The sequence below is a fragment of the Amnibacterium sp. genome, from assembly GCF_051956055.1.
Taxonomy (GTDB): Bacteria; Actinomycetota; Actinomycetes; order Actinomycetales; family Microbacteriaceae; genus Amnibacterium.
On record NZ_JBQCGC010000084.1, the window covers coordinates 1 to 50,625 of the forward strand.

Genomic DNA, 50,625 nt, shown 5'->3' on the forward strand with positions numbered 1-50,625 from the left:
GCCGGGGGGCGGGGCGCCCCCACCCCCCCGGGGGCGGCCGGGGCATCGGCGCGCGCCCCCCCCCCCCGGCTTTCCCCCCCCGCCGTGCCGCGCCCCGGCGGCGGCCGCAACGCGAACCCGTTCCTGCTGCGGCTCGGCGCGGCGCACACCGTCGGCACCGGGACCCCCGACGCGCAACCGCTCGAGCGGACGCTGCACTACGACTTCTTCCAGCACGAGGTGCTCCGCTGGCTCGAGGTCGCGGGGCTCGCCGGCGCGGCGCCGGTCGACCTCGAGCCGGCGCTGCCGGTGCTCGCCGCGGAGCGCTCGAGCGGGCGCGCGCTCCTCGGTGACGGCCCGGTCGTGGTCGTGCACCCCGGCGCGACCGACCCGCGCCGGCACTGGCCGGCCGAGCGGTTCGGCGAGGTCGCGGCGACCGTGGCCGGCGACGGCGCCCGCGTCGTGGTGGTCGGCGACCCCTCCGAGGTCCCGCTCGCCGCCCGGGTCGTCGCAGCGGCGCACGCGCGCCTTCCGGACCAGGAGCGGCACCGGGTGCGCTCGCTCGCGGGGGAGCTCGACCTGCCGGGGCTCGTCGGCGTGCTCGCGGCGGCGTCGGTCGTGCTCGCGAACGACAGCGGTCCCCGGCATCTCGCGCAGGCGGTGGGCGCGCGCACGGTCGGGATCTTCGTGTTCGGCAACACCATCAACGCGATGCCGTTCGGTCGCGGGCGACACCGGATCCGGCTCGGCCGCATCACCCGCTGCCCGGTCTGCGGGCGCGACGCGACCCAGGTGGGGTGGACCGCGCCCCGCTGCGAGCACGACCCCTCCTACGTCGCCGACGTGCCGGTCGAGGACGTGCTGGCGGACGTGCGGGCGCTGCTCGCCGGCTGACCCCTCCTCGTCAGCCGCCCGCGCCGAGCGCCCTGGCCGCCGCGACGAGGGCCGCGTTACCGGAGGCGGGGGAGCCGTCGGGGAGCACGAGCACGTCCTCGAGGCCGATCCGGGTGTCGAGCCCGCGCCGCACCGCGTCCTCGAGCGCGATCCAGGTGTTCGCGTCCTCGCCGTGCTGCAGCCGCGGGGCGCGCACATCGGCGTGGTCGAGGATCCCGTGGATCTCGGTCGTCACCGCGTCGACGTCAGAGGGTGGGACGTCGACCAGTTCGACCAGCACCCGTTCGATCCGGTCCGTCAGGCCGCTGCGGGCGAGCAGCTCGGCGTCCTCCGCGGTCCAGACGCCGGCCTCCACCCGGATCCCCGCACCCATGAGCGCGCGCATCGTGTCGAGCGCGTCCTCCTCCGAGAGGTTCACGCTCGCCGAGTCCGGGCCCGTCCACCTCGTCAGCAGCGCCACCCGACGGCGCTGCTCGCCCTCGATCCACGCGCCGGTGGTGACGCTGACCGGCCACCGGCTCACGTCGTGCACCGCGTTCGCCGCGAGGTCGACCCACTCCGGATCGAGCCGTTCGGTGCCGGTCGTGTCACGCGGATGGACGTGGAAGGCGTGCGCGCCCGCGTCCTCGCACGCGATCGCGTCGGCCTGCAGCTCCGCGGGCGAGATCGGCACCGCGCCGTGCTCCACCCGGGTCCGACGTCCGTTCAACGCTGCTTGGAGGAGCATTTCCGCAGGCTAGGCAGGGTGCCTTGGAGTGGACGGAGGCTCCCCGGCGGGTCGCCTGGGGGCGCCGGCACGGCCCGGGAATTCCCCGGCAGCCCCGTACGCTCCTCCAGCGTGAACATCGTGCAGTGGCTCTTCGATGCGCAGATCCACATCGGCTCGCAGACGCTGCTCTGGCGTGAGGTGCTCGGGAACCTCTTCGGCCTGCTGTCCGCCCTCGGCGGCATGCGGCGGAAGGTGTGGGCGTGGCCCGTCGGCATCGTCGGCAACGCGATGCTGTTCACCGTCTTCCTCGGCGCCGTGTTCGGGACCCCGAACCCGGTGAACCTGCTCGGGCAGGCGGGTCGGCAGGTGATGTTCATCGTGGTGAGCATCTACGGCTGGTACCGCTGGACCCGTCGCCGGGGCGAGACCGCGACGACGATCGAGCCGCACTGGGCGTCGTGGCGCACCCGCGCCCTGCTCGTCGTCGGCATGGTCGGCGGCACCGCCGTGCTCACCCCGCTGTTCACCGCGCTCGGGTCGTACCAGCCGGTGTGGAGCGACGCGTGGATCTTCGTCGGCTCCCTGCTCGCGACCTACGGGATGGCGAAGGGCTGGGTCGAGTTCTGGCTCATCTGGGTCGCCGTCGACGTGGTCGGGGTGCCCTTGCTGTTCTCCGCCGGCTACTACGCCTCCGGGCTCATGTACGTCGTCTACGGCGGGTTCACGCTCGCCGGGTTCTTCGTCTGGCGAGCGCAGCGGGTGCGCCCCTCCGCGGCGGTCGTCGTCGAGGGCTGACGCCCGTCCTCCGCGCTCGCGTCCGAGCACCTGAGCAGGCTCCATTCACTTCGGCAGGCCGAGGAGGGGCTCCTCGGCCTGCCGAAGCGCGGTCAGCCTGCTGACGTGCTCCAGGAGGGGGAGCACCCGGGGGCGCTCAGGGCCAGCTGGGCTCCTCCTCGTGCATGACCGAGATCTCGCGGATCTCGGAGCCGCGCGGGCTCTGCAGCGCGAACACCACCGCGGCCGCGACGTTCGCCGGGTCGTTGAGGTTCGCGTCCTCGCCGGGCGCGTACTGCGCGGTCCTGCCGTCGAAGAAGCGGGTCTTCATGCCGGCGGGGATGAGCGTCGTGACGCCGATCTGCCCGCGCGTCTCCGCCGCGAGGGACCGGCTGAAGCCGATCACCCCGAACTTCGAGGCGGAGTACGCCGTCGCGTCGGACACCGCGTGCACGCCGAGGGAGGAGGAGACCGTCACGACGCGCCCGTGCGTCGCGTAGAGCGCGGGGAGCGCCGCCCGCACGACGGCCGCGGTGCCGAGCAGGTTCACGGCGACGACGCGCTCCCACACGTCGCCCGGGATCTCGTCGAGCCGGCCGGGCTTGTCGATGCCGGCCGCGGTGACGACGGCGTCGAGGCCGCCGTGCTCCTCGGCGATGCGCGCGACGAGCGCCTCGATCGCGCGGGTGTCGGTGACGTCGCCCTGGTACGCGGGGTAGGGGCAGCCCTCGACCGCGAGGTCGACGACGATCGGGGTGCCGCCCGCCGCGGCGACCGCGTCGGCGACCGCGAGCCCGAGGCCGGAGGCGCCCCCGGAGATGAGCGTGCGGCCGACGGGGGTGGGGGTCGTGGATGCGATGGGCATGGGGATCCTTCCGGTGGTCGTGATCAGGGGGGAAGCGCGGTCAGGACACGCGCTGGATCGCGGCGGCGAGGCGGGTCGTCGAGCGTCCGGGCACGAACGGCACGGTGACCGCCCGACCACCCCATTCCGCGATGACCGCCGCTTCGGGCAGGTCCGCGGCCGAGTAGTCGCCGCCCTTGACCCAGATGTCGGGTCGCACGCGCCGGATCGCCTCGACGGGGGTGTCCTCGGTGAACACCACGACCCCGTCGACGACCTCGAGCGCGCCGAGCAGGTCGGCGCGGTCGCCCTCCGTCATGAGCGGGCGCTCGGGCCCCTTCAGCCGCCGCACGGAGTCGTCGGAGTTGAGCAGCACGATCAGGCAGTCGCCGAGCGCGCGGGCGGCGGAGAGGGTCTTCGCATGCCCGGCGTGGATCAGGTCGAAGCAGCCGCCGGTCGCGACGACCGTGCCGCCCGCGGCCCGCACGCGCTCGACGACGGCCAGCGCGTCGAGGTCGGGGGTCCTCAAGGGCACCGCCGGCGGGGCGTCGAGCCGGGCGACCCCGCCCTCGGCGAGGAACGCGGCGGTCGCGCGCACCGCGTGCTGCACCGCGTCGCTCGGCGTCGCGCCCGAGCCGAGCGCGACCGCGAGCGCGGAGGCGAAGCGGTCGCCCGCCCCGTTCACGTCGGCCTCGCGCACCTCTGGCGCCGCGGCGACGAGCGGCAGGCCCGTCGCGGAGGTGCGGAGCAGCGCGCCCCGCGACCCCATGGTGACGACGACGCCCGCGCAGCCCCAGTCCGTGAGCAGCCGCACGGCGGCCTCGTCGGCGAACGGGACGCCGTGGCCCTCGACGCCGGAGAACCCGCGCGCCTCGCCCAGGTTCGGCGTGACGACGACGCCGGGCACCGGCTGCGCGCCCTTCGGGTGCGGGTCCCAGACGACCGGGACTCGGGCCGCGGCCGCCCGGATCGCGTCGCGCAGCGCCGGCTGCTCGAGCAGCCGGCGGCCGTAGTCGGCGACGACGACGAGCTCCGCGCCGGCGACCGCGTCGAGCATCGCGGCGGTCACCTCCGGCGCCTCCGCACCGCCCGAGCCCTCGTCGATGCGGACGATCGGCTGCTCACGGCTCCGGATCCGCGTCTTGACGACCGTGGGGGAGGGGGAGCGGCCGGCGACGAGGCCGATGCCGTCGAGCAGCGGGGGCAGGTCGAGGGCCCGCGCGTCGTCCGCGAGCGCGGTCACGAGCGTCACGTCGTGGCCGTCGCGGCGCAGCAGCGTCGCGACCAGCCCGGCGCCGCCGGCGCGCCTCGTCTCGGACACGACGTCGAGCACCGGCACCGGCGCGTACGGCGTGAGCCGTTCGACCTCGCCCTCGACGTCGACGTCGAGCAGCAGGTCGCCGACCACGACGGCCCTCATCGGGTTTCGCCGATCCGCTCGCGCACGATCGCGTCGAACACGCGGCAGAGCGCGTGGACGGCGACGAGCTGCGCCTCCTGCACGTTCGCGCCGACCCCTGGCAGGGTGAGCGCGTCGTCGACCGCGGCCGCAAGCGGGTTCGGGCCCGGTCCGGTCATCGCCCAGACGGTCGCGCCGGCATCGAGGCCGGCCTCCGCCGCGCGCACGAGGTTCGCGCTCGTGCCGCTCGTCGACAGCAGCACGAGCACGTCACCCGGCCGGGCGTGCGCGGTGACCTGCCGCGCGAACGACTCCGCGTAGCCGTAGTCGTTCGCGATCGCGGTGATCGCCGACGCGTCCCCGTGCAGCGCGATCGCGCTGAACGCGCGCCGGTCGCCGTCGAACCGGCCGACGAACTCCGCGGTGAGGTGCTGGGCCTCCGCCGCCGAGCCGCCGTTGCCGGCCGCGAGCAGCCGGCCGCCGTCGAGCAGCCGGTCGGCGAGCAGCGCGCCCCAGCGGGCGAGCCGGTCGGACTCGTCCGCGAGCGCGTCGAGCGTGGGGCGCAGCGCCGCCACGTGCCGCTGCGCGACGGCCACCGCGTCGGTGGTCGTTCCGGTGCTGGTCATGCGCCTGAGGTCCTCCGTTCGGCGACACCGGCCCGCGCGGTCAGCCGCTCGTAGGTGCGGGCGGTGTCGGAGCCGATCCTCCTCCACGTGTACCGGGTCGCTGCGCGGCGCCGGCCGTTCTCGCCGTAGCGGCGGCGGCGCTCGGGGTCCCCGAGGAGCCCCTCGAGGGCGTCCGCGAGCGCCTCCGGGTCGCGCGGCGGCACGTGCAGCCCGGTGCTGTCCTCGACGACCGTGTCGATGAGCCCGCCGACGCGCGTCGCGACGACCGGCCGCCCGCAGGCCATGGCCTCGAGCGGCACGATCCCGAACGGCTCGTACCAGGGCGCGCACACCACGACATCGGCGCTGCGGTACCAGGCGGGCAGGTCGTCGTGCTCGATGCTGCCCGCGAGCACCACGCGGTCCTGCAGGCCCTGCTCGGCGACGATCCGCTGCAGCCGCTCGATCTCCGGCTCGTCCTCGAGGTGGTCCGCATCGCCCGCGCCGCCCACGATCACGAGCTCCGCGTCGACGCCGCGGCGCACGAGGTGGCCGAGGGCCTCGATCGCGTTGCCGACGCCCTTGCGCGGCACCAGGCGGCTCACGGTCAGGAGCCGGAGGCGCTCGGTGCGCGGCGCGACGTCCCCCTCCGGCGAGAAGTGCAGCGCGTCCACCCCGCACGGCACCACGGCCATGCGGGCGGGCGGCACCCCGAACCCCTTGAGCTCGAACGCCTCGTCCGAGCAGGTGGCGATCACGACGTCGGCACGGCGGGCGACGGAGGGCTCGAGGAACGCCCTCGCGGCGGGGGAGGTGTCGCGCGCGCCCTGCTGCCGCCGCTTCACGACGCCGAGGGCGTGGAACGTCTGCGCGACCGGCAGGTGGTCGCCGAGCTCCAGATCCACCCGGCCGGCCGCGTCGAGTGCGGCGAGGCCCGACATCCAGAAGTGGCCGTGCACCACGTCCGGGCGGTCGGCGAGCCACGCCTCCGTCAGCCGGTCCGCGAACTCGCCCATGAGCGGCAGCAGGTCGTCCTTCGGCACGACCGCCGCGGGCCCCGCCGTGACCGGCACGACCGTGACGTTCGGCGCGAACGGGATGCGGTCCTGCAGGTGCGGGTCGTCGCGGCGCGTGTACACGTCGACGACGTGCCCCTCGGCGCCGAGGGCGGTCGCGAGCGCGGCGACGTGGACGTTCTGACCGCCCGCGTCGACCCCGCCGAGGACCGCCAACGGGCTGGCGTGCTCGGATACGAGTGCGATTCTCATCGTGGCTCTTCTCCCAGGTGCTCGCTGAAAGGCACAATCCCCTGTCGCGATCGGCCCGTCTGTGCTACCCGCTCCTCGAGGACCTCGTCCCAGTCGGCGAGGAACCGGCCGAGTCCGTAGCGCTCGAGCGCCGCTTCCCGGGCGATCGCGCCGCGCCTGGCGGCCTCCTCCGGGTCGGCGAGCAGGCGCCTCGCCGCACGGACCAGCTGGTCGACGTCGGCCGAGATCGCGCCCGCCTCGGGCGGCACGGCCCGGGGCGCCTCGGTGGCGGCGAGGGCGATCACCGGCATCCCGAGCTGCATCGCCTCGATCAGCGAGAGCCCGAGCGACGTCCACCGGTGCGGGTGGAGGTAGGCCCGCCGTTCGGCGAGCGCGGCGTGCATCGGCGCGGGCCGCACGTCGCCGAGCCCGTGCACCGCGGGGGTGCCGTCGAAGGCGCCGGCCAGCAGCTCCGTCCCCATGCCGAACACATCGACGGGCGCCGCCTCGGCGAAGCGCGGCAGCAGGTCGGTGCCGGTCACCCGCCAGCGGCGCACCGGTTCGTTGATCACGGCGGCCAGGCGCTCCCGCTCGCCGGTGTACCGGAGGCCGGGGTCGCGCACGCCGTGCTCGATCACCCGGGTGCGCGTCCGGCCGGTGTCCCAGAGCAGCGCGTTCGTGTGCGTGACGTGCACGAGCAGCAGGTCGCCGCGGTCCGCCATCGGATGGACCGAGAACGGCACGTCGCCCTTCGGGGTGTTGTGCTCCAGGTAGATCGCGGGCAGGTCCACCCCGATGCGCCTGCCCGTCAGCCGCTCCGCCTCGGCGAGCTCCTCGGGGCGCTGCAGCACGACGACGTCGACGTCCTCGTCCCGGATCGCCTCCGGGGCGACCTCGCGGGCCGGCCAGTCACGGCCGCCGAGGCCGAGCCCCCACCCGTCCCGCGCGGGCGTGGTCGGCAGCAGGTAGTCGTGGGCGCCGTGCACGAACGCGTCGGTCCAGCCGCCGTGCACGTGCCAGAGCAGGATCCTCATGCGGCCCCCTCGAGCAGTCGCTCCGCGGCCTCGACGACCGCGGCGGGGGAGACGGAGGCGAGGCAGGGGTGCCCGGGGATCGGGCACACGCGGGCGCGAGAACCGCGGCACGCCGCCTCCTGGTCGCCGAGCAGCGCCACCGGCACGCCCCACGGGGCCCACCGCACGGCGGGCACGACGGGGGCGAACAGGCTCACCACCGGGGTGCCCGCGGCCGCGGCGAGGTGTGCGGGGCCGGTGTTGCCGGCCACGACCACGCCGGCGTCGCGGAGCACCGCGCCGAGCTCCCCGAGCCCGAGCGCGCCGCCGAGATCGACGCCGGTGTCGCCCGCGACCCGCGCGGTGAGGTCCCGCTCGTCCGGGCCGCCGGTGACGAGCACGCGGTGGCCGCGGGCGCTGAGCAGGGACACGACCTCGGCGCACCGCTCGGCCGGGTAGGCCCGCGCAGGCACCGCGGCGCCCGGGTGCACCACCAGGTAGGGCGGGGCGCCGGCCGACCCGGGGCGGTCCGGGAGGAGGACCGCGAGCCGGTCGTCGCCGTCCGGGAGCGCGTATCCGGCCGCCGCCGCGATGCGCAGCGCGCGGATCGGCTCGGGGAGCTCCTCCGGGAGCGTCTCGCCCGGGATCAGCCGCACGTCGAGCAGGCCCCCCGCCGCATCGACGGACGCGCCGGTGATCCGCCGCACGCCGGCGAGGCGCAGCAGCAGCGCGAGCGGCAGCGGCGACTGGTGGAACGAGGTGAGCACGACGGCCTCCTCGACCCCGGTCTCCCGGACGATGCGGGCGACCTCCGCCGCGAGGCCCGCGTCGACCGGGCGGTCCGTCGGCGTGATCCAGGGGGCGGCGAGCACCCGCACCTCGGCCACGCCAGGCAGCAGGCGCGCGGCCGGGGCGCCCTGCGGTCCCGCGAGCAGCACGACCTCGGCGGCGCCGGCGACGGCCCGGATCGCGGGGCCGCTCACGAGCACGTCGCCCATGCTGTCCAGCCGGGCGACGAGCACCCGTCTCACGCGGCCTCCCCGGCGAGGGCCATCCGCACGGCGGCCTGCAGATCCGGCGCGACCGCCTGGGCGGCCCACACCTCCTCCTGCCGGGTCACCGGCGTCGGCACCAGCACCGCGGTGGCACCCGCGGCGTGCGCGGCACCGACGTCCGCCCCGATGTCGCCGATGACGACCACCGCCTCCGGTGCCACCCCGAGCGCCTCCGCCGCCCACCGCACCATGCCGGGGGCGGGTTTGCGGCACGCGCAGCCGTCCGCGGGCCCGTGCGGGCAGATCTGCCAGGTGGCGAACCCGCCGAACAGCGCGTCGACGCGGGCGTTGACGGCGTCGACCTGCGCCCGGGTGACGATGCCGCGGGCGATCCCCGACTGGTTCGAGACCACGCCGACCGGCACGCCGGCGGCCCGCACGGCCGCGACGGCCTCGACGGCGCCGGGCATCGGGCGGACCCGGTCGGGGTCGCCGTTGTACGGCACGTCGACGACGAGGGTGCCGTCGCGATCGAAGAGCACGGCCGCGGGCAGTGGAGAGGGCATCCCTCCTATCTGTACCGGGCACCCCCGCGCGCTCCCTGAGCACCCACTCGGCGGACGCCGAGCCGCACCTGGATGAATGGCAACGTGGCGGGAGCACGGAGGGCGGCTGGTGCGCCGCTCGCGGTGGCGTTCCGGGCGCTGCAGCTCGGCGATCTGCTGGTCGCGGTGCCCGCGCTCCGGGCGGTCCGGCGCGCGCTCCCCGACCATCGGCTGGTGCTCGCGACCTCCGGCTGGCTCGCGCCGGTCGTGGAGCTCATCGACGCCGTGGACGCGCTCGTCCCGGCGGAGGGGCTCGCGGCGCCGCTGCCGTTCGATCCCGGCGCCGTGGACGTGGCCGTGAACCTGCACGGCGGCGGACCCGAGTCGGCGGCGATCGTCGACGCGCTCGGTGCGCGGCTGACGGTCCGGCACGCCCTGCGTCCCGGCGAAGCCGGTCCGCGGTGGACGGAGGCGCTGCACGAGCGGGTGCGCTGGACCCGGCTCACCGGCGCCTTCGGGATGCCCGGCGACCCGGCAGCGGTGCGGATCGCGCGCCCGGCTGAGGCGTCCCCCGCGCCCGGGGCGGCCGTCCTGCATGTCGGTGCCGCGTTCCGCTCCCGCGCGTGGCCCGTCGATCGTTTCGCCGCGGTCGCCCGCGCCCTCGCCGCGCGCGGCGCGGAGGTCGTGTTCTCCGGCAGCGAGGGGGAGCGCGACCGGGCGCTCGAGGTCGCCGCGCTCGCGGGCATCCCAGCCTCGCGGGTGCTCGCGGGCCGCACGTCGCTCCCCGGCTTCGTCGCGCTGCTCGCGGACGCGGGGCTCGTCGTCACCGCCGACACGGGTGCTGGGCACGTCGCCTCCGCCTACCGCACCCCCTCCGTGGTGCTCTTCGGCCCGGTCGGTCCCGAGCGCTGGGGGCCGCCGCCGGGCCCGCACATCGCGCTCACGCACGCGACGGCCCGGCGCGGCGACGCCTTCGCGGACGAACCCGACCCCGCGATCGCGGCGGTCGCCGTCCAGGAGGTGCTGGCCGCGGTCGAGCGCCTCCCGCCGCGCTGACGGGCCGCGTCAGCCGCGGAGGGCGCCGGCGAGCGCGGGCGCGAGATCCCCTGCGCCCGCGACCTCGATCGACTCGAGCCCCTGCCAGCGCGCGGCGTCCCGCAGCACGGGCACGAGCCGCTCCGCGACGCCCGCTGGGGCGTCCGCCTCCGACCAGGCGGCCTGGACGAGCAGCCGCCCTGCCCGCCGGTCCGCCTTCAGGTCCACCCGGCCGACGAGCCGGTCGTCGACGAGCACCGGGAGCACGTAGTAGCCGTGCACCCGCTGCGCCGCGGGCGTGTAGATCGAGATCCGGTAGTGGAAGCCGAAGAGCCGCAGCGCGCGGTCCCGCTGCCACACGACGGGGTCGAACGGCGACAGCACCGCCGTCGCCCGCAGCCGTGACGGCGGTCGCGCGTCAATGTGCCGCCACGCCTTGAGCGGCCTCCCGTCGGCCCGCTGCCACCCGGCCACCGACACCGGCACGAGCTCGCCCGCGTCCTCGAGCTCCTGCACCGCCGCGGCGGTGTCGTCCGACCGGAGCCGGTAGTAGTCGGCGAGGTCCGGCAGCGCCGCGACGCCGTGCGCGAGGGCCGCCCGCCGCACGAGCTCGCGGACCGCGGCGCCCTTCGGCACCGGCGCGATCGGCGCGGCGAGCACCTGCTCGGGCAGGGCGTACCGTCGCTCGAAGCCCTTCCGGCCGCCGCTCACGAGGTCGCCGGCGCGGAAGAGCAGCTCGAGCGTCCGCTTCGTGTCCGACCAGCCCCACCACGGGCCCTGCCGGACGCTCGGCCGCTGCTCGATCTCGCTCGCGGCGAGCGGGCCGCGGTCCGCGATCTCGGCGAGCAGCGCGCGACCGAGCGCGGCGTGCTGCTCGAGCGCGTCCGCGTACTTGACCCGGAACGCGGCCATCCGGAAGGCGAACAGCCCGAGATCGGTCTTCGGGATGAACGCCGCCTCGTGCGCCCAGTACTCCGCGCGCTCCCCAGCGGGGTCGAGGAGCAGACGGTCGAGCAGCGTCCGGTCGTACGGCCCGATCCTCGCGAGGACGGGGAGGTAGTGGCTGCGCTCGAAGACGTTCACCGAGTCGATCTGCAGCAGGTGCAGCCGCCGCAGCACCGCCTCGATGCGGCTCCGGCCGGCCGTCGGCGGGTGCGCGCGCCCGAAGCCCTGCGCGGCGAGCGCGATGCGGCGGGCCTCCCGCGGGCTCAGCACCTCCATCCCGCGACCGTACCGACGTCCTCCGACGCCTCGCGCATCCCGAGTCGGGCCACCGATCCAGGAGGCGTGCAGCGGCTCCCTAGAATCGCCGGATGGGCAAGCGCGTCGACGACTCGGAGGTCGCGGAGGACCGCGTCGCCCGCGCGGTGCCCGTCGCCGTGCGCATCGCGGGCGCCTGGTCGTGGCCGCTCGTCGGCGTGCTGGTGCTCGCGGGCGTCGCGATCTACCTCGTCATCCTGCTGCACATCGTGGTCATCCCCGTGCTCGTGGCGGTGCTCGTGACCGGGCTGATCAACCCGATGAAGAACTGGCTGATCCGGCACCGCTGGCCCAAGGGCCTCGCCGTCGTCGTCACGTTCCTGACCCTGCTCGTGGTCGTCGCCGGGCTGATCACCCTCGTGACGCTGACCGTCCGCTCCGGCCTGGGCGACATCCAGGCGCGCACGATGAGCGCCTACCGGTCGCTGCTGTCCTTCCTCAGCAGCTCGCCGCTCGGCATCTCCGAGGCCAACGTCGACGACGCGATCACGTCGGCGACGAAGTGGGTGCAGTCGAACGCGAGCACGATCCTCTCCGGTGCGCTCACGGGCGCGTCCACGGTCGGGGACATCGCCGTCGGCCTCCTGCTCTCCCTCTTCCTCACGCTGTTCTTCCTCATCGACGGCGCCGGGGTGTGGCGCTGGCTCACCCGGCTCGCGCCGAAGCGCGCCCGGGCGGCGGTGGACGGCGGCGGCAAGGCCGCGTGGCGGTCGGTCGGCCAGTACGTGCGGGTGCAGATCGTGGTCGCGCTCATCGACGCGGTCGGGATCGGGCTCGTCGCGCTGCTGCTCGGGCTGCCGTTCGTCGTGCCCATCGCGGTCCTCGTGTTCCTCGCCGCCTTCATCCCCTTCGTCGGCGCGATCGTCACGGGCGGCCTCGCGGTGCTCGTGGCGCTCGTGTACGCGGGCCCGGTCCCCGCGGTGGTGATGCTCGCGGGCGTGATCGGGGTGAACCAGCTGGAGTCCCACGTGCTCCAGCCGCTGCTCATGGGCACGGCCGTGCGCCTCCACCCCGTCGCGGTCGTGCTCGTCGTGAGCTCCGGGTCGATCATCGGCGGCATCGGCGGCGCGGTGTTCGCCGTGCCGATCGCTGCGGCCGCGAACTCCGCCGTGAAGTACATCGCCGCAGGAGCATGGAAGGGCGCGCAGGCGCCGCCCACCGAACCCCTGCCGCGCGAACCGGAGCAGGGCGGCCGCGGTGCGCGGCGCCGTCGCCGGCGCGCGGCCGAGCCCGAGGACGTGACCACCGTTGTCTGACACCGAGAGCACGATCGCGACCACGCCGGAGGCCGCCGCGGCGGTGTCCGACGCGGTGCACCCCGCCGCGGTGCCGTCGATCGACCGGATCCGGGACGCGGCGCGCGTGCTGGCGCCGCTCGCCGCGAGGACCCCGATGGAGCACTCCCGCTTCCTCGCCTCCGTGACCGGAGCGCCGGTGCACCTGAAGTGCGAGAACCTGCAGCGCACCGGGTCGTACAAGATCCGCGGGGCCTCGTACCGGCTGTCGCGGCTCACCCCGGAGGAGCGCGCGCGCGGCGTCGTCGCGGCGTCCGCGGGCAACCACGCCCAGGGCGTCGCGTTCGCGGCGCGGCAGCTCGGGATCCCGGCGACGATCTTCATGCCGAACGGCGTCGCCCTCCCGAAGCTCGAGGCGACCCGCGACTACGGCGCGGACGTCGAGCTCGTGGGCGACGTGGTCGACCAGTCCCTCGCGGCCGCGAAGCGGTACGCGGAGGAGCACGGCGCGGTGTTCATCCCGCCGTTCGACCACCCGGACGTGATCGCCGGTCAGGGCACGGTCGGGCTTGAGATCCTCGAGGACGTGCCCGACGTCGAGACGGTCGTCGTGCCGATCGGCGGGGGCGGCCTGATCTCCGGCGTCGCCGCCGCGCTCAAGCAGCTCGCCCCCGGCGTGCGGATCGTGGGCGTGCAGGCGGAGAACGCGGCCGCGTTCCCGCCGTCCCTGGCGGCCGGGGAGGTGCGCACGGTGCGCACCAGCCCGACCATCGCGGACGGCATCGCGGTCGGCACCCCCGGGCGCCTCACGTTCGAGATCGTGCGGGACCTGGTCGACGAGGTCGTCACCGTCTCCGACGACGAGACGGCGAGCGCGCTCCTCGTGCTCCTCGAGCGGGCGAAGCTCGTGGTGGAGCCCGCCGGTGCGGTCGGCGTGGCCGCGCTGCTGTCCGGGCGGATCCGCGAACCGGGGCGCACCGTCGTCGTGCTCTCGGGCGGCAACATCGACCCGCTCATGATGGAGCGGGTGATCAGCCGCGGGCTCATCGCCTCCGACCGCTACATGACCCTCCGGATCGGCCTGCCGGACCGGCCCGGTCAGCTCGCGGTGATCTCCGCGCTGATCGCGGAGGCGAACGCGAACGTGGTCGAGGTGCTGCACACCCGCCACGGCACCGGCACGCAGATCAGCGAGGTCCAGATCGACATCAGCGTGGAGACGCGGGGCCGGGCCCACCAGGCGGCGCTGCTCGGCCGCCTGGAGCAGGCCGGGTACCAGCCGCGGGTCATCGCGAGCTGACGCGCGTCAGCCGGTGTAGGCCTCGACCTGCTCGATCCGCACCTCGATGGCGCGGCCGTTCGGGGCCGTGTAGGTCACGGTGTCGCCGACCTTCGCGCCGAGGATCGCGGTCCCGAGCGGGCTGCTCTCGCTGTACACGTCGAGCCCCGAGTCGCCCGCGATCTCGCGGCTGCCGAGCAGGAAGCGCATCTCGTTGCCGCCGACGGAGGCGGTGACCACGTTCCCGGCGGCGACCTCGTCGGAGGCGCCGGCGGCCTGGCCGACCTCGGCGTTGCGCAGCAGCACCGTCAGCTGCCGGATCCGCGCCTCGATCTTGCCCTGCTCCTCCTTGGCGGCGTGGTAGCCGCCGTTCTCCTTGAGGTCGCCCTCCTCGCGCGCCTGCTCGATGCGCTTCGCGATCTCGGTGCGACCCGGGCCGGACAGCTCCTCGAGCTCGGCGGTCAGGCGGTCGTACGCCTCCTGCGTGAGCCAGGTGACGGCGGTGGGGTTGGACATGACGGTTCCTCGTCTCGCTTCGCGTGATCCGCGCGGCCGGGCGGCATCGGGGGCCGCCGACGCTGCATCCGCGGGCCGCGCGCACGACGTCGGGCCCCGCGGCGAACGCGGATGGGGGAGTTTAGGCGTCCCTGCAGGACTCGATCAAGCCGTTCGACGCCCGCCGGACGGTCCGGACCGTGGTGGCGCCGCTGCGGTTCACCTGCCCGGTGGCCGGCACGACGACCTCCACGAGACCGACGACGGAGCCGCCGGAGTCGGTCGCCTCGATCGCGCAGACGAGCCGCTGCCCCGACCGGCCGGTGACGAGCCACTGCACGTCCGTGGCCTCGTCGGAGACGATGTTCACGCCCGTCGTCGTCACGTCGAGCGCGTTCGTGGCACCGCCGACACCCGTCCACACCGCCCACACGGCGACCGCGACGAGCACGGCGGCGCCGGCGACGACCGCGCCGATCCTGCCGCGCCTGCGCCTCGACGGGGTGCGGCCGTAGCGCTCGTCGAGCGTCGTGGTGCGCGTGCTCACGCGTCCTCCCACCGGCTCGTGAAGTACATTCGTGCGGTCCCACACGCTACTCGAGGAGGGGACGTGCACCTGCTGCTGATGGCCTCGACGCCGTCGCCCGCCCCCGTCACCGTCAACGAGAACGCGGTGACGCCCGGCGTCGTCGGGTTCCTCGCGATCCTCCTGGTGACCCTGGCGACGGTCGCGCTCATCGTCGACATGACGCGCAGGATCCGCCGGGTCCGCTACCGCGGCGAGCTCGCCGAGCGCCGCGAGCAGGAGCGCACACCCGACGCCTGATCGTCGGCCGAGCCGGAGCCCTCAGCCGAGTCGGAGCCCTCAGCCGAGGGGATGCAGCGCGATGAGCAGCGTCGCCGTCCAGTGGCAGAGGAACGCGAGCACCGTGCAGGTGTGGAACAGCTCGTGGAAGCCGAACCGGCCGGGGAACGGGTTCGGGCGCTTCAGGCCGTACACCACCGCGCCGGCCGAGTAGAGCAGGCCGCCGACCGCCACGAGCACCATCATCGCGGCGTTCGCCTGGTACAGCGGGACGAAGTAGATCACCGCCGCCCAGCCGAGCGCGAGGTAGATCGGCACGTACAGCCAGCGCGGCGCACCGACCCAGAACACGCGGAACAGGATCCCGATCAGGGCGCCGGCCCACACGACGGACAGCAGCACGACGCCCTGCGCGGGCGGCAGCGCCAGGAGCGACAGCGGCGTGTAGGTGCCGGCGATGAGCAGGAAGATGTTCGCGTGGTCCACGCGCTTCAGCGCGAGCTTGACCTTCGGCGACCAGTCGATGCGGTGGTACAGCGCGGAGTTGCCGAACAGCAGGATCGACGTCAGCGCGAACACGACGCACGCCCACCGCGCCTCCTGCCCGTTCGCGAGGGCGACGAGGACGAGCCCGGCGACCGCGGCGATCGGGGCGGTGATCGCGTGGATCCAGCCGCGCCAGGTCGGCTTCCGCTCGAGGTGCGCGACGTCGCCCGACTCCTCGAGCAGCGGCAGGTGCGGCGGCTCGGCGGCGCCGTCCCGCCCCGCTGCTGCAGAGGAGGAGGCGCGCTGCTGGTCGGTGGCGTCCCGCATGGAGGCAGGGTAGTGCGCGGGTCCAGGCGTACGGTTGCCGGGTGCGGGGAAGAGGCGTGGGCGTGCGCCGGGCGATCGCCGTGCTGCGTCGCCCGTTCTACGCCGTGTACCAGCGGCGCCTGCGGCACGGTCTCGCATCCGCGCCGCTGCCGAAGCACGTGGCGATGATCCTCGACGGCAACCGGCGGTGGGCGAAGCTGGCGGGGCTCGAGTCCGCCGAGCACGGGCACCGGGCCGGCGCCGACAAGCTCATCGAGTTCGCCGGCTGGGTCGAGTCGTTGGGCATCCCGCACGTGACCTTCTACCTGCTGTCGAGCGACAACCTCGTCGGCCGCACCGGCGACGAGCTGAGCGCCCTGTTCGACATCATCGGCACGCTCGCGCTCGACCTGTCGACCCGCTGGCGCGTGCAGCACGTGGGCACCACCGAGGGGCTGCCGGAGTCGCTGCTGCAGGCCCTCCGGACCGCTCAGGCGCAGGGCGCCGGCCGGACCGGTCTGCACATCAACCTCGCGGTCGGGTACGGCGGCCGCTCCGAGATCGCGCACGCGATGCGCAGCATCGTCGCCGAGCACGCCGCGGCGGGCGGCAGCCTCGGCGACCTCTCCGAGCGGCTCGATCCGGAGCGCATCGCCGCGCATCTCTGGACCGGCGGCCAGCCGGACCCGGATCTCGTGATCCGCACCTCGGGGGAGCAGCGGCTCTCCGACTTCATGCTGTGGCAGAGCGCGCACAGCGAGTTCTACTTCGTGGAGGCGCTCGGCCCCGACCTGCGGGAGGTCGACTTCCTCCGCGCCCTGCGCTCGTACGCGCAGCGGCAGCGCCGCTACGGGGCCTGACCGCGCACGCGGAGCGCGTGCGCGCCGCTACGCTCGGTGTTCGCCATGGACGACCTCTCCGACTACCTCTCCGGCTTCGGCGAGGACCCTGGCTACCTCGATTTCGCCGCCTTCGGCCCCCTGTCCGCCGCGGTGGTGGCCGAGTCCGCCGCGCAGGAGGACCTGGTCCGCCGAGCCCGGTGGGGCGCCCTCGAGCGGCTCGACCGCAACGTCGAGCGGATGCGCGACGCCGCGGCGCTCGTCACCGGGTTCCGGGCCGACCAGATCGCGTTTCAGCCGAGCACCGGCCACGGCGTGATGCAGGCCGTGTACGGCCTCGCGGGCGGCCTCCTGGTGTCGCCGGCCGAGTACCCGGCGCTGCCGATCGCGGCGGTCCGCGCCGAGGAGGCGATGCAGGCCGTCACGCCGCTCTGGCTCGAGGCCGACGGCGGCCGCGTGACACCCGGCGGCATCCGGGACGCGCTGACCAGCACGACGATGGCGGTGCTCGTGAGCGCGGTGGACGCGCGCACCGGGGCCGTGGCGGACCTGGACGGCATCCGGCAGGTGATCGGCGACCGCCTCCTGATCGTGGACGCCGTGCAGGCGCTCGGCGCGGTGGACCTGCCCTGGACCGCCGCCGACGTCGTCGCGTGCGGCGGCCAGAAGTGGCTCCGTGCCGGCTGGGGGTCGGCGTTCCTCGCCGTCTCGGACCGGGCCGCGAACCGGCTCACGCCCGTGCTCTCCGGCGAGGGCGGCACCGGAGCGGACCTCGCGTACGACACAGTCCTCCCCGCCGCCGAAGGGGCGGCGGGCATGCAGGTGTCGCGCCCCGACCAGATCGCCGCAGCCCGGCTCGCGGCCGCGCTCGAGGAGCTCGCCGAGGCCGGGCCCGCCGCCGTCGCCGCGGCCGTCGCGGACCGGGCCGGGAAGGTGCTGGCGCTCGCGGACGAGTTCGGTCTGCCGGTCGTCTCGCCGCGTCCGGAGGCGGAGCGGGCCGGCATCGTCGTCGTCGAGCCGCTCCCCGACCGCCTGACGGCGCTCGCGGCGGCCCTGTTCAACCACGGCGTCTCGGTGACCATCCGGGACGGACGCGTGCGGTTCTCGCCGCACGCCGGAACCACGGAGGAGACGATCGGCATGCTCCGCGCCGCCCTGTCCGCCTACGCCACCGCAGTGCGGCCGGTCCGATGACGATGACCGCGGCCGGCCGCACCCTGTTCGTCAGCGACCTCGACGACACCCTCCTCGGCCCGACCGGCGTCCTGCACGACGAGGCGCGTGCGACGCTGACCCGCCTGCTCGCCGAGGGGGTCGCGTTCACCGTCGCGACCGCGCGCTCGCCGCGCACGGCCTTCGCGGCGCTCGGCGACCTCCCGCTCTCCCTCCCGATCGTCGGCTACAGCGGTGCGACCGCGGTCGACCCCGCCGACCGCACGCCGCTGTGGTGGGAGCACTTCGACGCCCGCGCGCTGGCCCCGCTCGTCGGTGCGGCGCTCGCCGCCGGGGTGACCCCGCTCGTGTTCTGGCTCGACGGCGACGACGACAAGGTCAGCTGGGTGCGCGGCGCCGAGACGAGCGGGGTCGACGCGTTCGTGGAGGCCCGCGCGGGCGACCCGCGGCTCGCGCCCGTCGACGGCTGGGACGAGGTCGACCACGACCGCGGGTTCTTCGTCAGCATCCGGGGCGAGTACCCGGTGGTGCGGCGGCTCTCGCGGATGATCCGGGCGATCTCGTGGGGCACCGGCTGCGCGCTGGCGCTGACCGGCACCCGCGAGAGCGGCGTCGGGGTGCTCGACGTGACGCCCGCGGCCGCGACGAAGGGCTCGGGCATCCGGCGCATCGCGGAGGAGCATGGCTTCACCCGCATCGTCGCGTTCGGGGACGGCACGAACGATCTGCCGCTCTTCGCGGAGGCGGACGAGTCGTACGCGACCGCCGGTGCGCCGGAGGAGGTCAAGGCGGCCGCCACGGCGGTGCTCGCGGACGACGACGACGCGGTGGTGCGCTTCCTCGCCGAGCAGGCGACCCGCGCCGAGGTCTGACCCCCGTCGCCTGCCGCCATCCGCCCGGAACCGACACGTCTTCCGCGCGTCATCCGGGCGTCACACCCGTGTCGTACGGTGTGCGCATCGGGTACCTCACCCGGTCCGGGACGTGACCAGCGGCTCGCGACGACAGGAGGCGCGCATGGTCCCGGCGAGAACGACATCCGGGGGAGTCGGCTGACTCCCGCGGGGGAAAGAGGCCATGTGCCTGAGGCGCTGTCCGCCCGTTCGCCCGAGCCCGCCGTCGCATCGACGGTGCACACCGGGACGCGCACGTTCGTCCTCGACACGTCGGTGCTGCTGTCCGACCCGAAGGCGCCGTTCCGCTTCGCCGAGCACGCGGTCGTGCTTCCGGTGGTGGTGATCTCCGAGCTCGAGGGCAAGCGCGACGACCCGGAGATCGGCTACTTCGCGCGGCAGGCCCTCCGGAACCTCGACGAGCTGCGGGTGCAGCACGAGCGACTCGACTTCCCGGTGCCCGTCGGCGACGGCGGGTCGCTCCGGGTGGAGCTGAACCACTCGAACATGAGCGCGCTGCCGACCGGCCTGCAGCTCGGCGGCAACGACGCCAGGATCCTCGCGGTCGCGCAGAACCTCGCGAACGACGGCCTCGACGTCACGGTCGTCTCGAAGGACCTGCCGATGCGGGTGAAGGCCGCCTCCATCGGCCTGACCGCGGAGGAGTACACCGCGGAGCAGGCGGTCGACACGGGCTACACGGGCGTCGCGGAGCTCGCGCTCGACGCGGCCGCGCTCGACGCGCTCTACGACGAGCACCAGGTGCGGGCGCCCGCGGCCGCCGACCTGCCGATCAACACCGGCGTCGTGCTCACCTCCGACCGCGGCAGCGCCCTCGCGCGCGTCGTGAAGCAGGGCGAGCTGCGGCTCGTCCGCGGCGACCGGGACGTGTTCGGCCTGCACGGGCGCAGCGCCGAGCAGCGGCTCGCGATCGACCTGCTGCTCGACCAGGAGGTCGGCATCGTCTCGCTCGGCGGCCGCGCCGGCACCGGCAAGAGCGCCCTCGCGCTCTGCGCGGCGCTCGAGGCGGTGCTCGAGCGCCGGCAGCACCGCCGGATCATGGTGTTCCGCCCGCTGTACGCGGTCGGGGGTCAGGAGCTCGGCTACCTGCCGGGGGACGCCGCCGAGAAGATGAACCCGTGGGGGCAGGCGGTGTTCGACACGCTCGGCGCGGTCGTGTCGCAGAACGTGATCGACGAGATCGTGGAGAACGGCACGCTCGAGGTGCTGCCGCTCACCCACATCCGCGGCCGCAGCCTGCACGACGCGTTCGTGATCGTCGACGAGGCCCAGTCCCTCGAGCGCAACGTGCTGCTCACGGTGCTGTCGCGGATCGGGCAGAACTCGCGCGTGGTGCTGACGCACGACGTCGCGCAGCGCGACAACCTCCGCGTCGGCCGCCACGACGGGGTCGCGAGCGTCATCGAGACGCTGAAGGGTCATCCGCTGTTCGGGCACGTGACCCTCACCAGGTCGGAGCGGAGCGCCATCGCGGCCCTCGTCACCGAGCTGCTGGAGTCGAACGAGCTCGCCTAGCCCGCTCGCGGATCCGGACTCCTCTCGCGGATCCGGAGATCCTCGGCGACACCCCGGTGCGGGGCCGCGAATCGCGGCGTGTCACTGAGTATTTCCGGATCCGCGAACGAGTCATGCCCGGTCGTGGATCGTGATCAGGTAGCCGTCCGGGTCCTCGAAGGTGAACGTGCGCCCGAACGGGCCGTCGAAGGGCGGTGTCGGGATGGGGACGTGGGCGTCCGCGAGGCGATCGTGGAGCGCCTGCGCGTCGTCGGCGTGCAGCCAGAGCGCCACCCCGAGACCGGGCCTGCCGGCGTCGAGGTCGGTGCCGGGCGCGGGATCGCGGAGCGCGAACGCGGGCGTCGTGGCGAACACCACCGCGTGCGGAGGACCGGGCTGTCGCGTCAGCCCGAGGTGCTGCTCGTAGAAGGCCGCGGCGCGCTCGAGGTCGCGCACCTGCAGGGCGATGAAGTCGGGCCCGGTGATCGTCATGGGGTTTCCTCTCGTATGTCAGGGTTCTGACATCGAGAGCATATGTCAGACTTCTGACATGGATCGCGTGCGCCTGGTCGAGCTCGCGGAGTCGCCCGGCTATCTGCTCAAGGAGGCGTCGAGCGCGCTGCGGAGCGCGATGGAGGCGGTGCTGCACCCGCTGGGGATGACCGTCACGCACTACTCGTGCCTCGAGCTCCTCGCGCAGCGGCCGGGGCTGTCGAACTCGGCGCTGGCCCGCGGTGCGTTCGTGACGCGGCAGTCGATGCACGTCCTGCTGCAGTCGCTCGAGCGTGAGGGCCTCGTCCTCCGACAGCAGACGGCGCCATCGGGCCGGGCGCTTCCGGTGCGGCTCACCGAGGCCGGGGAGGCACAGCTGCGACGCGCGAGTGCGGCGGTGCGCGACGTCGAGGACCGGATGCTCTCCGAGCTCGACGGAGCGCAGGTCGACGCGTTCCGGATCGCGCTCCGTGCCTGCGTCCGCGCGCTGAGCGCCTGACGGCGACCACCGATGCGGACCGCATCCGGCCGCTGTGGACAACCGGTGACGGACCGCGGCGGGGATCCCTAGCCTGCCGTCGTGCTCGCCGTCGCCCGCCGCGTCCCGCTGCCGGAGGCGGTGCCTGCGCTCGCGCTGCTGGCCCTCGCCGTGCTCGCCGTCGGTCCGGAGCCCGCGCTCCTCGGGCTCGCCTGGCTCGCGCTCGTCACGCCGCGGCTCGTCGCGGTCGACCTCGCGGAGCACCGTCTGCCGGACGCGATCGTGCTGCCCGGCTACCCCATCGTGCTCCTCACCGCCGTCCTGCACGCGTGGGTGTCGCCGGCGTCGCTCTGGCCGCTCCTCACCGCCGGCGCGGCGTGCGGGCTCGTCTTCCTCCTGCTGCACACCGCGGGCGGCATGGGCTTCGGCGATGTGAAGCTCGCGCCGCTGCTCGGCGCGCTCGCGGCGATGACGGTGCCGGGCGGCGCGCCGCTCTGGATCGTGCTCGCGTTCGCCACCGGCGGGATCGGGGCGGTCGCGGTGCTGGCGCGGCGCGGACTCGGCGCGCGGATGCCGTTCGGGCCGCCGATGCTGCTCGCCGCGTGGGCGGTCGTGGCGCTCGCCTGAGCGCTCGATCGACGGGGCGTCGGATCAGCCGGGGCGGGTCATCGACAGGACGTCGAGCGCCGTGTCGAGCTGCGCCTCCGTGACCTCGCCGCGCTCGACGAACCCGAGCCGGATCACCGCCTCCCGGACCGTGATGCCCTGCGCGACCGAGTACTTCGCGACCTTCGCGGCCGCCTCGTAGCCGATCGCGCGGTTGAGCTTCGTGACGATGGAGGGGGACGACTCGGCCAGCGCCCTGGCGCGCTCCTCGTTCACCTCGAGCCCGTCGAGCACCTTGTCGGCGAGTAGCCGCGAGACCGCCGCGAGCAGCCGGACCGATTCGAGCAGCGCGGTGCCCATGACGGGGATCGCGACGTTCAGCTCGAACACGCCGGAGGCGCCCGCCCAGGTGATCGTCGCGTCGTTACCCACGACGCGGGCGGCGACCATCAGCGTCGCCTCCGGGATGACCGGGTTCACCTTGCCCGGCATGATCGAGGATCCCGGCTGCAGGTCGGGGATGTGCAGCTCGCCGAGACCGGCGTTCGGCCCCGACCCCATCCAGCGCAGGTCGTTCGAGATCTTCGTGAGGCTGACGGCGAGCACCTTCAGGACGCCGGAGGCCTCGACCAGACCGTCCCTGGCGCCCTGCGCCTCGAAGTGATCGGCGGCCTCGACGATCGGCAGCCCGGTCGTCTCCGCGAGGATCGCGATCACCTTCGGCGAGAACCCGGCCGGCGTGTTGATGCCCGTGCCGGTCGCGGTGCCGCCGAGCGGCACCTCCGCGAGCCGGGGGACCATCGAGGCGACGCGGTCGAGCGCCAGCCGGATCTGGCGGGCGTAGCCGCCGAACTCCTGCCCGAACGTCACGGGCGTCGCGTCCATCAGATGGGTGCGCCCCGCTTTGACGAGCTGCGCCCAGGCCGTCGCCTTGGTCTCGAGCGCGACCGCGAGGTGCTCGAGCGCGGGCACGAGCACGCCCTGCACGGCCTCCGTCGCGGCGAGGTGCACCGAGGTCGGGAACACGTCGTTCGACGACTGGGAGGCGTTCACCTCGTCGTTCGGGTGCACGGTCCGGCCGAGGCGCTGGGACGCGAGCGTGCCGAGCACCTCGTTCATGTTCATGTTCGACGAGGTGCCGCTGCCGGTCTGGTACACGTCGATCGGGAACTGGTCGAGGTGCTCGCCCGCGATGATCTCGTCGGCGGCGCCCACGATCGCGTCGACCACGTCCGCGGGCAGCACGCCCAGCTCGCCGTTCACGATCGCGGCGCCGCGCTTGATCCGGGCGAGCGCGATGATCTGGGCGTCCTCGAGCCGGGAGCCGGAGATCGGGAAGTTCTCGACCGCGCGCTGCGTCTGGGCGGCCCAGAGCGCGTCGCGGGGCACGCGGACCTCGCCCATCGTGTCGTGCTCGATGCGGAAGCGCTCGGTGTCGGTGGAGGCGTCGAACGACGTCATGGGGCTCCTTCGCCGGTGGTGGGATCGGACGGCGCGGGGTCAGGCGCCCTCGCCGACGGCGAAGCGCCGCTCGACGCGGCCCTCCGCGAGGCGGTAGTTGGCGCCGACGACGTCCACGCTACCGTCGGCCACCGCGGCGGCCAGCAGCTCGGACTGCGCCAGCAGAGAGGCGACGGTCGCCTCGAGGTGGGCCTCCCCGACGGCCCGGGAGCCGGGATCGGCCGCGGCCCGCACGGCTGGTCGGATGTGGTCGATGTGGGCGGCGATCAGCGGCGGGAGGGGCGGCGCCGACGGCTGCTCGGCGTCGATGGCCGCCTGGACCGCGCCGCATCGGTCGTGGGCGAGGACGACGACGAGGGGGACGCCGAGCACCGCGACGGCGTACTCGATCGACGCGAGCGCGGACGGGCTCGCCACCTGCCCGGCGTTGCGGATCACGAACAGGTCGCCGAGGCCCTGGTCGAAGAGCACCTCCGCCGCGACCCGCGAGTCGCTGCAGCCGAGCAGCGTGGCCACCGGCCGCTGCCCTTCCGCCAGCTCCGCCCGGCGGCCCGCGTCCTGGTGCGGGTGCTCCGGCAGGCCGGCGATGAAGCGGTCGTTGCCATGGGCGAGGCGCTGCCAGGCCTCCGTCGCAGGTCGGGTCACGGAAGCGATCCTGCACCCTGCAACCCGCGAGCAGCCGCATCGGCCGCGACCGCGGCGGCGAGCTGCCGCACCTGAGCAGGCGTCACCGTGCCGTACACGGCGAGCTCGACCTTGCCGATCCGCGTGCTGAGCCCGTAGGCGACGTTGCCGGCGTCGGACCCGAGCGAGCGACGGTCGTAGACGCGCCAGGGCAGGCCGGCGATGGTGGTCGTGCCGGTCGGCTTCGCGCCCTGCAGCGCCGTGTCGATCGTCGTCGAGTCGCCGGGGAGGCCCTCGGTGATACCGGCGTAGCCCGTCCCGTCGATCACGTACCCGACGTACCAGGAGGCCTGGTCGCCGGAGCCGCGCAGCTCGGCCGCGTTCGCCTTCCAGTCCGAGGGCACCTTCGGCGCCACGATCGGCTGGCCGGCGGTGTCCCCGTACTGCGCCGCCGCGGACCGGACGTCGATCGCCGGCTGCTGGACGCCGCCTCCGCGCGGCACGAGGAGCACGAGGAGCACGACCACCCCCAGGCACGCGGCGAGGCTCGCGAAGAGGTTGCGGAAGTTCTGCCGCGACCGGCGCAGCGCGCGGTCACGGGCCTTGCGGTCCGCGGTCTCCTGCGGCGTCTCCGGCCGGCCGAGCTCCGCGACGATCCGGCCGGAGCCGTCGTCCGATGTGCCGCTCACGACTCGGCGCGCGCCGCATCCAGGCGCGCCCGGGCCCCGGTCAGCCAGGTCTCGCAGCGGGTCGCGAGCGCCTCGCCGCGCTCCCAGAGCGCCAGCGACTGCTCGAGCGTCGCGCCGCCCCGCTCGAGCTCGTCGACGACCGCGATGAGGGCGTCGCGGGCCGCCTCGTAGGACAGCGTGTCGACGTCCGGAAGTCCGGTCTCGGCGGGCTCGCTCATGGCCTCGAGTCTACGAGCGGGCGCCGACGGGCTCGGCCCGATCGGCGGCGCTGTGGAGGACGCCCTCGCTCGTCGCGGCGATCGCCCCGTCCACGACGCGGACGGTGAGCGACGTGCCGGCCGGGGCGTCAGCCGTGTGCCGCAGGGCCGTGCCGTCCCCGCCGAGCACGATCGCGTAGCCGCGTTCCAGGGTCCGGAGGGGGGACAGCGCGCGGAGGTGCCCGCGGGCCTCGCCGAGCCGCCGCTCCTCGCGCTCGACCGCGCGGTCGACGAGCTCGGCGGAGCGCGCGGCCCACCGGGTGAGCTCGTCCGCACGCGTGTCGACGATCCACGCGCCGTCGGCCAGGACCCGGCGCGCCCGCAGTGACTGGATCCGGTCGACCTCCTGCCGCACGGCCTGCGTGACGCGGTTGCGGATCCGGCCGCGGGCCTGCATCACGCCGTTCAGCTCCTCGGTCACGTCGGGCACGACCCGCTTCGCGGCGTCCGTGGGGGTGGAGGCGCGCAGGTCCGCGACCTCGTCGAGGAGCGGGCGGTCGTTGTCGTGCCCGATGGCGCTCACGACCGGGGTCGTCGCGGCGGCGACCGCGCGCAGCAGGCGCTCGTCGCTGAAGCCGAGCAGGTTCTGGAAGTCCCCGCCGCCCCGCGCGATCACGATGACGTCCACCTCCGGATCCGCCTCGAGCGTCGCGAGCGCCGCCAGCACCTCCGGCACCGTGCGGTCGCCCTGCACCGCCGCGTGCACGACGCGGAAGTCGACGCTCGGCCAGCGGAGCTGCGCGTTGCGGATGACGTCCTTCTCCGCGTCCGAGTCCTTGCCGGTGATCAGCCCGATGCGGTTCGGGAGGAACGGGAGCCGGCGCTTGCGCGACCGGTCGAACAGGCCCTCCGCGGCGAGGGTGCGGCGGAGCAGCTCGAGCCGTTCGAGCAGGTCGCCGAGGCCCACGTGCTTCATCTGGAAGACCTGCATCGAGATCGACCCGGCCTTCAGCCAGTAGTCGGGCTTCACGAGCGCGACGACGCGGTCGCCCTGCTTCAGGTCCTCGGGGAGCCTCGCCCGGACGCTCGACCAGATCTGGAACGACACCGTCACGTCGCGCTCGAGATCCTTGAGCTTGCCGTACACATTCGCGCCGCGGACGCCCCACTGGGTGATCTCGCCCTCGACCCAGACCTGCCCGAGCCGGTCGATCCAGCCCTTCAGCTTGTCGCCGAGGACACCGACGCCCCACGGCGCCTCCGCGGTCGCCACACCGTCGCTCATGATGACGCTCCTAGAATTCCCCGCGTGGTCCCCCCGGTCGAGCTCGGTCTGCCCAGGAGCCCGTCGACGGCCGCCACGGTAGTCGACGGGTCCGTCATCGGTACCGCGGGCGCCTCCCGGGGGCGCGTGCTGCTCGCCGCTCCGCGAGGCTACTGCGCGGGCGTGGACCGTGCCGTGGTGGCTGTGGAGAAGGCGCTCGAGCGCTACGGGTCCCCGGTCTACGTGCGCAAGCAGATCGTGCACAACGTGCACGTCGTCGCCCGGCTGGAGGAGCAGGGGGCGGTGTTCGTCGACGAGGTCGACGAGGTGCCCTCCGGCGCCCACGTCGTCTTCAGTGCGCACGGCGTCTCGCCCGCCGTCGTGCAAGCGGCGGAGGACCGCGGCCTGCGGGCGATCGACGCGACGTGCCCGCTCGTCACGAAGGTGCACCGCGAGGCCGTGCGCTTCGCGCGCGACGACCGGCAGATCCTCCTCATCGGCCACCACGGCCACGAGGAGGTCGAGGGCACGATGGGGGAGGCGCCCGAGCGGACGACGCTGGTCGGCTCGCCCGAGGAGGCCGACACCGTCGAGGTCGCCGACCCCGACAACCTCGTCTGGCTCTCGCAGACGACCCTCTCCGTGGACGAGACGATGGAGACGGTCCGGCGGCTGCGCGCGCGCTTCCCGAAGCTCGCCGATCCGCCCTCCGACGACATCTGCTACGCGACGCAGAACCGGCAGGTCGCCGTGAAGAAGATCGCGCGCGACGCCGACGTGGTGCTGGTCGTCGGCAGCGCGAACTCGTCCAACTCGGTCCGGCTGGTGGAGGTCGCCCTCGACCACGGCGCGCGAGCGGCGCACCGCATCGACGACGCGAGCGAGCTCGACCCGGCGTGGCTCGAGGGCGCCGCCACCGTCGGGGTCACGAGCGGGGCGAGCGTGCCGGAGCGCCTCGTGCAGGACCTGCTGGCCGTGCTCGCCGGCAACGGCTTCGGCTCGGTCGAGGAGGTGCGGACGGCGGAGGAGGACCTGGTGTTCTCCCTCCCGCGCGAGCTGCGACGGGACGCGTCCGGCGCCCGGGACCCGCGGGCGCTCGGCGGCCGCAGCTGAGCGGGCAGCCCCGGCGCGCGCCGTCGTGGGACCCGGTCGTCACGGTCGGCCTGCTCCTGGTCGCGCTGCTCGACGTCACCCGGACGGTCGCGGTGTCGCGGGACTACGCCGCCCTGCTCGACGCCGTGCTCGCGCAGGCGGGTCTCGGCCCCTACCCCGACGCGTCCGTCGCGCAGCTCGTGGGGTGGGTCGTGATCGCGGTCAACGTGCTCGGGCTCGTCGTCGCGATCGGCGTCTGCGTGCCGCGCCTCCGCACCCACCGGGTCGCGTTCTGGATCCCGCTCGCCATCGGCGCGGCCTGCCTCGTCCTGACCGTCGGGCTCACGATGGGGGCGGCGCTCGCCGATCCGGCCTTCACCGCGAAGCTGACCGCCGGCTCCTGACCCGCGCCCGCTCCTTCGTCGTTCAGGAGATCTGCGCGACCGGGGCGAAAATCTCCTGAACGACGAAGGTGCTCAGCCCTGCGACTTCCCGGCGGAGCCGAGCTGCTTCGTGGCCTCCACGACGCGGGCCGCCATGGCGGTCTCGGCGATCTTGCCCCAGGCGCGCGGGTCGTAGATCTTCTTGTTGCCGACCTCGCCGTCGACCTTGAGCACGCCGTCGTAGTTCGTGAACATCGTCCCGGCGATCGAGCGGGTGAACGCGTACTGCGTGTCGGTGTCGATGTTCATCTTCACGACGCCGTTCGCGACCGCCTGCGCGATCTCCTCGTCGCTCGACCCGGAGCCGCCGTGGAAGACGAGGTCGAGCGGCTTCGGACCGCGCCCGACCTTGTCCGCGAGGCCGGCCTGGATCTCGCCCAGCAGCTCCGGCCGCAGCTTCACGTTGCCCGGCTTGTACACGCCGTGCACGTTGCCGAAGGTGAGGGCCGCGATGTAGCGCCCCTGCTCGCCGAGGCCGAGCGCGTCGACGACCTTCTCGACGTCGCCGAGCGTCGTGTACAGGGCGTCGTTCGTGCCCTCGTGCTTGACGCCGTCCTCCTCGCCGCCGACGACGCCGATCTCGACCTCGAGGATCGCGTTGATCGCCTTCATCCTGGGCAGGAGGTCCTTCGCGATCGCGATGTTCTCGTCGAGCGGCACCGCGGAGCCGTCCCACATGTGCGACTGGAAGATCGGCTCCCCGCCGGCCTTCACCTGCTCCTCGCTCGCGGCGATGAGCGGCAGCACGAACGACTCGAGCGCGGGCTTCGGGCAGTGGTCGGTGTGCAGCGCGACCGTGATCGGGTAGTTCTTCGCGACCTCGGTCGCGAACCGGGCGAAGGCGAGCGCGCCGGAGGCGCGGTTCTTCACCGTGTGCCCGGCGAAGTAGTCGGCGCCGCCCGTCGTGACCTGGATGATGCCGTCGCTGCCGGCCTCGGTCAGCCCCTGCAGCACCGCGTTGATCGTCTGGGAGGAGGAGACGTTGATCGCCGGGTAGGCGAACCCGCCCGCCTTCGCGCGGTCGAGCATCTCGGCGTACTGGTCGGGGGTGGCGACGGGCATCTGCGCTCCTGGCATCGAGAACGCTCGCGGCGCTCACCGCAAGCCGCCGTTCACTCTACTGAGGGGGACATCTGGGCGGCCCTCCGATAGTTTCGGACCCAGGCGGAGGGAGCTGCGCATGGCTGAGACGAATCTGGTGGCGCATCCGAGCCGGAACCTGGCGATGGAGCTGGTCCGGGCGACGGAGGCGGCGGCCATCCGGGCGGTGCCGTTCATCGGGAAGGGCGACAAGCTCGGCGCCGACGGTGCGGCGGTGGACGCGATGCGGGCCTTCTTCGGCACGGTCGAGTTCGACGGGCTGATCGTGAGCGGCGAGGGCGAGAGGGACCGCGCGCCGATGCTGTTCACCGGCGAGCGGGTCGGGACGGGCCGGGGGTGGCAGGCGGACATCGCCGTCGACCCGATCGACGGCACGTCGATGACGGCGCAGGGGCGGCAGAACGCGCTGTCGGTGATCGCGGCGTCGGACCGCGGCACGATGCTCGACGCCTCCAGCGTGTTCTACATGGACAAGCTCGTGGCCGACCACCATGGCGTCGGCGTGCTCTCGCTGGACGCGCCGATCGGGGACAACATCCGGGAGCTGGCGCGCGCCAAGGGCAAGCCGATCGGCGAGATGGTCGTCGCGGTGCTGGACCGGCCCCGGCACGAGGGGCTGATCGAGGAGATCCGGGCGGCCGGAGCGGGGACGCGCCTCCTGCTGGACGGCGACGTCGCCGGCGGGATCAACGCGGCCAGGTACGAGACCCGGATCGACATGTGCGTGGGCATCGGCGGCAGCCCGGAGGGCGTGGTGACCGCGTGCGCGATCAAGGCGCTGGGCGGGTTCATCGAGGGCCGGCTGATGCCGAAGGACGACGCCGAGCGGCAGCGGGGCATCGACGCGGGGCTGGACATGGACCGGGTCTACGACGCGGACGGGCTCGTCGCCGGGGACAACACGATGTTCATCGCGACGGGCGTGACGGACGGCGGCCTGGTCGACGGGGTGCGGCGGAAGGGCCCGATCATCCGCACCGAGTCGGTCGTGCTCCGATCCCGGTCGGGCACCCTGCGCCGCATCGTCTCCGATCACGTCGCCGACCGCTGGTTCTGAGCAGGCGCGGAAGGGCCCGGCTCAGGCCGCGTCCTCGTCCTGTCCGCGGGTCAGCTCCGGGGCGGTGAACGGGCGCGGGGCCGTGTCGACCGGGAGCGCCTCGCCCAGGATCTTCGACTCGTCCATCCGGTTGATCTGCCGGCCGGTCACGAGCACGCGGGTCTCGAGGGACGCGGCGAACTCGTTGTAGGTCGTGACGGTGCGCTCGATCGCGCCCCGCAGCTTCTCGGCCCGCTGCGCGAGCACCGAGAGCCGGTCGTAGAGCGTGCGGCTCAGCGTGAAGAGCCGGTGCGCGTCCTCCGTCAGCTCCTGCTGCGTCCACGTGTAGGCGACCGTCTTCAGCACGGCCCAGAGGTTCACCGGCGAGGCGAGCGCGACGCGCTTGGAGAAGGCGTGGTCGAGCAGCGACGGGTCGGCCGCGAGCGCGGCGGACAGCAGCGACTCGCTCGGGAGGAACGCGACGACGAACTCGGGGGAGTGGAAGTCGGTCCAGTACCCCTTCGCGGCCAGGGCGTCGATGTGCGCCCGGACGGCCTTCACGTGGTCCTTCATGAGCGACTCGCGGCGCGCGCCCTCCGCGCCGACCGCGGTCTCCGGGATCTCGTTCGCCTCGATGAACGCGGCGAGCGGCACCTTCGCGTCCACCGCGATGCACTTGCCCTCGGGGAGGCGGACGACGAGGTCGGGGCGCCGGGTGCCGTCCTCGGAGCGCGTCGTCACCTGCAGGTCGAAGTCGACCCGGTTCGTGAGCCCCGCGCTCTCCACGAGGCGCCGCAGCTGCGTCTCGCCCCACGCCCCGCGCATCGAGTTGTGCCGGAGGGCAGCGGCGAGCGACTCGGCGGTCGTGCGCACCTGGTCGGACGAGGCGCGGGTGGCGAGCAGCTGCTGCTCGAGCGCGCCGTACTGCGCGGCGCGCTGCTGCTCGAGCGTGTCGACCTTGCTCTGCACCGTCCGCAGCGTCTCCTGCACCGGCGCGAGGGCCTGCAGCACCCGTGCCTCCTCCTGCTCGCGTCGGCGCCGCTCCTCCGCCTCGACAGCGCGGGCCGTCCGCTCCTCCTGCGCACGCCGCTCGGCCGCCGCGACCTCCCGCTGCAGGCCGTCGATGGTCGCCTCGTACGCGGCGAGCTCGGTCCGGAGGTCGGCGGCGACCGCGTCGCCCTCCGCCCGCACCCGCAGGAGTGCCGCCTCCTGACGCCCCGCGACCACGGCCGGGTCCTCGCCCGCAGGACGGCGACCGCGCAGCACGGTCGCGAGCAGCGCGCCGAGCACGACGCCGAGGAGCAGCGCGACGACGGGGAGCAGAGCAGCCATGCCGGGATGGTCGCAGTGGGGTCCGACAGGCGCATCCTGTCGAAGTGAATCTTTCGAAAGAGTCGCTTCAAAGGTAGGGTCAGCGGATGGCCGATGACCGCGGACCCCGTCTCGTCGACGACGTCCGAGCGCTGCGGGCGCTCGCGCATCCGGTGCGCCTCGCGCTCATCGAGCACCTCGTCGTCGACGGGCCCCTGACCGCGACCGAGGCCTCGGAGCTCGTCGGCGAGTCGCCGAGCAGCTGCTCGTTCCATCTGCGGCAACTCGCGAAGTACGGATTCGTGGAGGAGACGGGGGAGGGCACGGGCCGTCGGCGTCCGTGGCGGATCACGCGGCTCGGGCTCGACTTCGACCCGGACGCCGCGGATCCGGCCGTCGGGCGAGCGAGCGCCGAGGTGGCCGCGCTGTTCCGCGAGCGGCAGATGGACCGGTACCGGATGTGGCGGATGACGCGCTCATCCTGGTCCGAGGCCTGGCGCCGGGCCTCGATCGACAGCGAGTTCGCGTTCTGGCTCACGCCTGCCGAGCTGCAGGCGGTCGGCGCGGAGCTGCAGGAGCGGCTGCTGGCGATCGGGCGTGAACGGCTGGCCGATCCCGCTGTCCGTCCGGAGGGCGCAGCGCCCGTCGAGGTGCTGCTGTTCGGCTACCCGATGGGTGAGCCCGAGTGAGAAGGCTCCTCGCTGATCGGGACGTCCGCCTGGTCGTCGGCGGTCAGACCGTCTCCGCGTTCGGCGACGCGGCGTTGTGGCTCGTCGCGGCCGTGTGGGTGCAGCGGCTCACCGATTCGGTCGCACTCGCCGGCCTGACCTTCTTCTTCCTGACGTTGCCGGCCGTGTTCGCTCCGCTCGCGGGCCTGCTCGTGGACCGAGTGCCGCGCCGTCCGCTGCTCGTGATCGGCAATCTCGTCTCCGGGGTGCTCGTGCTGCTGCTGCTGCTCGTCCGCGGGGCCGGCGACGTCTGGCTGATCTGGCTCGTGATGACGGGGTACGGCTGCTCGGCGGTCCTGCTCGGGGCGGGGGCCTCCGCGCTCCTGCCGGACGTGGTGCCGGCCGCGCAGCTCGGCCCCGTGAACGCGCTCATCCGGTCGCTGCGCGAGGCGCTCCGCGTGGTGGCTCCGGCGTTCGGCACCGCGCTGTTCGCCATGGCGGGCGGTGGTGCGGTCGCGGTGGTCGACGCGGTCACGTTCCTGGTCGCGGCGGGTGCGCTCGGCCTCCTCCGGATCGTCGAGTCCCCACGGGAGACGGAGGAGCACCCGCATCTCCTGCGGTCGATCGCTGCCGGATTCCGCCATCTCGCGGGGATCGAGGTGCTGCGCAGGACGACCACGGCGCTGGGCCTCATCCTGCTCGTGGTCGGGTTCCTCGAGAGCGCCGGGTTCGCGCTCATCGTCGACGGGCTGCACCGGCCAGCCGCCTTCGTGGGCGTCACCCAGCTCGCGCAGGGCGTCGGCGCGATCATCGGCGGCGTGACCGCCGTGCGAGTGCTCCCGAGGACGGGGGAGTCGGCGCTCGCCGCGCTCGGCGGGATCGGGATCGGGGCGGGCTGCGCCGTATGGGCCCTGCCGCCGAGCCCGGTCTCCGTCTTCGGCGGCGCCGCGCTCATCGGCGCGGGGCTGCCATGGCTCGCCATCGGTGCCGAGACGCTGGTGCAGCTGCGCACACCCGGCCCGCTGCTGGGCCGCGCGTTCGGTGCCGTGGAGGTGGCGACGAGCGTGCCCCAGACCGTCTCGATCGCCACCGGCGCGGCGCTGCTCACCGTCGTCCCGTACGGCTGGGTGATCCTCGTCGTGGCCGTCGTCTGCGCCGCGACCGGGCTGTGGCTGCTGATCGGTCGCGCGGGCCCCTCGGCCGAGCCCGCTTAGGCGAACGCCATCGGCACGCGGGTCTGCGGCGCGTGCGGCTCGAGCCGCGTCAGCCGGTCGCCGACCGCGTCCAGCAGGGCGGGCACGTCGGCCGCGTCGTGCCGGGCGGCCGCGTGCACGACGATCGCGGCGCACGCCTCCGCGTCCGCCAGCGCGTCGTGGTGCGCGAAGTCCTCGAACCCCGCCGCCATGGCCGCGACCGGCAGGCGGTAGGAGGTGAGCGCGTACGTGCGGCGCGCGACCCGGAGGCTGCAGAAGTAGTCGAGCGGCGGGGTGCGGACCCCGGAGGCGAAGCACGCGGCCCGCACCACGCCCATGTCGAAGCGCGCGTTGTGGGCGACCACCGGGCGGTCGCCGATCACCGCGATCAGGTCGTCCAGCTGCTCGGCCCAGCCCGCGGCGCCGACCACCCGGTCGGGCGTGATGCCGTGGATCCGGATGTTCCATTCGCTGAACACGTCGTGCCCGGCGGGCGGCCGGATCAGCCAGCCGACGCGGTCGACGACGCGACCGTCCTCCACCGTGACCACCCCGACCGAGCAGGCGGACGCGGCGGAGGGACCCGCCGTCTCGAAGTCGATCGCGGCGAAGTCCAGTGGCACGGACCGGACTCTCCCAGCCCCCTCCGACACCCGCACAACGCCGCTGTCATTCGGCCCCACCCGGCACCTGAGCAGGCTGTGCTCGCTCCGGCAGGCTCAGGGACGCCGTGCGGGCCTGTCGAAGCGAGCACAGCCTGCCGACGTGCTCGCCCTCAGTCCGCGCCGACGCGCGCCCAGCGCCCGGTCCGGATGCGGAGGGCCAGCGTGATCAGCCGCATCGCCATGAAGGCCACGCCGAAGACCGCCTGCACCGCGGCGACCGCGGCGGCCGGCGGCAGCGGCGCGACCGCCACGAGCACCAGCAGCGGGACGGCCACCACGAGGTTCGCCGCGCCGGCGAGCGCCAGGTACCGCCCGTCGCCCGCGCCGATGAGGATCCCGTCGAGCGCGAACACCACCGCGCCGAGCGGCAGCGACACCGCCATCACGAGCACCGCGCCCGGCACCGCGGCGAGCACCGCCGGGTCGGCGGTGAACACGGGCCCGAGCACCGGCGACAGGGCCGCGACCGCGAGGCCGAGCACCGCTCCGGCCGCGACGGCGAGCTCGAGCAGCCGCCGGAGGACCTCCCGCGCCTCCGGCACGTCCGCCGCGCCGAGCGCGTGCCCGATCATCGCCTGGCCGGCGATCGCGAGCGCGTCGAGCGCCAGCCAGACGACCGCGAAGAGCGAGAACACGATCTGCACCGCCGCGAGCGCCGTGGTCCCGTGCGCGGTCGCGGCGACGACCGTGCCGACCATCGCGATGCGGAGCGTCAGGGTCCGGAGGAATAGCCAGCCGCCGGCCCGCGCCGCCGTGAGCACACCGCCGAGCCCGGGACCCACCGGCGCGCCCGCCCGCCGAGCGTGCCGGAGGCACACGGCGACCAGGACGATCGCCAGGCCGGTCTGGGCCGCGACCGTGCCCGCCGCCGAGCCGCCGATGCCCCAGCCGAGCCCGTAGATGAGGACCGCGTTCAGTGCGGCGTTCGCGGCGAAGCCCGCGACCGCGACGACGAGCGGCGTCCTCGCGTCCCGCAGACCGCGCAGGAACCCGGTCGCCGCGACGACGACGAGCATCCCCGGCAGGCCCCAGACCGCGATCCGGAGGTAGGCGAGCGCCGCCGCCTGCACCGCAGGTGCCGCGCCGAACAGGCCGACGAGCCACCCTCCTGCCACCGCGCCGATGACGGCGAGCAGCGTCCCGGCCGCGGCGGCGAGCCACAGCCCGTCGATCCCGGCCCGGGCGGCGCCGCGCGGGTCGCCCGCGCCGAGTCGCCGGGCGACCGCGGGCGTCGTGGCGTACGCGAGGAAGATCAGGAGGCCGACCGCGGTCTGCAGGACGGTGCCCGCGACCCCGAGCCCCCCGAGCGCGGTGGCGCCGAGGTGCCCGACCAGCGCGGTGTCGGTCGCGACGAACAGCGGCTCCGCGAGCAGCGCGCCGAGGCTCGGCACCGCGAGGGCGGCGATCGCGCGGTCGTGCCTCGAGCGCAGCACCACCACCCGCCGACCGTACCGACCTCCTGGCCCGGTTACGGTTGACGGCCGTGGCTCTCACCATCGGCATCGTCGGTCTGCCCAACGTCGGCAAGTCCACGCTCTTCAACGCGTTGACGAAGAACACCGTGCTCGCGGCGAACTACCCGTTCGCGACGATCGAGCCGAACGTGGGCGTCGTCGACCTGCCCGACCCGCGCCTCAAGGTGCTGGGCGACCTGTTCTCCTCCGAGCGGCTCGTGCCCGCGGCGGTGTCCTTCGTCGACATCGCGGGCATCGTGAAGGGCGCGAGCGAGGGCGAGGGGCTCGGCAACCAGTTCCTCGCGAACATCCGCGAGGCGGACGCGATCGCGGAGGTCGTCCGCGGCTTCGCGGACCCGGACGTGGTGCACGTCGCCGGCGGGGTGGACCCGAAGGGCGACCTGGAGACGATCGGCACCGAGCTCATCCTCGCGGACCTGCAGACCCTCGAGCGGGCTGAGGCCCGCGTGGAGAAGGAGGTGCGCGGGCGGAAGACGCCGCAGGAGGTGCTCGACACCATCCGCGCCGCGCAGGCCGCGTTGAACGAGGGCACCCGCCTCACCGCCGCAGGGCTCGACCTCGAGCCGATCAAGGACCTCGGGCTGCTCACCGCGAAGCCGGTCCTGTTCGTGTTCAACCTCGACGAGGGCGTCCTCACCGACGAGAGCAGGAAGGCGGAGCTCGCCGCGCTCGTCGCACCCGCCCCCGCGGTGTTCCTCGACGCGAAGATCGAGAGCGAGCTCATCGACCTCGACCCGGAGGACGCCGCAGAGCTGCTCGCCTCCACCGGGCAGGAGGAGAGCGGCCTCGACCAGCTGGCCCGCATCGGCTTCGACACGCTCGGGCTGCAGACCTACCTCACCGCGGGGCCGAAGGAGGCGCGGGCCTGGACCATCCGCCGCGGCGCGCACGCCCCCGAGGCGGCGGGCGTCATCCACTCCGACTTCGAGAAGAAGTTCGTGAAGGCCGAGGTCATCGGCTTCGACGACCTCGTCGCGGCCGGCTCGGTCGCGGAGGCGCGCAGCCGCGGCCGAGCGCGCATCGAGGGCAAGGACTACGTGATGCAGGACGGCGACGTCGTCGAATGGCGGCACGGCTGACCGTCGGCGTCAGGTGAGCACCACGACCGCGACGATCGTCGCGACCGCGCCGACGAGCACGACACCGCAGCCGAGCGCGAGCAGGAGGAGGCCCTGCGGCAGCCGGCCCCCGGTGCGTACCCGGGTGCGGGCGAGCACGAGCACGGCCGGGAACGTGAACGCGACGGCCACCAGGGCGACGATCGCGACGAGCAGCGCCGCCGACCCCGCCGTCATGTCGTCACCGTAGCCACCCCACCTCGCTGCGGGGGCTCCGCGCGGCAGATCCGCCGGCGCGCGCCCGCGGAACAGCCGCGGAGGGCCCCCGGAGGAGCCGCGGACGCGCGAAGCGACCCCGATCCGTGCTGCACTTGTCGGTGATGAGCCTCCTCCCGATGTTCCCGCTCGGCTCCGTGCTGCTGCCGCACATGCCGCTGCCCCTGCGGGTCTTCGAACCGCGCTACCTCGCGATGCTCCGCGACATCCTCGGTGACGAGCCGGCCGAGTTCGGGGTCGCGCTCATCGAGCGGGGCCAGGAGGTGGGCGGCGGCGACGTCCGCGTCGACCTCGCGACCGTCGCGCAGGTCGGCAGCCTGGACACCTCGGGGGAGTCGATCGTCCTCATCGCGCAGGGCGTGCGCCGCGTGCGGGTCGACCGGTGGCTCGACGACGCGCCGTACCCCCGTGCCGAGGTGACCGAGCTGCCCGACCCGGCCTGGTCCGACGACCTCGCGCCGCTGCTCGAGCGCGCCGACCGCCTCGTCCGGCGGGTGCTGAAGCTGGCTGAGGAGGCGGGGGAGGAGCTGCGCTGGCCCCCCGACATCGTGCTCGACGACGGCCCCGCCGCGGCCGCGTGGCAGCTCGCCGCGATCGCCCCGTTCGGGCCGCTCGACCAGCTGGACCTCCTCCGCTCGACCTCGATCGAACGCCTCCTGTCGCGGACGATCGACCTCGTCGACGACGCCGAGACGCTCTACAGCGCCTAGCCCGCGATCGGTAGCATGGGCCGCACAACCGAACACACCGGCCGAACGGCCGATGCGGGAGAGCCGGCACAGCGACACGTCGATGTGGCGGCACCGTAGGAGCAACCGCCCCGGAATCTCTCAGGTCCACGCACCGCATCGGCAGGCCGCTCTGGAGAGCGGAGCAGCACCCGCGGGTGCGCGGCTCCCGCCGACGGGGAAAGGCGACCCGAGGTCGCCGAATCTCTCAGGCCACCGAACAGAGGGGGAGTTCCGCCCGGGCCGGGCCGTCGGTCCGGTACCCGTCCGCGAAGGAGCCCGTGTGCCCGACCCGACGCCGAAACCGTCCCCCCTGCACGACGTCCACGTCGCCGCGGGCGCCGCGTTCACGGAGTTCGCCGGCTGGTCGATGCCGGTCCGCTACTCGGGCGACCTCGCCGAGCACCACGCGGTGCGCCGCGCGGCGGGCCTCTTCGACCTCTCCCACATGGCGGAGATCCTCGTGCTCGGGCCCGCGGCGGCCGAGGCGCTCGACGCCGCACTGCTCGGCGAGCTCTCCGCGGTCGCGGTCGGCCGCGCGAAGTACACGCTGCTGCTGAACGCCGACGGCGGCGTCGAGGACGACCTCGTCGTCTACCGCACGGGTGAGGACCGCTACCTCGTCGTCGCGAACGCCGCGAACCGCGAAGTCGTCGCCGACCACCTCCGGCAGCGCGTCGTCGGGTTCGACGCGGAGGTGCAGGACGAGACGGACGACATCGGCCTGATCGCGATCCAGGGCCCGCGCGCCCAGGAGATCCTGCTCGAGGTCCCGGGTTTCGCGGCGGACGACGACGACCCGACGGAGGCGCGCTTCCGCGTCCTGCTCGCCGAGCTCCGCAACTACCGCTTCCTCCGCGCGAACTGGGACGGTCACCCCGTGCTCGTCGCGCGTACCGGCTACACGGGCGAGGACGGCTTCGAGCTGTACGCGGCGCCCGCGCTCCTGCCCCGCCTCTGGGCGGTGCTCATGGACACGGGCCGCGGCTCCGGGCTGGTGCCCGCCGGGCTCGCCGCGCGGGACACGCTCCGGCTCGAGGCGGGCATGCCGCTCTACGGGCACGAGCTCACCACGACGACGACCCCGCAGCAGGCCGGGCTCGGCCGGCTCGTGCCGCGCGCCAAGGCGAGCGACTACGTGGGCCGGGCCGCCGTCCTGTCCCCGGAGGCGGAGGGGGCGCGCGTGCTCGTCGGTCTGCAGGCGGAGGGTCGCCGGGCCGGCCGCGCCGGCTACCCGGTGCTCGCCGGCGACCGCGAGGTGGGCGTCGTGACGAGCGGTGCGCTCAGCCCGACGCTCGGCCACCCCATCGCGATGGCGTTCGTGGACCGGGACGCGGTCGGCGCCGAGCTCGCGATCGACGTCCGCGGCACGCGCCTCCCCGTCACGACCGTCCCCCTGCCCTTCTACTCCCGAAAGGCCTGACCATGGCGACTGAGCAGGACCTCAAGTACACGGCCGACCACGAGTGGGTCGACGCGGCCGGCGACATCGCGACCGTCGGCATCACGGCCTACGCGGCCGCTCAGCTGGGCGACATCGTCTTCGTCGACCTCCCCTCGGTCGGCGACGAGGTCGAGGCGGGCCAGGTGATCGGCGAGCTCGAGTCCACGAAGTCGGTGGGTGAGCTCTTCTGCCCGGTCAGCGGCACGATCACCGAGGTGAACGACGAGGTGACGGCGAGCCCGGAGGTGGTGAACAGCGACCCGTTCGGCGCCGGCTGGCTGCTGAAGGTGCAGGTCGCCGAGCTGCCCGAGCTGATGGACAAGGCCGCCTACGACGCGCTGACGGGCGCCGCATGACGAACACCGCCGTCACTCCGCGGCTCGCGGCCCCGGACGCGTTCCAGCGCCGGCACATCGGCACGACCCCCGACGCCCAGGAGCGGATGCTCGCGGCCGTCGGGGTCGACTCGACCGACGAGCTGATGGCGCGCGCGGTTCCAGCCGCCATCCAGCTGGCCGACGACGCCCCGTCCTCCCTGCCGCCCGCGGCGACCGAGCGCCAGGCGCTCGCCGAGCTCCGCGCGCTCGCGGCGAAGAACACGGTGCGGACCTCGATGATCGGGCTCGGGTACTCCGGCACGATCACGCCGGCGGTGATCCAGCGGAACGTGCTCGAGAACCCCTCCTGGTACACGGCGTACACCCCGTATCAGCCGGAGATCTCGCAGGGGCGTCTCGAGGCGCTGCTGAACTTCCAGACGATGGTCGCGGATCTGACCGGACTGACGACGGCGAACGCGTCGATGCTCGACGAGGCGACCGCCGTGGTCGAGGGCATGCTGCTCGCCCGGCGCGCGTCGAAGGCGCGCACCGCGCGCTTCGTGGTCGATGCGGACGCGCTGCCGCAGACGAAGGCGGTCCTCGCCGGCCGTGCGGAGGCGGTCGGCATCGAGCTCGTGGAGGCGGACCTCGCGGCCGGCGGGCTGCCCGACGGCGACCTGTTCGGCGTGCTCGTGCAGTACCCGGGCGCCTCGGGCCGCGTGTGGGACCCGTCCGCCGTGATCGCGGCGGCGAAGGAGCGCGGCGGCCTCGCGGTCGTCGCCGCCGACCTGCTCGCGATGACGCTCCTCACGCCGCCGGGCGAGTTCGGGGCGGACGTCGCCGTCGGCTCGAGCCAGCGCTTCGGCGTGCCGATGGCGATGGGCGGCCCCCACGCCGGCTTCATGGCGGTGCGCGCCGGGCTCGAGCGGCAGCTGCCCGGCCGGCTCGTCGGCGTCTCGAAGGACGCGGACGGCCAGCCCGCCTACCGGCTGAGTCTCCAGGCGCGCGAGCAGCACATCCGCCGCGAGAAGGCCACGAGCAACATCTGCACCGCGCAGGTGCTGCTCGCGGTGATGGCGTCGATGTACGCCGTCTACCACGGGCCTGGGGGGCTGCGGCGGATCGCACGCGAGGTGCACGCGCTCGCGGCAGCGGCGCAGCAGGCACTGGGCGACGCCGGCGCGGACGTCGAGCAGGGATCGCTGTTCGACACCGTCCGCGTGCGCGTCCCCGACGCCGAAGCCGTCGTCCGCGCCGCACGCGACCTCGGCATGTGGCTCCGGATCGTCGATCCGCGGACGGTCGCGGTCTCCTTCGACGAGACGCATGTCGGCGAGCCGGTGCTCGAGCGCGTGCTCGCGGCGTTCGGGCTGGGGCCGCGGCCCGAGCCGACGGACGCCGACGACCTGCTTCCGAGTCGTCCGTCCGCCCTCCCGCGGGAGCTCCTGCGCACCTCCGACTACCTCACGCACCCGGTCTTCAACAGCTTCCATTCCGAGACCGGCATGATGCGGTACCTCAAGTACCTCGCCGACCTCGACTACGCGCTCGACCGCGGGATGATCCCGCTCGGCTCGTGCACGATGAAGCTGAACGCGGCGACCGAGATGGCGGCCGTGACCTGGCCGGAGTTCGCCGACCTGCACCCGTTCGCTCCGGCGGAGGACGTGGCGGGCTCGCTCGAGCTCATCGGGCAGCTCGAGGGCTGGCTCGCGGACCTCACCGGGTACGACGCCGTCAGCCTGCAGCCGAACGCCGGCAGCCAGGGCGAGCTCGCGGGCCTGCTCGCGATCCGCGGCTATCACCGAGCGAACGGCGACGACGGCCGCACCGTCTGCCTCATCCCGTCCTCCGCGCACGGCACGAACGCCGCCTCCGCGGTGCTCGCGGGGCTCAAGGTCGTCGTGGTCGCGTGCGACGAGCTCGGCAACGTCGACCTCGACGACCTGCGGGCGAAGGTCGCGCAGCACGCGGACGCGCTGGCCGCGCTGATGATCACCTACCCCTCGACGCACGGCGTCTACGAGCACGAGGTCCGGGCGGTCACCGACGCGGTGCACGCAGCAGGCGGCCAGGTCTACATCGACGGCGCGAACCTCAACGCGCTCGTCGGCCGGGCCCGGTTCGGCGACTTCGGCGGCGACGTCAGCCACCTCAACCTGCACAAGACGTTCTGCATCCCGCACGGCGGCGGCGGACCCGGCGTCGGTCCGGTGGCGGCGAAGGCGCACCTCGCGCCGCATCTCCCGTCCCACCCGTTCGCGCAGGAGGCGCCGGAGGGCGTCCGGGGTCCTGGCAGCTTCGGCGGCACGCCCGTGTCGGCGGCGCCGTTCGGCTCGCCCGGGATCCTCCCGATCTCCTGGGCCTACGTGCGGATGATGGGCGCGGACGGGCTCCGCGACGCGACGGACGCAGCGGTGCTCGCGGCGAACTACGTCGCGGCTCGGCTCGGCGACGCGTTCCCGGTCCTCTACCGCGGCGACGGCGGCCTCGTCGCGCACGAGTGCATCCTCGACCTGCGCCCACTGACGGCGGCGACCGGCGTGACCGTGGACGACGTCGCGAAGCGGCTGATCGACTACGGCTTCCACGCGCCGACGATGTCCTTCCCGGTGCCGGGGACGCTCATGGTCGAACCGACCGAGAGCGAGGACCTGGGCGAGATCGACCGCTTCGTCGACGGGATGCTCGCGATCCGGGCGGAGGCGGACCGCGTCGCCGCAGGGGAGTGGCCGGCGGACGACAACCCGCTCGTGAACGCGCCGCACACCGCGCGCGCGGTCACCGACACGGTCTGGCCGCACGCGTACTCGCGCGAGGACGCGGCGTACCCGTTCGAGCACGCCGTGCACGGGGAGGCGCGCCTGCGTGCCGTGCGCGGCAAGTACTGGCCGCCGGTGCGCCGGATCGACCAGGCGTACGGCGACCGCAACCTCGTCTGCGCCTGCCCGCCGCCCGGCGCCTTCGAGTAGCCGCCGCTCAGGCGAGCGGGGTGACGCGCTTCGCCTCCGAGTCCCAGAGGCGTGCGCCGACGAGGCGGCACCGCAGCGGCTCGACCGAGACCGCGGCGAGCGCCTCGCCGAGCCGCTCCGCCGGGACGCGCCTCGCGAGCGTCGCGTGCGGCGTCCACCGGTCGGGACGGGTCTGGTCCACGACCTCGGCGTCCGGGACCGCGAGCCGCACCGCGCGATGCACGGCCGAGTGCAGCGTCAGGAGCGGCCGGCTCGGGACGACCTGCCGCGCGAGCACCCAGCGGTGCCGGTGGCCGCCGAACAGCACGGGTGCGCCGAGGGTCACCGCGACGCCCGAGCGGGCCAGGTCCCATCCGTCGAAGACCGTCCGGAGGGCGGTCGTCCCGGTCGCGAAGCCGTCCGACTCCGTGACCGCGACGGTCACATGCGGCCGGTTGGATCCGCCCGAGTGCGACGCGAGGCTCGGGAGGCCGGCCTCCGCGAGCGCGGTCCATGCCGCCCGCAGCGCCGCCTCCGTGGCCTCGTCGAACAGCAGCTCGATGCTCTGCACCATCGCACCGGACGCTACGCGCCCCCGCCGACAGGATCGAGGGAGGCGGATGGGGCGTCGACGCGGCTGAGCTGGACCTGCGTCTCGACCTCGGCGAAGCCGAGCCGCCGGTACTGGCCGATCGCCGGACCGCCCCGCTCGGCGACGATGACGAAGAGCGCGCTCCGGAACCGCTCCGCCGCCGTCCGCACACCCGCCGCGATCAGGGCGCTCGCGAAGCCCCTGCGCCGATGGGCCGCGGCGGTCTGCACGTCCTGGAAGCGGGCGACACCGGCGCCCGCGTCCGCGATCCCCGCGGTCGCGACGATCCGGCCCGCGACCTCCACGCCCAGCCAGACGGCGCGGTCCGCCTCCACCACGTGCCGGTGCTCCTCGGTCCGCTGCAGCGTGAACGCGACGTGCCCGGCGTCGGGCTCGTCCTCCAGCTCGAGCGCGATCGCCGTCTGCGCCGCCCAGTCGTCATCCGTGGACAGCGTCCGCACGCCGGCCCCGCCTACCTGCGGGGCCCGGTGGGCGGTCAGGACCGCGAGACGCTCGACGGTGAACCCTGCACCGAGCCACGCGCCCTCGTCGAACGCGGGGTGCGGGTCGTCGATGCCGACGGTGACGAAGCCGGCGCCCGGGAACGCGGCGGCGTGCTGCGCCGCCCGCACGGAGGGCTCGCCGGCGGAGCGCACCAGGAGGAAGCTGCCCCAGCGGAACGCGGGGTCCTCGGGCATGCGCACGACCGTCGCGTCCGGCAGCCGTTCGATCCGGGCCCCCTCCGCCGCGCGCAGGGCCAGGTCCGTGGCGAACGCGAGGGAGACGGTCACGGCAGCAGCCCCGGCGCCAGCTGCTTCAGCAGGTCGTAGCCGACGAAGCTGACCAGATCGAGGATGAAGTGGGCCACGACGAGCGGCGCGACCCGGCCCCAGCGCCGGTACACGAGCACGAAGACGACGCCCATGATCGCGTTGCCGACGAAGCCGCCGAAGCCCTGGTACAGGTGGTAGGAGCCGCGCAGCAGGGCGCTCGTGAGCAGCACGGTCCAGGAGCGCCAGCCCTTCGCGTCGAGGCGGTCGACGAGGAACGCGACCACGATCACCTCCTCCTGCACCGCCGCGCGCGCCGCGGACAGCACGAGGACCGGAACCGCGTACCACTGCGGACCGATGCCGGAGGTCGCCACGTTGAGGTTGAGGTTCAGCGCCACCGCGCCGAAGTACAGCGCGAGTCCGGGCACGCCGATGCATGCCGCGAGCAGCACGCCCGCGCCCACGTCGAACCCGGGGCGCCGCAGGTCGAGCCCGATCCGGCGGAGCACACCCGGCCCCATCAGGTACAGGGCGAGCAGCACCGGCACGAGCGGGAACGCGATCGCGAGCAGCTGCTCGATGAGGTCGAAGAGCGCCCGCGTGTTCTGCTGCGGGTTCAGCGTCTGCGTCTGCTGGTTCAGCGGCCCCCGGGTGAGCGAGTCGGCGAGCGACAGGACCGAGTACACGGCCGACTGACCGAGGCTGACGCCGAGGACGAGCAGGACCTCCGCGCCCGGACGGAGGACGCGGACCCCGGTCCCGCGCCCGGCGCCGGATGCGTCTCCGGTCATGCGTGCGCCCCGCGGGCCCGGCGGCGTCCATCCGCGTGGTGCGCAACGACGTTGCGCGGCGGGGGCAGGATGGGCACGGATCTTCGGTCGGGTCGCACAGAAGCCGCCACGACCATTTCCGACATGTAACGAATTCTTCACCGGTTTTGTAGGGGGACCCGACGTACGTACAGTTTCTGGCGTCCCCATCCGGGGGCGCGGCAACGGAAGCCGCGAAACCACCTCGGGAGGTCACGGCGTGTCATTGAGCGGGCCAACCGAGTTCGAGGCCGTCGCCACCGACGACGGTCTCGCCGGACCCGGGCTGCAGAACGACGAGGACGAGGTCGCCGGCCCCATCGCCGGCAGGTCGCTCACCGCGATCGCCTGGCGCCGGCTGCGTCGGGACCGGATCGCGCTCGCGGGCGGCGTCGTCGTCGTGCTGTTCATCCTGGTCGCCGTCCTCGCCGGACCGATCACGGCGATCTACGGCCAGAACTACGCGACCCAGCACAACACCGGGAACTCGCTGCTGGACCCGCTGACGCAGATGCCGCAGGGCGCGTTCTCCGGGGCGAGCGGCACGCACTGGCTCGGCGTCACGCCCGTGCTCGGGCTCGACATCCTCGCGAACCTCATCTACGGCGCGCAGACGTCGCTCATCGTGGGGTTCCTCGCGACCGCCTTCTCGCTCGTCCTCGGAGTGACCCTCGGCGTGATCGCCGGCTTCGCCCGGGGCTGGGTCGACACCGTCATCTCGCGGATCATGGACGTGCTGCTGTCGTTCCCGACGCTGCTGTTCTCGATCGCGCTGATCGCCGTCTCGTCGTACATCAACTCCAGCGAGGTCTTCCGCTTCTCGATCATCATCTTCGTGCTGGGGTTCTTCGGCTGGCCGTACATCGGGCGCATCGTCCGCGGCCAGGTGCTGACCCTGAGGGAGAAGGAGTTCGTGGAGGCCGCCAGGAGCCTCGGTGCCTCGAACGGGCGCATCATGGCGCGCGAGATCGCGCCGAACCTCGTGGGACCGGTGCTCGTCTACACGACCCTGGCCATCCCGAACAACATCCTGGGCGAGGCGGGGCTGTCCTTCCTCGGCATCGGCGTCATCCCGCCGACGCCCTCGTGGGGCCAGATGCTGTCCGACGCGTCCCAGTACGTGCAGGTCGACCCCTGGTACCTCTTCATGCCCGGCCTGGCGATCTTCATCACCGTGCTGGCCTTCAACCTGTTCGGCGACGGTCTCCGCGACGCGCTGGACCCGAAATCGACGAGGTGAGCCGCCCCGTCGTGCGATCGTGCGGTTCGGCACGCGGCGCAGCCGCGCTCCGGACCGTCGGGCTCCGGCCCAACCCGGCAGCTGCACCGCTGCCGGTCACAGCAGAGAGAGACGAGTAAGGATCTCGATGATTACGAGAAAGAGGCAGGGCGCGATCGTCGCCGTGCTTGCAGCGGGAGCGCTCATGCTCACCGCGTGCACCGGTCAGGGGAGCGGTACCACGCCCTCCGGTGGCTCCAGCGGCACGGCGGCGGCCTTCAACGCCGCTGCGACCTCCGTCGTGAACCCGTCCACGAAGACGGGCGGCACGCTCAAGCTGCTGGCCCAGAGCGACTGCGACTCGTGGGACCCGTCGCAGACCTACTACGGCTGGTGCCTCAACATGCAGCGCCTGATGAGCCGCACGCTCATCAACTACTCGAAGGTGAACGGCACCAAGTTCACGCTCGCGCCGGACCTCGCGACCGACATGGGCACGCACAACGCCGACTACACCGAGTGGAAGTACACGCTCAAGTCGGGCCTCAAGTTCTCGACCGGCAAGGCCATCACGCCGATGGACATCAAGTACGCCGTCGAGCGCCTGTACGCCGCCGACGTGCTGCCGAACGGCCCGGGCTTCTACTTCACCGGTCTGATCAAGGCGCCGTCGTCCTACAAGGGCCCGTACAAGAGCGGTGACCTGCCCTCGTCGGCCATCGAGACCACGTCGAACACGATCACGTTCCACCTGAACAAGCCGTTCGCCGACTTCAACTACCTCCTCGCGCTGCCGACCATCGCGCCGGTGCCGTACAAGACCGAGGGCGGCGCGAACTACACGGGCCAGAACTACACGAAGATGCCGGTCTCGTCCGGTCCCTTCGTGATCTCGGCCTACACGCCGACGAAGTCCGTCACGTTCACCAGGAACAAGTACTGGTCGCAGAGCACGGACACGATCCGCAAGCCGCTGGCGAACGAGATCGACCTCACCGTCGACTCGAACCCGAGCGACATCGACTCGAAGCTCAAGGCGGGTGACGCGGACGCCAAGGCCGACCGCGCCATCGGGACGACCCTGCAGACGCAGGCGCTCACCAGCCCGACGCTGAAGAAGCAGGTGGACGACCCGGGCGGGCCCTCGACGTACTACTACGTCATCCCGTCCTCGGTGGTCCCCAACGAGCACTGCCGCCTCGCGATCATGTACGCCACCAACAAGGCGGGCCTGCTCGCCGCGAGCGGTGGCGCGGCCGCCGGCCAGGTCGCCGGTTCGTTCACCCCTCCGGGCATCCCGGGCTACGACCCGTCGTACAACCCGTACCCGGTCGGCAGCGACAACACGGGTGACATCACCAAGGCGAAGTCCGAGCTGGCCGCGTGCGGCAAGCCCAACGGCTTCTCGACCAAGGTGGCCTACCCGAGTGACTCGGAGACCGCGGGCAAGCGGTTCACGGTCATCAAGGCGGCGCTCGCGAAGATCAACATCTCGGTGTCGCCTGCGACGACCACCTCGGAGAGCTACTACAACACCTTCGTCGGCTCGCCGTCGAACGTGAAGAACCAGGGCTTCGGGCTGATCGACGCCGGGTGGGGTGCGGACTTCCCGACCCTGTACGGCTTCTACCAGAACATCATGAACGGTGCCGCGATCAAGCCGGCTGGTAACAGCAACTACGGCAGCGTCAACGACCCGACCATCAACAAGGTGCTCGACGACACCGGGACCCCGGTCACCAACGCCCTCGGCGTGACGGTGAACCACGCGGTCATGGCGACGGCGACGCAGCTGCCCTGGGCCTGGTCCAAGACGCTGTGGTGGCGCAGCACGCGGATGACGAACGTCACCTGCAACAACGCGCTCGGCTTCGGCGCATACGACTGGGTGAACGTGGGCGTCAGCGGAAGCTGACCTGTCCGTTCCCCGTCCTGCAAGAAAGGGATGAACGGGGCGGCGGCCGAGATGATCGGCCGCCGCCCTCACCGCAATGATCCGATTCATCGTCCAGCGGGTGCTCGGCGCCGTCGTCGTCGTCTTCATCATCAGCCTCGTGACCTTCCTGATCTTCCAGGTCGGTCCCGCGCTGTCCCACATCAACCCGGTGTACCTGTACACCGGCAAGATCCCGTTCAAGCCGGGGTCTCCTCAGCTCGAGGCGCTGATCCACCGCTTCGGCTTCGACCTGCCGTGGTACGAGCAGTACTTCCACTACGTGGCCGGGTTCTTCGGGCAGAAGATCACCGACGGGGTCAGCACCCCCATCGACTGCTCCTTCCCCTGCTTCGGCTACTCGTTCCAGCGGAACGAGCTCGTCAGCCAGCTCATCCTCGAAGCCCTCCCGGTGACCATCAGCCTCTGCATCGGCGCCGCGATCCTGTGGCTCGTCGCGGGCGTGTTCAGCGGCACGATCTCCGCCCTCCGTCCCCGCACGGTCATCGACCGCAGCGTCATGGGGCTCTCGCTCGGCGCGGTGTCGCTCCCGATCTTCTTCACCGGGCCGGTGTTCCTGCTGATCTTCAGCTACACGCTCGGCTGGCTGCCTGCCAACGGCTACACGCCGCTGACCCAGAACCCGGGCGCGTGGTTCCTCGGCATGCTCGGCCCCTGGATCTGCCTCGCGTTCCTCTTCTCCGCGCTCTACGCGCGGCTGACCCGCTCGAACATGCTCGAGACGATGGGTGAGGACTTCATCCGGACGGCTCGCGCGAAGGGCCTGGCGCCGCGCACGGTCATCGTGCGGCACGGGCTCCGAGCGGCGCTGACGCCGGTCGTCACGATCTTCGGCATCGACCTCGGGCAGCTCATCGGCACCACGGTCATCACCGAGACGGTGTTCAACCTGCGCGGCCTCGGCTACCTGTCGATCTCGTCGGTCGAGCGGTCGGACATCCCCGTCGTGCTCGGGGTGACGATCGTCGCCGCGCTCGCGCTCGTCGTCGCCAACCTGATCGTCGACATCCTCTACGCCTTCATCGACCCGCGCGTCGCGCTCTGATGGGACGACACCTATGACCACACCCCTCACGACGACCCGACCCGAGCCGGTGGACGACGCCGACACGTTCCTCACGGTCGAAGACCTCCGCGTCCACTTCCCGACGGAGGACGGCCTCGTCAAGAGCGTCGACGGGCTCTCGTTCGACCTCCGGCGCGGGGAGATCCTCGGCATCGTCGGGGAGTCCGGGTCCGGCAAGAGCGTGACCGCGCAGGCGATCCTCGGGCTGCACAAGGGGTCGAAGGCGCAGGTGAGCGGCCGGATCATGCTCGACGGCCAGGACCTCGTGCCGATGTCCGAGTCGGACATGCGCGACATCCGCGGCAACGAGGTCTCGATGATCTTCCAGGACCCGCTGTCGAGCCTCCACCCCTTCTACACGATCGGGAGCCAGATCTCCGAGGCGTACCTGGTCCACCACAAGGTCTCGAAGCGGGAGGCGCGGCAGCGCACGATCGAGATGCTGCAGAAGGTCGGCATCCCGAACGCCGCCGGCCGGTTCGACGACTACCCGCACCAGTTCTCGGGCGGCATGCGCCAGCGCGCGATGATCGCGATGGCCCTGATCTCCGACCCGAAGCTGCTCATCGCCGACGAGCCGACGACGGCGCTCGACGTGACCGTGCAGGCGCAGATCCTCGAGCTGATCAAGGAGCTCCGCGACGAGCTGAACTCCGCCGTCATCCTCATCACCCACGACCTCGGGGTCGTCGCGGAGACCTGCGACCAGGTCGTCGTGATGTACGGCGGCCAGTGCGTGGAGAAGGGGAGCGTGGACGAGCTGTTCGCGCAACCCGAGATGCCGTACACCTGGGGGCTGCTCGGGTCGATGCCGAGGATGGACCGCACGCGTCAGGAGCGGCTCACGCCGATCCCCGGCTCGCCGCCCTCGCTCATCAACGTGCCGAAGGGATGCGTCTTCAATCCGCGGTGCCGGTTCTCCGACCGCGTGCCGGGCAGGCGGTGCTTCACCGAGCACCCGGACCTGCTGCCCACGACCGGGACGTCGCACGTGCTCACGAGGCACGAGGTGCGCTGCCACATCCCGGCCGAGGAGCGGCAGCAGATCCTGCTGACCGAGATCCGGCCGACCCTGTGACCACCGAAGGCGTTGCGATGACCACCACAGCCCCGCAGCCGGCCGCCGCCGGCACGACGCGATCCGAGCCGCTGCTCGAGGTCGAGGGCGTCGAGAAGTACTTCCCCGGCCGGCGGGCCGGTCTGTTCGGCCAGAAGGGCAACCCGGTCCGCGCCGTCGACGGCGTGACGTTCTCGATCAGCGCGGGGGAGACCCTCGGGCTCGTGGGCGAGTCCGGCTGCGGCAAGTCGACCACCGGCCGGGTCGTCTCCAAGCTCATCGAGCCCACGGGCGGCACGGTGCGCTTCGAGGGGCAGGACATCACCCGGTTCTCCTCGCGGCAGATGCGCCCCCTCCGCCGCCAGGTCCAGATGATCTTCCAGGACCCGTACTCGTCGCTGAACCCCAGGCACACCATCGGCACGATCGTGGGCTCGCCGTTCCGCATCCAGGGCGAGAAGCCCAAGGACGGCATCAAGCGGACCGTGCAGGACCTGATGGCGCGCGTGGGGCTCAACCCCGAGCACTACAACCGGTACCCGCACGAGTTCTCCGGCGGCCAGCGCCAGCGCATCGGCATCGCGCGCGCCCTGGCCCTGCAGCCGAAGCTGATCGTGTGCGACGAGCCCGTCTCGGCGCTCGACGTCTCGGTGCAGGCGCAGGTCGTGAACCTGCTGGAGGACCTGCAGTCGGAGTTCGGTCTCGCGTACGTGTTCATCGCGCACGACCTCTCGGTCGTCCGCCACATCTCCGATCGCGTCGCCGTGATGTACCTCGGCAAGATCATGGAGCTGACCGACCGGGACACGCTCTACCGGGCCCCGATGCACCCCTACACGCATGCGCTGCTGTCGGCGGTGCCCGTGCCGGACCCGGCGACCGAGGCGCGCCGGGAGAAGATCCTGCTCACCGGCGACCTGCCGAGCCCCTCCAACCCGCCGTCGGGCTGCGTCTTCCACACGCGCTGCCCGAAGTTCAAGAACGAGCTGTCGGACTCGGAGCGCGAGCACTGCCGCACGGTCGAGCCGGTGCTCGAGGAGAAGCGGCCGGGCCAGCGCGTCTACTGCCACTTCCCGCAGGTGCGCGACGACCTCATCGGCGGCGAGCCGGGCCCGATCCGCGAGACGAAGCCGAAGGCCGCCTGACCTCCCCTTCGTCGGTGCGAAGATCTGCGCGCCGCGCGGCCCGGTGTCCGGAACGACGTAGGGGCCGTCGGCGCGGGGGCGGGGGTACAGCACGGGGGCGTGGAAGGCGCCCG

Annotated in this window: 52 protein-coding genes, 1 pseudogene and 2 riboswitches; of the genes and pseudogenes, 27 read left to right on the top strand and 26 right to left on the bottom strand. The window is 73.5% G+C overall.

The annotated features are described in order from the left end of the window. Positions 1-84 precede the first annotated feature (84 nt). Positions 85-873 carry a glycosyltransferase family 9 protein gene (locus tag ACTHLI_RS12170; protein ID WP_440183937.1) on the top strand — a complete coding sequence of 263 codons (789 nt, stop codon included), beginning with the start codon at positions 85-87 and terminating at the stop codon, positions 871-873. Between the two features lie 10 nt (positions 874-883). Here the strand turns inward: ACTHLI_RS12170 and ACTHLI_RS12175 are convergent, their stop codons facing one another. Continuing rightward, the gene (locus ACTHLI_RS12175; RefSeq protein WP_440183939.1) at positions 884-1,600 is read right to left on the bottom strand and encodes a 3-keto-5-aminohexanoate cleavage protein; all 717 of its coding nucleotides are present in this window, start codon (positions 1,598-1,600) and stop codon (positions 884-886) included. 111 nt (positions 1,601-1,711) lie between these two features. Between ACTHLI_RS12175 and pnuC the strand changes: the two genes are divergently transcribed. Beyond that, on the top strand, positions 1,712-2,377 hold the full coding sequence (pnuC, locus tag ACTHLI_RS12180; protein ID WP_440183941.1) for a nicotinamide riboside transporter PnuC: 666 nt from the start codon (positions 1,712-1,714) through the stop codon (positions 2,375-2,377). Between the two features lie 136 nt (positions 2,378-2,513). Here the strand turns inward: pnuC and ACTHLI_RS12185 are convergent, their stop codons facing one another. Genes ACTHLI_RS12185 through ACTHLI_RS12215 form a run of 7 tightly spaced genes read right to left on the bottom strand, consistent with a single transcriptional unit; the run spans position 2,514 to position 9,025 of the window. Further along, positions 2,514-3,221 (bottom strand): SDR family NAD(P)-dependent oxidoreductase, encoded by a 708-nt coding sequence (locus ACTHLI_RS12185; protein WP_440183944.1) that lies wholly within the window; start codon positions 3,219-3,221, stop codon positions 2,514-2,516. 40 nt (positions 3,222-3,261) lie between these two features. Further along, a complete protein-coding gene (locus tag ACTHLI_RS12190; protein WP_440183947.1) occupies positions 3,262-4,620 on the bottom strand; it encodes a PfkB family carbohydrate kinase in 1,359 nt (452 codons plus the stop codon). Continuing rightward, the gene (locus ACTHLI_RS12195; RefSeq protein WP_440183949.1) at positions 4,617-5,225 is read right to left on the bottom strand and encodes a D-sedoheptulose-7-phosphate isomerase; all 609 of its coding nucleotides are present in this window, start codon (positions 5,223-5,225) and stop codon (positions 4,617-4,619) included. The genes ACTHLI_RS12190 and ACTHLI_RS12195 overlap by 4 nt, the downstream gene beginning before the upstream one ends. Beyond that, positions 5,222-6,472, bottom strand: a complete 1,251-nt coding sequence (locus ACTHLI_RS12200; protein WP_440183951.1) for a glycosyltransferase — start codon at positions 6,470-6,472, stop codon at positions 5,222-5,224. Before ACTHLI_RS12200 ends, ACTHLI_RS12195 begins: the two co-directional genes overlap by 4 nt. Then, positions 6,469-7,485, bottom strand: coding sequence for a glycosyltransferase (locus tag ACTHLI_RS12205; protein ID WP_440183953.1), 1,017 nt, complete (start codon positions 7,483-7,485; stop codon positions 6,469-6,471). The genes ACTHLI_RS12200 and ACTHLI_RS12205 overlap by 4 nt, the downstream gene beginning before the upstream one ends. Continuing rightward, entirely contained in the window at positions 7,482-8,495 is a 1,014-nt protein-coding gene (locus ACTHLI_RS12210; RefSeq protein WP_440183955.1) for a glycosyltransferase family 9 protein, read from the bottom strand. The genes ACTHLI_RS12205 and ACTHLI_RS12210 overlap by 4 nt, the downstream gene beginning before the upstream one ends. Further along, positions 8,492-9,025 carry an HAD-IIIA family hydrolase gene (locus ACTHLI_RS12215; RefSeq protein ID WP_440183958.1) on the bottom strand — a complete coding sequence of 178 codons (534 nt, stop codon included), beginning with the start codon at positions 9,023-9,025 and terminating at the stop codon, positions 8,492-8,494. Before ACTHLI_RS12215 ends, ACTHLI_RS12210 begins: the two co-directional genes overlap by 4 nt. Positions 9,026-9,109: 84 nt before the next feature. On the opposite strand from ACTHLI_RS12215, the gene ACTHLI_RS12220 reads away from it, so the two are divergent. Beyond that, complete coding sequence (locus ACTHLI_RS12220) at positions 9,110-10,060, top strand: glycosyltransferase family 9 protein (RefSeq protein ID WP_440183961.1); 951 nt, start codon at positions 9,110-9,112, stop codon at positions 10,058-10,060. Between the two features lie 9 nt (positions 10,061-10,069). On the opposite strand, the gene ACTHLI_RS12225 is transcribed toward ACTHLI_RS12220, so the two are convergent. After that, positions 10,070-11,260 (bottom strand): winged helix-turn-helix domain-containing protein, encoded by a 1,191-nt coding sequence (locus tag ACTHLI_RS12225; RefSeq protein ID WP_440183964.1) that lies wholly within the window; start codon positions 11,258-11,260, stop codon positions 10,070-10,072. Between the two features lie 92 nt (positions 11,261-11,352). Here ACTHLI_RS12225 and ACTHLI_RS12230 point away from each other — a divergent pair, with 92 nt between their 5' ends. Together ACTHLI_RS12230 and ilvA are read left to right on the top strand one after the other, a co-directional pair. Further along, complete coding sequence (locus tag ACTHLI_RS12230; RefSeq protein WP_440183967.1) at positions 11,353-12,555, top strand: AI-2E family transporter; 1,203 nt, start codon at positions 11,353-11,355, stop codon at positions 12,553-12,555. 13 nt (positions 12,556-12,568) lie between these two features. Next, on the top strand, positions 12,569-13,834 hold the full coding sequence (ilvA, locus tag ACTHLI_RS12235; RefSeq protein ID WP_440184059.1) for a threonine ammonia-lyase: 1,266 nt from the start codon (positions 12,569-12,571) through the stop codon (positions 13,832-13,834). A gap of 6 nt (positions 13,835-13,840) precedes the next feature. Here the strand turns inward: ilvA and greA are convergent, their stop codons facing one another. Together greA and ACTHLI_RS12245 are read right to left on the bottom strand one after the other, a co-directional pair. After that, positions 13,841-14,329: a transcription elongation factor GreA gene (greA, locus tag ACTHLI_RS12240; RefSeq protein ID WP_440183970.1), complete on the bottom strand. Its 489-nt coding sequence runs from the start codon at positions 14,327-14,329 to the stop codon at positions 13,841-13,843. A gap of 121 nt (positions 14,330-14,450) precedes the next feature. After that, the gene (locus ACTHLI_RS12245; RefSeq protein WP_440183973.1) at positions 14,451-14,855 is read right to left on the bottom strand and encodes a DUF4307 domain-containing protein; all 405 of its coding nucleotides are present in this window, start codon (positions 14,853-14,855) and stop codon (positions 14,451-14,453) included. Between the two features lie 63 nt (positions 14,856-14,918). Between ACTHLI_RS12245 and ACTHLI_RS12250 the strand changes: the two genes are divergently transcribed. After that, entirely contained in the window at positions 14,919-15,134 is a 216-nt protein-coding gene (locus ACTHLI_RS12250) for a hypothetical protein (protein ID WP_440183976.1), read from the top strand. A 39-nt stretch (positions 15,135-15,173) separates the two neighbouring features. On the opposite strand, the gene trhA is transcribed toward ACTHLI_RS12250, so the two are convergent. Continuing rightward, entirely contained in the window at positions 15,174-15,926 is a 753-nt protein-coding gene (gene trhA, locus ACTHLI_RS12255) for a PAQR family membrane homeostasis protein TrhA (RefSeq protein ID WP_440183979.1), read from the bottom strand. A gap of 41 nt (positions 15,927-15,967) precedes the next feature. On the opposite strand from trhA, the gene uppS reads away from it, so the two are divergent. The 4 genes from uppS (at position 15,968) to ACTHLI_RS12275 (ending at position 20,346) form a co-directional block, all read left to right on the top strand. Next, positions 15,968-16,765, top strand: coding sequence for a polyprenyl diphosphate synthase (uppS, locus tag ACTHLI_RS12260; RefSeq protein WP_440183981.1), 798 nt, complete (start codon positions 15,968-15,970; stop codon positions 16,763-16,765). A gap of 45 nt (positions 16,766-16,810) precedes the next feature. Beyond that, positions 16,811-17,938: an aminotransferase class V-fold PLP-dependent enzyme gene (locus ACTHLI_RS12265; RefSeq protein ID WP_440183984.1), complete on the top strand. Its 1,128-nt coding sequence runs from the start codon at positions 16,811-16,813 to the stop codon at positions 17,936-17,938. Beyond that, positions 17,935-18,789: an HAD family hydrolase gene (locus ACTHLI_RS12270; RefSeq protein WP_440183987.1), complete on the top strand. Its 855-nt coding sequence runs from the start codon at positions 17,935-17,937 to the stop codon at positions 18,787-18,789. The genes ACTHLI_RS12265 and ACTHLI_RS12270 overlap by 4 nt, the downstream gene beginning before the upstream one ends. 219 nt (positions 18,790-19,008) lie before the next feature. Further along, the gene (locus ACTHLI_RS12275) at positions 19,009-20,346 is read left to right on the top strand and encodes a PhoH family protein (RefSeq protein WP_440184062.1); all 1,338 of its coding nucleotides are present in this window, start codon (positions 19,009-19,011) and stop codon (positions 20,344-20,346) included. 111 nt (positions 20,347-20,457) lie between these two features. Here the strand turns inward: ACTHLI_RS12275 and ACTHLI_RS12280 are convergent, their stop codons facing one another. After that, positions 20,458-20,817 carry a VOC family protein gene (locus tag ACTHLI_RS12280; protein ID WP_440183990.1) on the bottom strand — a complete coding sequence of 120 codons (360 nt, stop codon included), beginning with the start codon at positions 20,815-20,817 and terminating at the stop codon, positions 20,458-20,460. A gap of 58 nt (positions 20,818-20,875) precedes the next feature. Between ACTHLI_RS12280 and ACTHLI_RS12285 the strand changes: the two genes are divergently transcribed. Both ACTHLI_RS12285 and ACTHLI_RS12290 read left to right on the top strand, forming a co-directional pair. After that, on the top strand, positions 20,876-21,316 hold the full coding sequence (locus ACTHLI_RS12285; RefSeq protein WP_440183993.1) for a MarR family winged helix-turn-helix transcriptional regulator: 441 nt from the start codon (positions 20,876-20,878) through the stop codon (positions 21,314-21,316). Positions 21,317-21,397: 81 nt separating this feature from the next. Next, complete coding sequence (locus tag ACTHLI_RS12290) at positions 21,398-21,922, top strand: prepilin peptidase (RefSeq protein WP_440183995.1); 525 nt, start codon at positions 21,398-21,400, stop codon at positions 21,920-21,922. A gap of 24 nt (positions 21,923-21,946) precedes the next feature. Here the strand turns inward: ACTHLI_RS12290 and ACTHLI_RS12295 are convergent, their stop codons facing one another. From ACTHLI_RS12295 to xseA, 5 genes are read right to left on the bottom strand one after another with little or no spacing between them, the layout of a single operon-like run. Beyond that, on the bottom strand, positions 21,947-23,362 hold the full coding sequence (locus ACTHLI_RS12295; RefSeq protein WP_440183998.1) for a class II fumarate hydratase: 1,416 nt from the start codon (positions 23,360-23,362) through the stop codon (positions 21,947-21,949). A gap of 39 nt (positions 23,363-23,401) precedes the next feature. Next, complete coding sequence (locus ACTHLI_RS12300) at positions 23,402-24,016, bottom strand: carbonic anhydrase (protein ID WP_440184064.1); 615 nt, start codon at positions 24,014-24,016, stop codon at positions 23,402-23,404. After that, on the bottom strand, positions 24,004-24,675 hold the full coding sequence (locus ACTHLI_RS12305; protein ID WP_440184000.1) for a DUF4245 family protein: 672 nt from the start codon (positions 24,673-24,675) through the stop codon (positions 24,004-24,006). Before ACTHLI_RS12305 ends, ACTHLI_RS12300 begins: the two co-directional genes overlap by 13 nt. Beyond that, entirely contained in the window at positions 24,672-24,893 is a 222-nt protein-coding gene (locus tag ACTHLI_RS12310) for an exodeoxyribonuclease VII small subunit (protein ID WP_440184003.1), read from the bottom strand. Before ACTHLI_RS12310 ends, ACTHLI_RS12305 begins: the two co-directional genes overlap by 4 nt. A 10-nt stretch (positions 24,894-24,903) precedes the next feature. Continuing rightward, positions 24,904-26,157: an exodeoxyribonuclease VII large subunit gene (xseA, locus tag ACTHLI_RS12315; RefSeq protein WP_440184005.1), complete on the bottom strand. Its 1,254-nt coding sequence runs from the start codon at positions 26,155-26,157 to the stop codon at positions 24,904-24,906. Between the two features lie 96 nt (positions 26,158-26,253). Here xseA and ACTHLI_RS12320 point away from each other — a divergent pair, with 96 nt between their 5' ends. Then, positions 26,254-27,249, top strand: a complete 996-nt coding sequence (locus ACTHLI_RS12320; RefSeq protein WP_440184067.1) for a 4-hydroxy-3-methylbut-2-enyl diphosphate reductase — start codon at positions 26,254-26,256, stop codon at positions 27,247-27,249. Next, a pseudogene (locus ACTHLI_RS12325) lies at positions 27,138-27,632 on the top strand (DUF6264 family protein); the annotation flags it as partial. The gene ACTHLI_RS12320 and the pseudogene ACTHLI_RS12325, both read left to right, overlap by 112 nt. A 72-nt stretch (positions 27,633-27,704) precedes the next feature. Here the strand turns inward: ACTHLI_RS12325 and fbaA are convergent. Next, on the bottom strand, positions 27,705-28,733 hold the full coding sequence (fbaA, locus tag ACTHLI_RS12330) for a class II fructose-bisphosphate aldolase (protein ID WP_440184007.1): 1,029 nt from the start codon (positions 28,731-28,733) through the stop codon (positions 27,705-27,707). 118 nt (positions 28,734-28,851) lie between these two features. Between fbaA and glpX the strand changes: the two genes are divergently transcribed. Next, a complete protein-coding gene (gene glpX, locus ACTHLI_RS12335) occupies positions 28,852-29,829 on the top strand; it encodes a class II fructose-bisphosphatase (RefSeq protein WP_440184009.1) in 978 nt (325 codons plus the stop codon). Positions 29,830-29,850: 21 nt separating this feature from the next. Here the strand turns inward: glpX and ACTHLI_RS12340 are convergent, their stop codons facing one another. Beyond that, positions 29,851-31,140: a DNA recombination protein RmuC gene (locus ACTHLI_RS12340; RefSeq protein WP_440184012.1), complete on the bottom strand. Its 1,290-nt coding sequence runs from the start codon at positions 31,138-31,140 to the stop codon at positions 29,851-29,853. Between the two features lie 86 nt (positions 31,141-31,226). Between ACTHLI_RS12340 and ACTHLI_RS12345 the strand changes: the two genes are divergently transcribed. Further along, positions 31,227-31,808 carry an ArsR/SmtB family transcription factor gene (locus tag ACTHLI_RS12345; protein WP_440184015.1) on the top strand — a complete coding sequence of 194 codons (582 nt, stop codon included), beginning with the start codon at positions 31,227-31,229 and terminating at the stop codon, positions 31,806-31,808. Further along, a complete protein-coding gene (locus ACTHLI_RS12350) occupies positions 31,805-33,001 on the top strand; it encodes an MFS transporter (RefSeq protein WP_440184019.1) in 1,197 nt (398 codons plus the stop codon). The genes ACTHLI_RS12345 and ACTHLI_RS12350 overlap by 4 nt, the downstream gene beginning before the upstream one ends. Here the strand turns inward: ACTHLI_RS12350 and ACTHLI_RS12355 are convergent. After that, positions 32,998-33,603, bottom strand: a complete 606-nt coding sequence (locus ACTHLI_RS12355) for an exonuclease domain-containing protein (protein ID WP_440184021.1) — start codon at positions 33,601-33,603, stop codon at positions 32,998-33,000. The genes ACTHLI_RS12350 and ACTHLI_RS12355 overlap by 4 nt on opposite strands. A 152-nt stretch (positions 33,604-33,755) precedes the next feature. Then, the gene (locus tag ACTHLI_RS12360; RefSeq protein WP_440184023.1) at positions 33,756-35,084 is read right to left on the bottom strand and encodes an MATE family efflux transporter; all 1,329 of its coding nucleotides are present in this window, start codon (positions 35,082-35,084) and stop codon (positions 33,756-33,758) included. A gap of 44 nt (positions 35,085-35,128) precedes the next feature. On the opposite strand from ACTHLI_RS12360, the gene ychF reads away from it, so the two are divergent. Next, a complete protein-coding gene (gene ychF, locus ACTHLI_RS12365; RefSeq protein WP_440184025.1) occupies positions 35,129-36,199 on the top strand; it encodes a redox-regulated ATPase YchF in 1,071 nt (356 codons plus the stop codon). A 9-nt stretch (positions 36,200-36,208) separates the two neighbouring features. Here the strand turns inward: ychF and ACTHLI_RS12370 are convergent, their stop codons facing one another. Beyond that, a complete protein-coding gene (locus tag ACTHLI_RS12370) occupies positions 36,209-36,415 on the bottom strand; it encodes a hypothetical protein (RefSeq protein ID WP_440184028.1) in 207 nt (68 codons plus the stop codon). A gap of 143 nt (positions 36,416-36,558) precedes the next feature. Here ACTHLI_RS12370 and ACTHLI_RS12375 point away from each other — a divergent pair, with 143 nt between their 5' ends. From ACTHLI_RS12375 to gcvP, 4 genes are all read left to right on the top strand, one after another. Next, the gene (locus ACTHLI_RS12375) at positions 36,559-37,164 is read left to right on the top strand and encodes an LON peptidase substrate-binding domain-containing protein (RefSeq protein ID WP_440184031.1); all 606 of its coding nucleotides are present in this window, start codon (positions 36,559-36,561) and stop codon (positions 37,162-37,164) included. A gap of 45 nt (positions 37,165-37,209) precedes the next feature. Next, positions 37,210-37,310: riboswitch (glycine riboswitch) on the top strand. Continuing rightward, a riboswitch (glycine riboswitch) is annotated at positions 37,311-37,416 on the top strand. It begins immediately after the preceding riboswitch. A gap of 49 nt (positions 37,417-37,465) precedes the next feature. Next, the gene (gene gcvT, locus ACTHLI_RS12380) at positions 37,466-38,605 is read left to right on the top strand and encodes a glycine cleavage system aminomethyltransferase GcvT (RefSeq protein ID WP_440184034.1); all 1,140 of its coding nucleotides are present in this window, start codon (positions 37,466-37,468) and stop codon (positions 38,603-38,605) included. Positions 38,606-38,607: 2 nt separating this feature from the next. After that, complete coding sequence (gene gcvH, locus ACTHLI_RS12385; RefSeq protein WP_440184036.1) at positions 38,608-38,982, top strand: glycine cleavage system protein GcvH; 375 nt, start codon at positions 38,608-38,610, stop codon at positions 38,980-38,982. After that, positions 38,979-41,918: an aminomethyl-transferring glycine dehydrogenase gene (gcvP, locus tag ACTHLI_RS12390; RefSeq protein WP_440184038.1), complete on the top strand. Its 2,940-nt coding sequence runs from the start codon at positions 38,979-38,981 to the stop codon at positions 41,916-41,918. Before gcvH ends, gcvP begins: the two co-directional genes overlap by 4 nt. 7 nt (positions 41,919-41,925) lie before the next feature. On the opposite strand, the gene ACTHLI_RS12395 is transcribed toward gcvP, so the two are convergent. Genes ACTHLI_RS12395 through ACTHLI_RS12405 form a run of 3 tightly spaced genes read right to left on the bottom strand, consistent with a single transcriptional unit; the run spans position 41,926 to position 44,053 of the window. Beyond that, a complete protein-coding gene (locus tag ACTHLI_RS12395) occupies positions 41,926-42,471 on the bottom strand; it encodes a 2'-5' RNA ligase family protein (RefSeq protein ID WP_440184040.1) in 546 nt (181 codons plus the stop codon). 11 nt (positions 42,472-42,482) lie between these two features. After that, positions 42,483-43,280: a GNAT family N-acetyltransferase gene (locus tag ACTHLI_RS12400; protein ID WP_440184043.1), complete on the bottom strand. Its 798-nt coding sequence runs from the start codon at positions 43,278-43,280 to the stop codon at positions 42,483-42,485. Continuing rightward, complete coding sequence (locus ACTHLI_RS12405) at positions 43,277-44,053, bottom strand: CPBP family intramembrane glutamic endopeptidase (protein ID WP_440184045.1); 777 nt, start codon at positions 44,051-44,053, stop codon at positions 43,277-43,279. Before ACTHLI_RS12405 ends, ACTHLI_RS12400 begins: the two co-directional genes overlap by 4 nt. Before the next feature lie 244 nt (positions 44,054-44,297). Between ACTHLI_RS12405 and ACTHLI_RS12410 the strand changes: the two genes are divergently transcribed. The 5 genes from ACTHLI_RS12410 to ACTHLI_RS12430 all read left to right on the top strand — a co-directional run bounded on the left by ACTHLI_RS12410 (position 44,298) and on the right by ACTHLI_RS12430 (position 50,512). Then, complete coding sequence (locus tag ACTHLI_RS12410) at positions 44,298-45,311, top strand: ABC transporter permease (RefSeq protein WP_440184048.1); 1,014 nt, start codon at positions 44,298-44,300, stop codon at positions 45,309-45,311. Positions 45,312-45,438: 127 nt separating this feature from the next. Then, complete coding sequence (locus ACTHLI_RS12415; protein ID WP_440184050.1) at positions 45,439-47,205, top strand: ABC transporter substrate-binding protein; 1,767 nt, start codon at positions 45,439-45,441, stop codon at positions 47,203-47,205. Between the two features lie 76 nt (positions 47,206-47,281). Then, entirely contained in the window at positions 47,282-48,289 is a 1,008-nt protein-coding gene (locus ACTHLI_RS12420) for an ABC transporter permease (protein ID WP_440184053.1), read from the top strand. 13 nt (positions 48,290-48,302) lie between these two features. Further along, a complete protein-coding gene (locus ACTHLI_RS12425; RefSeq protein ID WP_440184055.1) occupies positions 48,303-49,388 on the top strand; it encodes an ABC transporter ATP-binding protein in 1,086 nt (361 codons plus the stop codon). 17 nt (positions 49,389-49,405) lie between these two features. Further along, positions 49,406-50,512, top strand: coding sequence for an ABC transporter ATP-binding protein (locus ACTHLI_RS12430; protein ID WP_440184057.1), 1,107 nt, complete (start codon positions 49,406-49,408; stop codon positions 50,510-50,512). Positions 50,513-50,625 lie beyond the last annotated feature (113 nt).

Excerpts from the sequence above, each read along its gene's own strand:
- ACTHLI_RS12175 (WP_440183939.1), bottom strand. The coding sequence starts at position 1,600 with ATGCTCCTCCAAGCAGCGTTGAACGGACGTCGGACCCGGGTGGAGCAC.
- ACTHLI_RS12185 (WP_440183944.1), bottom strand. The coding sequence starts at position 3,221 with ATGCCCATCGCATCCACGACCCCCACCCCCGTCGGCCGCACGCTCATC.
- ACTHLI_RS12190 (WP_440183947.1), bottom strand. The coding sequence starts at position 4,620 with ATGAGGGCCGTCGTGGTCGGCGACCTGCTGCTCGACGTCGACGTCGAG.
- ACTHLI_RS12195 (WP_440183949.1), bottom strand. The coding sequence starts at position 5,225 with ATGACCAGCACCGGAACGACCACCGACGCGGTGGCCGTCGCGCAGCGG.
- ACTHLI_RS12200 (WP_440183951.1), bottom strand. The coding sequence starts at position 6,472 with ATGAGAATCGCACTCGTATCCGAGCACGCCAGCCCGTTGGCGGTCCTC.
- ACTHLI_RS12205 (WP_440183953.1), bottom strand. The coding sequence starts at position 7,485 with ATGAGGATCCTGCTCTGGCACGTGCACGGCGGCTGGACCGACGCGTTC.
- ACTHLI_RS12215 (WP_440183958.1), bottom strand. The coding sequence starts at position 9,025 with ATGCCCTCTCCACTGCCCGCGGCCGTGCTCTTCGATCGCGACGGCACC.
- ACTHLI_RS12225 (WP_440183964.1), bottom strand. The coding sequence starts at position 11,260 with ATGGAGGTGCTGAGCCCGCGGGAGGCCCGCCGCATCGCGCTCGCCGCG.
- ACTHLI_RS12230 (WP_440183967.1), top strand. The coding sequence starts at position 11,353 with ATGGGCAAGCGCGTCGACGACTCGGAGGTCGCGGAGGACCGCGTCGCC.
- greA (WP_440183970.1), bottom strand. The coding sequence starts at position 14,329 with ATGTCCAACCCCACCGCCGTCACCTGGCTCACGCAGGAGGCGTACGAC.
- trhA (WP_440183979.1), bottom strand. The coding sequence starts at position 15,926 with ATGCGGGACGCCACCGACCAGCAGCGCGCCTCCTCCTCTGCAGCAGCG.
- ACTHLI_RS12265 (WP_440183984.1), top strand. The coding sequence starts at position 16,811 with ATGGACGACCTCTCCGACTACCTCTCCGGCTTCGGCGAGGACCCTGGC.
- ACTHLI_RS12270 (WP_440183987.1), top strand. The coding sequence starts at position 17,935 with ATGACGATGACCGCGGCCGGCCGCACCCTGTTCGTCAGCGACCTCGAC.
- ACTHLI_RS12280 (WP_440183990.1), bottom strand. The coding sequence starts at position 20,817 with ATGACGATCACCGGGCCCGACTTCATCGCCCTGCAGGTGCGCGACCTC.
- ACTHLI_RS12285 (WP_440183993.1), top strand. The coding sequence starts at position 20,876 with ATGGATCGCGTGCGCCTGGTCGAGCTCGCGGAGTCGCCCGGCTATCTG.
- ACTHLI_RS12295 (WP_440183998.1), bottom strand. The coding sequence starts at position 23,362 with ATGACGTCGTTCGACGCCTCCACCGACACCGAGCGCTTCCGCATCGAG.
- ACTHLI_RS12310 (WP_440184003.1), bottom strand. The coding sequence starts at position 24,893 with ATGAGCGAGCCCGCCGAGACCGGACTTCCGGACGTCGACACGCTGTCC.
- xseA (WP_440184005.1), bottom strand. The coding sequence starts at position 26,157 with ATGAGCGACGGTGTGGCGACCGCGGAGGCGCCGTGGGGCGTCGGTGTC.
- fbaA (WP_440184007.1), bottom strand. The coding sequence starts at position 28,733 with ATGCCCGTCGCCACCCCCGACCAGTACGCCGAGATGCTCGACCGCGCG.
- glpX (WP_440184009.1), top strand. The coding sequence starts at position 28,852 with ATGGCTGAGACGAATCTGGTGGCGCATCCGAGCCGGAACCTGGCGATG.
- ACTHLI_RS12340 (WP_440184012.1), bottom strand. The coding sequence starts at position 31,140 with ATGGCTGCTCTGCTCCCCGTCGTCGCGCTGCTCCTCGGCGTCGTGCTC.
- ACTHLI_RS12345 (WP_440184015.1), top strand. The coding sequence starts at position 31,227 with ATGGCCGATGACCGCGGACCCCGTCTCGTCGACGACGTCCGAGCGCTG.
- ACTHLI_RS12370 (WP_440184028.1), bottom strand. The coding sequence starts at position 36,415 with ATGACGGCGGGGTCGGCGGCGCTGCTCGTCGCGATCGTCGCCCTGGTG.
- ACTHLI_RS12375 (WP_440184031.1), top strand. The coding sequence starts at position 36,559 with ATGAGCCTCCTCCCGATGTTCCCGCTCGGCTCCGTGCTGCTGCCGCAC.
- gcvH (WP_440184036.1), top strand. The coding sequence starts at position 38,608 with ATGGCGACTGAGCAGGACCTCAAGTACACGGCCGACCACGAGTGGGTC.
- gcvP (WP_440184038.1), top strand. The coding sequence starts at position 38,979 with ATGACGAACACCGCCGTCACTCCGCGGCTCGCGGCCCCGGACGCGTTC.
- ACTHLI_RS12395 (WP_440184040.1), bottom strand. The coding sequence starts at position 42,471 with ATGGTGCAGAGCATCGAGCTGCTGTTCGACGAGGCCACGGAGGCGGCG.
- ACTHLI_RS12405 (WP_440184045.1), bottom strand. The coding sequence starts at position 44,053 with ATGACCGGAGACGCATCCGGCGCCGGGCGCGGGACCGGGGTCCGCGTC.
- ACTHLI_RS12415 (WP_440184050.1), top strand. The coding sequence starts at position 45,439 with ATGATTACGAGAAAGAGGCAGGGCGCGATCGTCGCCGTGCTTGCAGCG.
- ACTHLI_RS12420 (WP_440184053.1), top strand. The coding sequence starts at position 47,282 with ATGATCCGATTCATCGTCCAGCGGGTGCTCGGCGCCGTCGTCGTCGTC.
- ACTHLI_RS12425 (WP_440184055.1), top strand. The coding sequence starts at position 48,303 with ATGACCACACCCCTCACGACGACCCGACCCGAGCCGGTGGACGACGCC.
- ACTHLI_RS12430 (WP_440184057.1), top strand. The coding sequence starts at position 49,406 with ATGACCACCACAGCCCCGCAGCCGGCCGCCGCCGGCACGACGCGATCC.